General features: G+C 63.4%; 45 protein-coding genes. 17 read left to right on the forward strand and 28 right to left on the reverse strand.

Going from position 1 to position 46,862, the window contains the following annotated elements; translation table 11 throughout:
• The first annotated feature begins 155 nt into the window (after positions 1-155).
• From ASD58_RS15520 to ASD58_RS15560, 9 genes are all read left to right on the forward strand, one after another.
• Complete coding sequence (locus ASD58_RS15520; RefSeq protein ID WP_057262038.1) at positions 156-1,358, forward strand: DUF4382 domain-containing protein; 1,203 nt, start codon at positions 156-158, stop codon at positions 1,356-1,358.
• A gap of 165 nt (positions 1,359-1,523) precedes the next feature.
• Positions 1,524-3,281 (forward strand): acyclic terpene utilization AtuA family protein, encoded by a 1,758-nt coding sequence (locus ASD58_RS15525; protein WP_057262039.1) that lies wholly within the window; start codon positions 1,524-1,526, stop codon positions 3,279-3,281.
• Positions 3,278-4,414, forward strand: coding sequence for an acyl-CoA dehydrogenase family protein (locus tag ASD58_RS15530; RefSeq protein WP_057262040.1), 1,137 nt, complete (start codon positions 3,278-3,280; stop codon positions 4,412-4,414). Before ASD58_RS15525 ends, ASD58_RS15530 begins: the two co-directional genes overlap by 4 nt.
• 11 nt (positions 4,415-4,425) lie before the next feature.
• Positions 4,426-5,298, forward strand: a complete 873-nt coding sequence (locus tag ASD58_RS15535; protein ID WP_057262041.1) for an SDR family oxidoreductase — start codon at positions 4,426-4,428, stop codon at positions 5,296-5,298.
• Entirely contained in the window at positions 5,298-6,917 is a 1,620-nt protein-coding gene (locus tag ASD58_RS15540; protein WP_057262042.1) for an acyl-CoA carboxylase subunit beta, read from the forward strand. The genes ASD58_RS15535 and ASD58_RS15540 overlap by 1 nt, the downstream gene beginning before the upstream one ends.
• A gap of 13 nt (positions 6,918-6,930) precedes the next feature.
• The gene (locus tag ASD58_RS15545) at positions 6,931-8,088 is read left to right on the forward strand and encodes an acyl-CoA dehydrogenase family protein (RefSeq protein ID WP_057262043.1); all 1,158 of its coding nucleotides are present in this window, start codon (positions 6,931-6,933) and stop codon (positions 8,086-8,088) included.
• Positions 8,085-10,070, forward strand: a complete 1,986-nt coding sequence (locus ASD58_RS15550; RefSeq protein WP_057262044.1) for a biotin carboxylase N-terminal domain-containing protein — start codon at positions 8,085-8,087, stop codon at positions 10,068-10,070. Before ASD58_RS15545 ends, ASD58_RS15550 begins: the two co-directional genes overlap by 4 nt.
• 10 nt (positions 10,071-10,080) lie before the next feature.
• Positions 10,081-10,911: an NAD(P)-dependent oxidoreductase gene (locus ASD58_RS15555; RefSeq protein ID WP_057262045.1), complete on the forward strand. Its 831-nt coding sequence runs from the start codon at positions 10,081-10,083 to the stop codon at positions 10,909-10,911.
• On the forward strand, positions 10,904-12,448 hold the full coding sequence (locus tag ASD58_RS15560; RefSeq protein WP_057262046.1) for a class I adenylate-forming enzyme family protein: 1,545 nt from the start codon (positions 10,904-10,906) through the stop codon (positions 12,446-12,448). The genes ASD58_RS15555 and ASD58_RS15560 overlap by 8 nt, the downstream gene beginning before the upstream one ends.
• Here the strand turns inward: ASD58_RS15560 and ASD58_RS15565 are convergent.
• On the reverse strand, positions 12,445-12,924 hold the full coding sequence (locus tag ASD58_RS15565; protein WP_057262047.1) for a hypothetical protein: 480 nt from the start codon (positions 12,922-12,924) through the stop codon (positions 12,445-12,447). The genes ASD58_RS15560 and ASD58_RS15565 overlap by 4 nt on opposite strands.
• 123 nt (positions 12,925-13,047) lie before the next feature.
• A complete protein-coding gene (locus tag ASD58_RS15570) occupies positions 13,048-13,659 on the reverse strand; it encodes a TetR/AcrR family transcriptional regulator (RefSeq protein ID WP_057262048.1) in 612 nt (203 codons plus the stop codon).
• A gap of 55 nt (positions 13,660-13,714) precedes the next feature.
• Here ASD58_RS15570 and ASD58_RS15575 point away from each other — a divergent pair, with 55 nt between their 5' ends.
• Together ASD58_RS15575 and ASD58_RS15580 are read left to right on the forward strand one after the other, a co-directional pair.
• Entirely contained in the window at positions 13,715-16,504 is a 2,790-nt protein-coding gene (locus ASD58_RS15575; RefSeq protein WP_057262118.1) for a valine--tRNA ligase, read from the forward strand.
• Positions 16,505-16,712: 208 nt separating this feature from the next.
• A complete protein-coding gene (locus tag ASD58_RS15580; protein ID WP_057262049.1) occupies positions 16,713-17,162 on the forward strand; it encodes a DUF2147 domain-containing protein in 450 nt (149 codons plus the stop codon).
• 139 nt (positions 17,163-17,301) lie between these two features.
• Here ASD58_RS15580 and ASD58_RS15585 read toward each other — a convergent pair whose 3' ends face one another.
• From ASD58_RS15585 to ASD58_RS15610, 6 genes are all read right to left on the reverse strand, one after another.
• Entirely contained in the window at positions 17,302-19,662 is a 2,361-nt protein-coding gene (locus ASD58_RS15585; protein WP_082565426.1) for an RND family transporter, read from the reverse strand.
• A complete protein-coding gene (locus tag ASD58_RS15590; protein ID WP_082565427.1) occupies positions 19,659-20,741 on the reverse strand; it encodes a YCF48-related protein in 1,083 nt (360 codons plus the stop codon). The genes ASD58_RS15585 and ASD58_RS15590 overlap by 4 nt, the downstream gene beginning before the upstream one ends.
• Before the next feature lie 82 nt (positions 20,742-20,823).
• Entirely contained in the window at positions 20,824-22,167 is a 1,344-nt protein-coding gene (locus tag ASD58_RS15595; protein WP_057262050.1) for a DUF1329 domain-containing protein, read from the reverse strand.
• A gap of 22 nt (positions 22,168-22,189) precedes the next feature.
• Positions 22,190-24,121 (reverse strand): DUF1302 domain-containing protein, encoded by a 1,932-nt coding sequence (locus ASD58_RS15600; protein WP_082565428.1) that lies wholly within the window; start codon positions 24,119-24,121, stop codon positions 22,190-22,192.
• A gap of 32 nt (positions 24,122-24,153) precedes the next feature.
• Entirely contained in the window at positions 24,154-24,396 is a 243-nt protein-coding gene (locus ASD58_RS15605) for a hypothetical protein (protein ID WP_057262052.1), read from the reverse strand.
• Between the two features lie 11 nt (positions 24,397-24,407).
• Positions 24,408-25,853: a coniferyl aldehyde dehydrogenase gene (locus ASD58_RS15610; RefSeq protein WP_082565429.1), complete on the reverse strand. Its 1,446-nt coding sequence runs from the start codon at positions 25,851-25,853 to the stop codon at positions 24,408-24,410.
• A gap of 129 nt (positions 25,854-25,982) precedes the next feature.
• On the opposite strand from ASD58_RS15610, the gene ASD58_RS15615 reads away from it, so the two are divergent.
• Positions 25,983-26,906 (forward strand): LysR family transcriptional regulator, encoded by a 924-nt coding sequence (locus ASD58_RS15615; protein WP_162253019.1) that lies wholly within the window; start codon positions 25,983-25,985, stop codon positions 26,904-26,906.
• Between the two features lie 7 nt (positions 26,907-26,913).
• Here ASD58_RS15615 and ASD58_RS15620 read toward each other — a convergent pair whose 3' ends face one another.
• Positions 26,914-27,591 carry a Crp/Fnr family transcriptional regulator gene (locus tag ASD58_RS15620; RefSeq protein WP_057262054.1) on the reverse strand — a complete coding sequence of 226 codons (678 nt, stop codon included), beginning with the start codon at positions 27,589-27,591 and terminating at the stop codon, positions 26,914-26,916.
• An 84-nt stretch (positions 27,592-27,675) separates the two neighbouring features.
• Between ASD58_RS15620 and ASD58_RS15625 the strand changes: the two genes are divergently transcribed.
• Positions 27,676-28,533, forward strand: coding sequence for a sterol desaturase family protein (locus ASD58_RS15625; protein ID WP_057262055.1), 858 nt, complete (start codon positions 27,676-27,678; stop codon positions 28,531-28,533).
• A 27-nt stretch (positions 28,534-28,560) separates the two neighbouring features.
• Here the strand turns inward: ASD58_RS15625 and ASD58_RS15630 are convergent, their stop codons facing one another.
• The 5 genes from ASD58_RS15630 to ASD58_RS15650 all read right to left on the reverse strand — a co-directional run bounded on the left by ASD58_RS15630 (position 28,561) and on the right by ASD58_RS15650 (position 35,847).
• Positions 28,561-30,069: an ATP-binding protein gene (locus ASD58_RS15630; RefSeq protein WP_057262056.1), complete on the reverse strand. Its 1,509-nt coding sequence runs from the start codon at positions 30,067-30,069 to the stop codon at positions 28,561-28,563.
• 8 nt (positions 30,070-30,077) lie between these two features.
• Positions 30,078-33,599, reverse strand: a complete 3,522-nt coding sequence (locus tag ASD58_RS15635) for a response regulator (protein ID WP_162253020.1) — start codon at positions 33,597-33,599, stop codon at positions 30,078-30,080.
• Positions 33,600-33,675: 76 nt separating this feature from the next.
• Entirely contained in the window at positions 33,676-34,440 is a 765-nt protein-coding gene (locus tag ASD58_RS15640; protein WP_057262058.1) for a glutaminyl-peptide cyclotransferase, read from the reverse strand.
• Entirely contained in the window at positions 34,433-35,488 is a 1,056-nt protein-coding gene (ruvB, locus tag ASD58_RS15645; RefSeq protein WP_057262059.1) for a Holliday junction branch migration DNA helicase RuvB, read from the reverse strand. Before ruvB ends, ASD58_RS15640 begins: the two co-directional genes overlap by 8 nt.
• A gap of 56 nt (positions 35,489-35,544) precedes the next feature.
• Entirely contained in the window at positions 35,545-35,847 is a 303-nt protein-coding gene (locus ASD58_RS15650; RefSeq protein ID WP_057262060.1) for a hypothetical protein, read from the reverse strand.
• A 141-nt stretch (positions 35,848-35,988) separates the two neighbouring features.
• Between ASD58_RS15650 and ASD58_RS15655 the strand changes: the two genes are divergently transcribed.
• Complete coding sequence (locus tag ASD58_RS15655) at positions 35,989-37,152, forward strand: zinc-dependent alcohol dehydrogenase (protein WP_057262122.1); 1,164 nt, start codon at positions 35,989-35,991, stop codon at positions 37,150-37,152.
• Between the two features lie 3 nt (positions 37,153-37,155).
• On the opposite strand, the gene ASD58_RS15660 is transcribed toward ASD58_RS15655, so the two are convergent.
• The 14 genes from ASD58_RS15660 to ASD58_RS15715 all read right to left on the reverse strand — a co-directional run bounded on the left by ASD58_RS15660 (position 37,156) and on the right by ASD58_RS15715 (position 44,357).
• A complete protein-coding gene (locus tag ASD58_RS15660; RefSeq protein WP_057262061.1) occupies positions 37,156-37,731 on the reverse strand; it encodes a phospholipid scramblase-related protein in 576 nt (191 codons plus the stop codon).
• 13 nt (positions 37,732-37,744) lie between these two features.
• Positions 37,745-38,017, reverse strand: a complete 273-nt coding sequence (locus ASD58_RS15665; protein ID WP_057262062.1) for a hypothetical protein — start codon at positions 38,015-38,017, stop codon at positions 37,745-37,747.
• Positions 38,018-38,021: 4 nt separating this feature from the next.
• The gene (locus ASD58_RS15670) at positions 38,022-38,576 is read right to left on the reverse strand and encodes a dihydrofolate reductase family protein (protein ID WP_057262123.1); all 555 of its coding nucleotides are present in this window, start codon (positions 38,574-38,576) and stop codon (positions 38,022-38,024) included.
• Positions 38,577-38,674: 98 nt separating this feature from the next.
• Complete coding sequence (locus ASD58_RS15675) at positions 38,675-39,040, reverse strand: DUF6404 family protein (protein ID WP_057262063.1); 366 nt, start codon at positions 39,038-39,040, stop codon at positions 38,675-38,677.
• Positions 39,041-39,049: 9 nt separating this feature from the next.
• Complete coding sequence (locus tag ASD58_RS15680; protein ID WP_057262064.1) at positions 39,050-39,769, reverse strand: hypothetical protein; 720 nt, start codon at positions 39,767-39,769, stop codon at positions 39,050-39,052.
• 84 nt (positions 39,770-39,853) lie between these two features.
• Positions 39,854-40,297, reverse strand: coding sequence for a VOC family protein (locus ASD58_RS15685; protein ID WP_057262065.1), 444 nt, complete (start codon positions 40,295-40,297; stop codon positions 39,854-39,856).
• 17 nt (positions 40,298-40,314) lie between these two features.
• Positions 40,315-40,545 carry a hypothetical protein gene (locus ASD58_RS15690; RefSeq protein WP_156401292.1) on the reverse strand — a complete coding sequence of 77 codons (231 nt, stop codon included), beginning with the start codon at positions 40,543-40,545 and terminating at the stop codon, positions 40,315-40,317.
• A gap of 165 nt (positions 40,546-40,710) precedes the next feature.
• Positions 40,711-41,436 (reverse strand): hypothetical protein, encoded by a 726-nt coding sequence (locus tag ASD58_RS15695; protein ID WP_156401293.1) that lies wholly within the window; start codon positions 41,434-41,436, stop codon positions 40,711-40,713.
• A gap of 44 nt (positions 41,437-41,480) precedes the next feature.
• A complete protein-coding gene (locus tag ASD58_RS32755; protein ID WP_082565431.1) occupies positions 41,481-41,861 on the reverse strand; it encodes a protein-tyrosine phosphatase family protein in 381 nt (126 codons plus the stop codon).
• Positions 41,821-42,207, reverse strand: coding sequence for a hypothetical protein (locus ASD58_RS31265; RefSeq protein WP_156401294.1), 387 nt, complete (start codon positions 42,205-42,207; stop codon positions 41,821-41,823). The genes ASD58_RS32755 and ASD58_RS31265 overlap by 41 nt, the downstream gene beginning before the upstream one ends.
• A gap of 24 nt (positions 42,208-42,231) precedes the next feature.
• On the reverse strand, positions 42,232-42,693 hold the full coding sequence (locus tag ASD58_RS32760) for a DUF4304 domain-containing protein (protein ID WP_057262068.1): 462 nt from the start codon (positions 42,691-42,693) through the stop codon (positions 42,232-42,234).
• 29 nt (positions 42,694-42,722) lie between these two features.
• Positions 42,723-43,178, reverse strand: a complete 456-nt coding sequence (locus tag ASD58_RS32765) for a GNAT family N-acetyltransferase (RefSeq protein WP_373994450.1) — start codon at positions 43,176-43,178, stop codon at positions 42,723-42,725.
• A 129-nt stretch (positions 43,179-43,307) separates the two neighbouring features.
• Positions 43,308-43,622 (reverse strand): hypothetical protein, encoded by a 315-nt coding sequence (locus ASD58_RS15705; protein ID WP_057262069.1) that lies wholly within the window; start codon positions 43,620-43,622, stop codon positions 43,308-43,310.
• A gap of 435 nt (positions 43,623-44,057) precedes the next feature.
• Positions 44,058-44,357: a hypothetical protein gene (locus ASD58_RS15715; protein ID WP_156401295.1), complete on the reverse strand. Its 300-nt coding sequence runs from the start codon at positions 44,355-44,357 to the stop codon at positions 44,058-44,060.
• 265 nt (positions 44,358-44,622) lie between these two features.
• Between ASD58_RS15715 and ASD58_RS15720 the strand changes: the two genes are divergently transcribed.
• Genes ASD58_RS15720 through ASD58_RS15725 form a run of 3 tightly spaced genes read left to right on the forward strand, consistent with a single transcriptional unit; the run spans position 44,623 to position 46,636 of the window.
• Positions 44,623-45,363: a site-specific integrase gene (locus ASD58_RS15720; protein WP_057262072.1), complete on the forward strand. Its 741-nt coding sequence runs from the start codon at positions 44,623-44,625 to the stop codon at positions 45,361-45,363.
• A complete protein-coding gene (locus tag ASD58_RS32550; RefSeq protein ID WP_373994451.1) occupies positions 45,321-45,530 on the forward strand; it encodes a tyrosine-type recombinase/integrase in 210 nt (69 codons plus the stop codon). Before ASD58_RS15720 ends, ASD58_RS32550 begins: the two co-directional genes overlap by 43 nt.
• On the forward strand, positions 45,527-46,636 hold the full coding sequence (locus ASD58_RS15725; RefSeq protein WP_057262073.1) for an IS91 family transposase: 1,110 nt from the start codon (positions 45,527-45,529) through the stop codon (positions 46,634-46,636). Before ASD58_RS32550 ends, ASD58_RS15725 begins: the two co-directional genes overlap by 4 nt.
• Positions 46,637-46,862 lie beyond the last annotated feature (226 nt).

The following is a 46,862-nucleotide window of genomic DNA, read 5'->3' on the forward strand; positions in this document are numbered from 1 at the left end:
CAGTGTTGCCGAACAACAACATTGCATGTGGCTGCTGAGTAGCTTTTCATCTGCAAGTGTAACAATTCGTTACTATGTGCGTAATCGCACATAGCGTATTTCCTCTCGCTTCCGATAATGGAAGAGCACCAATAACTACTACGAGAGGCACTACCATGAACTCGAAAGTCTCCCTGCTCCCACTCGCACTGACATCCCTGCTGCTCGCAGCTTGCGGTGGCGGTGGCGGCGGCGACACCCCGCCAACCCAGACCATGGGTACCCTGGGCGTGTCGATTACCGATGCACCGGCCTGCGGCTTTGATGCAGTCAACGTTACCGTCAACAAGGTGCGCGTCAACACCAGCGCGACCGCCAGCGACACCGATAGCGGCTGGACCGATATTACCCTGTCGCCAGGTAAGAAAATAAACCTGCTGAACCTGACCAACGGCACCCTGGACGCACTCGGCCAGACCTCGCTGGCGGCCGGCCGCTACAACCAGGTGCGCCTGGTGCTGGACCCGAACACCGGCAACGCAACTGCCAACTCCGTGGTCCTGAGCGGCACCACCGCCGAAATCTCGCTCGACACCCCGAGCGCGGTCCAAAGCGGCATCAAGATGAATGCCGACTTCACGGTGGAAGCGGGCCAGCGCTATGACCTGGTGATGGACTTCGACGCCTGCAAATCCATCGTCACCAAAGGCAATGGCAAGTACGCCCTGAAACCGGTCGTGAAAGTGATCCCGACCGCCCTGAACGGCATCAGTGGCTTTGTCGGCGCGCCGCTGGTGTCCGATGGCGTCACCGTCAGCGCCCAGCAAAACGGTGCCGTGGTGGCCGCAACGGTGCCAAGCTCCACCGGCGAATTCGTGCTGCCACGCCTGCCTCTCGGTAATTACGACGTGGTGATCACCTCCAACACGCATGCAGCCTACGTGGTAGGCGGCGTGCCGGTGACTTCCACCACCGGCATGGTCCCGATCAGCACCACCGGCGCCCCGTTCACCCTGGCCAACACCAGCCTGATGGGCTCCATCAGCGGCACCGCCACGCTGACCCCGGCCAGCGCCACCGAATCGGCCCTGCTCTCGGCCAAGCAAGCCATCACCGGCGGCCCGACCGTGACCCTGCGCTATACCAATGCGGACCTGAGCACCGGCGCTTACAGCATCACCAAGCTGCCGCTGGCGGCACCGCAGTACGCAGCATATAGCGCCACGCTGCCGCTGACCTTCGCCAGCGCTGGCACTATCCCGGCCACGGGCATGTACAAGGTCGATGCTTCGGCCACCGGCTACACCACGCTGTCCAATGCGGCGGTCGATCTCAATGTCGCCAACGCCGTCAACGTCAACTTCAACCTGGTGCCTTAAGCACCTGCGCCAGCTAAGCTGACGCCATAGCCCCGGCGCCGCCACCTGGCGGCAGCCGGGGTTTTCTTTTGCGTCGTGCGCCAGCAACGCATCGCGCTTGCGTGCGCCTGCTTTTCCGCGGTATCCTGAATTATTCAATCGCATGATTTAATAAAAGGAGCCACGGTGCGCGCAGGCAGGAACCATGTCCGGATCGGCGGTGCGGCAGGCTTCTGGGGCGACAGCGCCCTCGGCCCGCGGCAACTGATCGAAGGCGGCGACCTCGATTACCTGGTGTTCGATTACCTGGCCGAACTGACCATGTCGCTGCTGGCGGCCGCGCGCCGCAAGCAGCCGGAACTCGGCTACGCCACCGACTTCATCGACGTCATGCGCGACGTGCTGGGCGAGGCCCTGGCGCGCAGCGTGCGCGTGGTGGCCAATGCCGGCGGCATCAACCCGCAAGGCTGCGCCGCTGCGCTGCGTGCGCTGGCAGCGCAACAAGGGCTGGCGCCGCGCATCGCCGTGGTCGAAGGCGACGACGTTTCGGCCCTGCTGCCGGAGCTGCGCGCGGAAGGCGTGGCCCTGCCGGCCACTATCCTCAGCGCCAACGCCTATCTGGGTGCCCTGCCGATCAAAGCCGCACTCGATGCCGGCGCCGACGTGGTGATCACCGGCCGTTGCGTCGACAGCGCCGTGACGCTGGGCGCCCTGATGCACGAATTCGGCTGGGGGGGCAGCGACTACGACCTGCTCGCCGCCGGCAGCCTGGCCGGCCACCTGATCGAATGCGGCTGCCAGGGCAGCGGCGGCCTGTTCACCGACTGGGAAGACGTGCCCGATTGGGCCAACAGCGGCTACCCGGTAGTGGAGTGCCGCGCCGATGGCAGCTTCGTGCTGGGCAAGCCGGAAGGCAGCGGCGGACTGGTCACGCCAGCGGTGGCGGCCGAGCAGTTGCTGTATGAGATAGGCGACCCCGCGCGCTACCTGCTGCCGGACGTAGTGTGCGATTTCAGCGCCGTCACGCTGCAGGCGGACGGGCCGCAACGCGTGCTGGTGCAAGGGGCGCGCGGCCACGCGCCAACGCCCACCTACAAAGTCAGCGCCACCTATGCCGACGGCTTCCGCAGCGCCGCACAACTGACCGTCGTCGGCCATGAAGCCGGCCGCAAAGCGCGCCGCAGTGCCGAAGCGATCCTGGCCCGCACGCGAGCCATGTTCACGCGCGCCGGCCTGGGCGACTATTCCGCCACGCATATCGACATCCTCGGCGCCGCCGAAGGCTTTGGACAAGCGGTCATGTGGCTGGCCGTGGCGCACCCCCAGCGTGCCGCGTTGGAGATATTCGCCCGTGAGATCGCCCCCGCCGGCACCTCCTGGGCGCCCGGCACCACCGGTTTCGGCGGCCGCCCCACGGTGTCGCCCGCCATCAAGCAGTTCTCCTTCCTGCTCGACAAAACCCGCCTGCAGCCCACCGTGCAGCTGCCCGACGGCGAACAGCTTCGCCCACCGATCCCGCCCGGCGCGACCGCTACGGCCCAGCCTGTGTCACACCCTGGGGTCAGACCCCACAGTGTGACACGGGCTCAACCACCTGATGGATGGCGCAGGGTGCCGCTGATCGAGCTGGCCAGGGCGCGCAGCGGCGACAAGGGCGATACCTCCAATATCGGCGTCATCGCCCGCCATCCTGAAGACCTGGCCTTGCTGCGCGAGCAGCTTACGCCGGAAGCGGTGGCGGCGCACCTGGCCGACAAGGTGCTCGGGCCAGTCACGCGCTATGAGCTGCCCGGCATCCACGCCTTCAATTTCGTCTGCGAGCAGGCATTGGGCGGCGGCGGCATGGCATCGCTGCGCCATGACCCGCTTGGCAAGGGCATGGCGCAATGGCTGCTGGCGATGCCGGTGGCGGTGCCGCCCGATTTCAACAGCCGGAGAACATGATGGAAGAAGCCCTGCGCGCCACCGTGCGCCGCTTCGTCGAGCAGGAACTGCGCCCCCACGTCAGCAACTGGGAAGAAGCAGGCGCCTTCCCGCGCACGCTGTACCGGCAGGCCGGCGAACTGGGGCTGCTGGCGCTGGGCTTTCCCGAAGCAGAGGGCGGCCTTCCCGCCAGCTACCGCCAGCTACAGGTGCTGAATGAAGAACTATGCCGCACCGGCTGCGGCGGCCTGCTGGCGTCCCTGTTCAGCCACCGCATCGGCACGCCGCCAGTCGTGCATGGCGGCTCGCCCGAACTGCGCGCCCGCGTGCTGCCCGGCATCCTGGCCGGCGAGAAGATCAGCGCCCTGGCGGTAACGGAGCCGGGCGGCGGCTCCGACGTCGCCAACCTGGCGACCAGCGCCGTGCGCGACGGCGAGCACTACATCGTCAACGGCTGCAAGACCTTCATCACCTCCGGCATGCGCGCCGACTGGATCACGCTGGCCGTGCGTACCGGCATTCCGGGTAGCGGCGCGGCCGGCGTGAGCATCCTGCTGGTGCCCGGCGACGCGCCCGGCCTGACGCGCAGCCCGCTGAAGAAAATGGGCTGGTGGTGCTCCGACACGGCCGAACTGCATTTCGACCAATGCCGGGTGCCGGCCGCCAACCTGCTGGGGGCGGAAAACGCCGGCTTTGCGCTCCTGATGCGCAACTTCAACGACGAACGCCTGATGCTGGCCATGCACGCCTGTTACCTGGCGCAAGCCTGCCTTGACGAAGCGGTGCAATGGGCGCAGCAGCGCAAGACCTTCGGCAAGGCGCTGGTGCAGCACCAGGCCGTGCGCCACAAGCTGGTGCAGATGGCCACTCGCATCGAAGCCACGCGCGCCTTCATCGACAGCGTCGTGGCGCGCCTGGATGCCGCGCCAGGCCAGGACAATGCGCTGGTGCCGCAGGTATGCATGCTGAAGAACTTCGCAGCGCAAACCATGCAGGCCTGCGCCGGCGAAGCGGTGCAGATCCTGGGCGGCATGGGCTTCATGCGCGGCACGGTGGCCGAGCGCGTGTACCGCGACGCCAAGGTGTATATGATCGGCGGCGGCGCCGAAGAAATCCTCAACGACCTGGCCGCGCGCCAGCTCGGCTGGTCCTGAAAGGAAGCAAAATGTATCAATCGATCTTCAAACCCGGCTTGTTCGACGGCCGCAGCATCGTGGTGACGGGCGGCGGCAGCGGCATCGGGCGCTGCACCGCGCATGAACTGGCAGCGCTGGGCGCGCGCGTGCTGCTGGTGGGCCGCGATATGGCCAAGCTCGATGCGGTGCGCAGCGAGATTGCCGGCACCGGCGGCAACGCCCACGGCTACAGCTGCAATATCCGCAGCGAAGACGCGGTGCGCGAACTGGTGGCGCAACTGGTGGCTGAACATGGAGCGCTGTATGGCCTGGTCAACAATGCCGGCGGCCAGTTCCCGGCGCCGCTGCGCGACATTTCGCAAAAGGGCTGGGAAGCGGTGGTGCAGACCAACCTGACCGGCGGCTTCCTGCTGGCGCGCGAATGCCTGAACCAGAGCATGGCCGAACATGGCGGGGCCATCGTCAATATCGTGGCCGACATGTTTGGCAGCATGCCGAATATGGGCCACTCGGGCGCCGCCCGCGCCGGGATGGCTAGCCTGACCGAAACGGCCGCCTTCGAATGGGCGCAATACGGCGTGCGGGTGAACGCCGTGGCGCCGGGCTACATCGCCTCTTCCGGCATGGACCAGTATCCGCCCCAGATGCGCGACACCATCCGCGCCTTCCCGCGTACCGTGCCGCTGCATCGCTTCGGCACCGAGTCGGAAGTGGCGGCGGCAATTGCCTTCCTGCTGTCCGACGCGGCAGCCTTCATCACCGGTACTACCTTGCGCGTCGATGGCGGCCGGCCGAATGTGCGGCCCGGCATGCCGATGCCCGAGCCGCGCCAGGCCGGCGCCACCGCAGCCTTCAACGGCTTCCACCTGGCTGCCAGGCCGCGCGTGCTGGAGGGCGGATAATGCCGGCGCTGGAGAGCCGCGTGGTGCCGCAGGGCGCGGCGTTCCAGGCCAATAGTGCGGCGCTGGAAGCGCAGCTCGCGCGATTGCGCCAACTGGAGGCGCGCACCCGCGACGCATCGGCCGCGTCGGCGCCGCTGTTCGCCAAGCGCGGCCAGTTGCTGCCGCGCGAACGCCTGGGTGCCCTGCTCGACGCCGGCGCACCCTTCCTGGAAATGGCCACGCTGGCCGGTTACTGCCTGGATAACCCCGATCCCGAACGCTCGGTGCCCGGTGGCGGCCTGGTGGGAGGGATCGGCTTTGTCAGCGGCGTGCGCTGCATGGTGGTGGCCGACGATTCCGGCATCGATGCCGGTGCGGTGCAGCCGATGGGGATCGAAAAATTTCAGCGCCTGCAGCATGTGGCACTGGCGCAGAAGCTGCCATTCATCCACCTGGTCGAATGCGCCGGCGCCAACCTGCTGGACTACAAAGTGGAGACCTTCATCCACGGCGGCAGCGGCTTTTACTGGCTGGCACGCCTGTCGGCGGCCGGACTGCCGGTGATCAGCGTGGTGCACGGTTCCAGCACGGCGGGCGGCGCCTACATGCCCGGGCTGTCCGACTATGTGGTGATGGTGAACGAGCGCGCCAAGGCCTTCCTGGCGGGGCCGCCGCTGCTGAAGGCGGCCACCGGCGAAATCGCCAGCGAGGAAGAACTGGGCGGGGCGGACATGCACGCCACGGTGTCCGGCCTGGCCGAATACCTGGCCGCAGACGACGCCGATGCCTTGCGCATCACGCGCGAACTGGTGGCAAGCCTGGGCTGGAATGCCGCACTGGCAGCTGGCGGCGCGACCTATGAAGCACCGCGCTACGCCGCTGGCGAACTGCTCGGCATCGCCCCGTGCGACCAGCGCAAGCCGCTCGACATGCGCGAAGTGATCGCGCGCATCGCCGACGGTTCGGCCTTCCTCGAATTCAAGCCCGGCTACGGCGCGGCCACCGTGACCGGCCATGCCGCCATCTGCGGCATGGCAGTCGGCATCATCACCAACAACGGCCCGCTCGACCCGGCCGGCGCCACCAAGGCCGCGCACTTCATCCAGCTCTGCTGCCAATCCGGCACGCCGCTGGTCTTCCTGCAGAACACCACCGGCTTCATGGTCGGCAAGGCTTACGAGCAGGCCGGCATGATCAAGCACGGCTCGAAAATGATCCAGGCGCTGGCCAACGCCAACGTGCCGAGGATCACCGTGCATTGCGGCGCGTCGTTCGGCGCCGGCAATTACGGCATGTCCGGGCGCGGCTTCATGCCGGACTTCTGCTTTAGCTGGCCCAACGCGCGCACTGCCGTGATGGGCGCCGAGCAGGCTGCCACCACCATGGCCATCGTGATGGAAGGCAGCATGCGGCGCAAGGGCAAGGAAGTCGACCACGAAGCGATTGCTGCCATGCGCGCGCGCGTGATCGAGACGTTCGAGCGCCAGACCGACGCTTTCGCTACATCCGGACGCCTGCTGGACGACGGCGTCATCGACCCGCGCGACACGCGCAAGGTGCTGGCCTGCGTGCTGGCAGTATGCGAGGAAGCGCGCCGGCGCGAACTGCGGCCGGTGCAATTCGGCGTCGCGCGCCCTTAAAACTGGAGACCCCATGGAATACAGCCACGAACACCTGGAACTGCAGCGCAACCTGAAACGCTTCATCGACAGCGACATCAATCCCTACGTGGACGAGTGGGAGGCGGCCGAGATCTTCCCCGCCAGGGAAGTGTTCCGCAAGCTGGGCGCGCTGGCCATGCTGGGCGTGTCCAAGCCGGTGGAATTCGGCGGCCTGGGGCTCGACTATTCGTACTCGATGGCGATGGCCGAGGCGCTGGGCCACATCCGCTGCGGCGGCGTGCCGATGGCGATCGGCGTGCAGACCGATATGGCGACACCGGCGCTGGCGCGCTTCGGCTCCGACGCCTTGCGGCGCGAATTCCTGGCGCCGGCCATCAGCGGCGAAGCGGTAGCCTGCGTCGGCGTGTCGGAGCCGGGTGCCGGCTCCGACGTAGCGGCCATCCGCACCACCGCGCGCAAGGACGGCGGCGACTACATCATCAGCGGCAGCAAGATGTGGATCACCAACAGCCTGCAAGCGGACTGGATGTGCCTCCTGGCGATCACCGGCGACGGCCCGGCCCACCGCAACAAGTCGCTGATCATCGTGCCGATGGATGCGCCGGGCATCAGCGTGGGCAAGAAGATCCGCAAGATCGGCATGAATTGCTCCGACACGGGCCTGATCCATTTCGACGAAGTGCGCGTGCCGCAGCGCTACCTGGTGGGCGAAGAGAACAAGGGCTTCACCTACCAGATGCTGCAATTCCAGGAAGAGCGCCTGTGGTGCGCGGCCAATATCGTGCAGCAGATGCAGAACTGCATCGACGCCACCATCGAATACACGCGCGAGCGCAAGATCTTCGGCGCCAGCGTGCTGGATAACCAATGGGTGCACTTCAAGCTGGCCGAAATGCAGACCGAGCTCGAATCGCTGCGCGCCCTGGCCCACCGCGCCTGCGGCATGTACATCGGCGGCGCCGACGTGACCGAGCTGGCTTCGATGGCCAAGCTGAAGGCCGGGCGCCTGGCGCGCCAGATCACCGACGGCTGCATGCAGTTCTGGGGCGGCATGGGCTTCACGCTTGAAAACCCGGTGTCGCAGTTCTACCGCGACGGGCGGCTGACCTCGATCGGCGGCGGCGCCGATGAAGTCATGCTGGGCATTATCTGCAAGTACATGGACATCCTGCCAAGCCGCAAAGCGTGAGCACCTTCGACACCATCCTGGTCGCCAACCGCGGCGAAATCGCGCTGCGCGTAATGCGCACGGCGCGCAGCATGGGCTACCGCTGCGTGGCAGTGTATTCCGACGCCGACGCCGGCGCACCGCACTGCGCCGCGCACGCCGCACTGCGCGTCGGCGGGCCCGCCCCTGCCGACTCCTACCTGAACATCCCCGCGCTGGTCGCCGCCGCGCGGGCCAGCGGCGCCGGCGCCGTGCATCCCGGCTACGGCTTCCTGGCCGAACGCGCCGATTTCGCGCAAGCCTGCGCCGAGGCGGGCCTGGTCTTCATCGGTCCGCCGCCCGCCGCCATCGAAGCGATGGGCAACAAGGCCGGCGCCAAGCGGCTCATGCTTGAAGCCGGCGTGCCCTGCGTGCCGGGCTACCAGGGCGAGGACCAGTCGGACCAGCGCATGGCGGCCGAAGCGCGCAGCATCGGCTTTCCGGTGATGATCAAGGCCGCTGCCGGCGGCGGCGGGCGCGGCATGCGACTGGTGGACGATGAAGCGGCGTTCAGCGCCGCGCTGGCCTCGGCGCGCTCCGAGGCGCTGCACGCCTTTGGCAGCGCGCAGGTGATTCTCGAGCGCGCCATCATCGAAGCGCGCCACATCGAAATCCAGGTCTTCGCCGACAGCCATGGCAACGTGGTGCACATGGGCGAGCGCGATTGCTCGCTGCAGCGGCGGCACCAGAAGCTGGTCGAGGAATCGCCCTCGCCGGCCGTGATACCGCAGCTGCGCGAGCGCATGGGCGCGGTAGCCGTGGCGGCGGCGCGTGCGATGGGCTACACCGGCGCCGGCACGCTGGAATTCCTGCTGGATGGCGATGGCGCTTTCTACTTCATGGAGATGAACACCCGCCTGCAGGTCGAGCACGCGGTGACCGAAGCAATCACCGGCATCGACCTGGTGGAGTGGCAGCTGCTGGTGGCAGCCGGCGCGCCGCTGCCGCTAACGCAGGCCGAACTCGATGCGCGGCGCGCGGCGGGCGGGCATGCCATCGAGGTGCGCCTGTGTGCAGAAGACCCGCAGCAGGATTTCCTGCCTCAAAGCGGCAAGGTCTGGCGCTGGAGCGCGCCGGCCGGAGTGCGTTGCGACCATGCGCTGGGCGACGGCGTGCAGGTGCCGCCCTATTACGACTCCATGCTGGCCAAGCTGGTAGCCCATGGCCGCGACCGCGCCGACGCCCTGCGCCAGATGCGGCGCGCGCTGGACGAATGCGTGCTGCTTGGCCTGACTAGCAACCGCGCCTTCCTGGCGCAATGCCTGGCGCATCCCGTCTTCGCCGAAGGCCAGGCCAGCACCGGCTTTATCGCCCAACACCTGCCGGCCGGGCAGCGCGGCAACGTCCCGGCGACAGGCCGCACCCTGGCGGCGGCAGGCGCGCTGCTGGCCTGGCACCGGTCGCAGCGCCACACGCGCCGCTACCCGGACGAGCTGCAAGGCTGGAGCTCCAGCCAGGCCCATGCCCTGCCCTTGCGCTTCACGCTTGACGGCAGCGCGCACCAGGCAGGCGCCAGCGCCGCCGGCTGCAACGCCTGGCATATCGCCAGCGAAGGCGGTGCGGCCCCGGTGCGCGTCGAAATGACCGACCTCGGGGGAGGAACCCTGCGGCTCTCCTTCGACGGCCAGCCCGCGGCAGTGCATGTCGCCGCCGAGGGCGCCCGCCTGTTGTTCCTGCTGGACGGCACCGAACGTATGCTGGACGACCTGGGCGACACGCCGCCGCGCGTAGCGGGCAACGGCGCCGCCGATGGCCGCATCGCGGCACCCATGAACGGCCGCGTAATCGCGCTGCATGTCCGGGAAGGCGAACAAGTCAGCATCGGCCAACCGTTGCTGGCGTTGGAAGCGATGAAAATGGAACACAATATGCTCGCCACGCGCGACGGCAAGGTATCCGCGCTCGCCACCGCCCTCGGCACGCAAGTGGCGACCGGGCAGCTACTGCTGGAAATCACCCCCTGACGGAGAAACCATGACTACGCTGCAAGGCAAGACCCTGTTCATCACCGGCGCAAGCCGGGGCATCGGCAAGGCAATCGCCTTGCGCGCGGCGCGCGATGGCGCCAACGTGATCATCGCCGCCAAGACCACCGAACCCGATCCGCGCCTGCCGGGCACCATCTATTCCGCCGCCGAGGAGATCCGCGCCGCCGGCGGCAAGGCGCTGCCGCTGGTGGTCGACGTGAGGGATGAAGAGCAGGTCGCCGCCGCCATCGAACAGGGCGCCGCGGAGTTTGGCGGCATCGACATCCTGGTCAACAACGCCAGCGCCATCAGCCTCACGAACACGCAAAGCACGTCGATGAAGCGCTACGACCTGATGATGGACATCAATGTGCGCGGTACCTTTGTCTGCGCCAAGCACTGCATACCGCACCTGCTGCAAGCCAGCAACCCGCACATCCTGACGCTGTCGCCGCCAATCGACATGAACCCGAAATGGTTCGCCCGCCACGCCGCCTACACCACCTCGAAATACGCGATGAGCATGATCGTGCATGGCCTGGCCGCCCAGCTTGCCGAGGACGGGATCGGCGTGAATGCGCTGTGGCCGCGCACGGTCATCGCGACGGCCGCCCTCAACATCGCCCTGCCTGGCGGCGCCCGGTACGGGCGCACGCCGGAGATCATGGCCGATGCCGCCCACCTGATACTGACCAGGGAAAGCCGCGCAACGAACGGCAATTTCTTCATCGACGAGCAGGTGCTGCGCGACGGCGGGATCACCGACTTTTCGCAGTACCAGGTAACGCCGGGCGTGGAGCCGATGATCGACCTGTTCGTCGAGGCGGGCCATGACTGAGCGCATGCAGGACACCCTTGGCAACCTGGTTTCGCGCAGCGCACGCCGCAACGGCGCCGCAACGGCGCTCCTGGAGAATGGCCGCAGCATGACTTACGCCCGTCTGGACGAAGACAGCAACCGTTTCGCACGCTACCTGCTCGCCAGCGGCCTGCAAGCCGGCGACAAGGTCGCCATGCTAAGTCCCAATTCGATGGACTTCGTGGTGGCGGCTTTCGGCATCCTGAAGGCCGGACTGGTATGGGTGCCCATCAACGCCATGCTGTCGCCGGCAGAAGTCGGCTACATCGTGCAGCACGCCGATGCCCGGCTGCTGCTGGTGGACGCGCAGTTGGCGGAGTATCCCGCCTGGAGCGCCGCCCTGCCCGCCTTCGGCATCGCGCTGCTGCGATGCGCTACCGGCACCGATGATGGCAGCGGCACGCTGGCGCAGGCAATCGCCGCCCATCCTGCCACGCCTCCGATGCTCGACATCGACGAGAACGCGCTCGCCCTGATCATGTACACCAGCGGCACCACCGGCAACCCGAAGGGCGCCATGCATTCGCACCGCTCCGTGCTGGCGGCAGTGATGTCGAACGCCATCACGATTTCGGTCGTGCCGCAGGACGTGCTGTCGGCCATCCTGCCGCTGTTCCACTGCGCGCAATTCAGCATGTCCGCCGCCGGACTGGCCTGCGGGGCTGCGATCTCGCTGTCGCGCGGCTTCGACCCGGCCGCCGTGCTGGCCACCCTGGAACGCGACCGCGTCACCGTGATGGCGGCGCTGCCGGCCATGTACGGCGCCATGCTGATGCACCCGGCACGCGGCGCGGCCAACCTGTCGGCGCTGCGGCTGGCCATCTACGCCATGGCACCGATGGCACCTATCCTGCTACAACGCCTGATGCAGGAATTCTGCCCCCGCTTCGCCCTGGGCAGCGGCCAGACCGAGATGTTCCCGATGACCGTGTACTTCCCGCCCGAACAGCAATTGCAGCGCACTGGCAATTGCTGGGGGCAGGCGACGCCGGTCAACGACACCGCCGTCATGGACCAGGACGGGCAACTGCTCGGCGCGGGCCAGGTCGGCGAGATCGTGCACCGCGGCCCCAATGCGATGCTGGGCTACTTCAAAGACCCTGAAGCCACGGCTGCGGCGCGGCGCTTCGGCTGGCACCACACGGGCGACCTGGGCATGTGGGACGAAGACGGCTACCTGCATTTCAAGGGCCGCCTGAAGGACATGATCAAGACCGGCGGCGAGAACGTGCCCGCCATCCGCGTGGAAGAAGCCCTGCTTGGCCACTCCGCCGTGGCCGTCGCTGCCGTGGTCGGCCTGCCGCACCAGGAATGGATCGAAGCCGTCACGGCCTTCGTCTGCCTCAAGCCCGGCCAGGCGGCCGACGCCGACAGCCTGCGCGAGCATTGCCGCAGCACGCTGGCTGGTTTCGAGATCCCCAAGCACATCGCCATCGTGGACGCCTTGCCGATGACCTCTACCGGCAAGATCCAGAAGCACGTGCTGCGCGCCAACCACCAGGCGTTGTACGGCTAAACGGGGGCCGGATCCGCCGGCGGCGCGGTGCGCTCGGCCTTGCGTTTGGCGGTGCGGAACGCGTGCGCCATGGCCGCGTGGCGCAGGCGCAGCGCCGGAGTCCAATCGCTGTCGCCGGGAAGCTGGACGTAAATCACTTTCCAGGCGTTGCCTACGTTCCCCAAGCTGGCTGTAACAAATTGATTTGGCGAGACTGCGTGACCTTCATAGACAAGTTCGCCGCAAACCACTTCAGCGTAATATGGGCCCGCGCGGCTGCAAATACGCAACCGGGTTCCATCCGGCAGAAAGACCGTTTTCCAGAAAAGGCGCTTTGGATCCAGCGGCCTGTCAGCGGCGCGCTGGCGTTGCAGCCATTCACGGATGGCCATGTCCGCCAGGTCCGCCAAGGTGAGGGATGTTGCTTGCTCAGCGTGATAGTCGAGCAGCGCATGCAGGGTTGGGAGGCTTACCTCCAAAGTCACTCGCGTATTCATACTGAAAGCTCCTGAGATTTTTCCACTTAGAGCGCTACCAAGGCCCAATAGTTCAATTTTTCAGTAGTTTCAGTAAAAATTTCAGTAGCTTTCAGTAGTAGTCCGCGACAGAGTGCGAAGGGACTACCGAAGCAGGAAGCGAATAGCGGACTCGGCCAACTCCTCGATGCTCACGCCCGCGTCGCGCCGATACCACTGCGCCGACCAGTTCAGCGCCCCAAACAGCCACAGCCGATCGAGCTTGCCCGGCGCCGGCCACTCGCCGGAAGCCTGCAGCTCACGCAACACCGCGTCCCACAACTTCTCATAGCGATCCTTGGCAGCAACGATGCGCAACTGCCCCTCCGGCGACAGCGCGCGCCACTCATACAGCATGACGTAGACAAAATCCTGCCCCGGCGAGAGCAGCGTCTCCAGGTGGGTATGCACCAGCCGCCGAAACGCCTCGCGCGGCGGCAGCTTCAACGTGGCCACCTCCTCGATGCGCGCCAAGGCTTGCTGCATACCCTCCTCGATCACCGCCTGCAAGATGTCCTGCTTGGACTTGAAATGATAAAACCACGACCCCGCCTGCACCCCCGCAGCGGCCGCAATATCGCGCACGGTAGTGTTATCAAACCCTTTTTCGCGGAATAATCTTGCCGAAACAGCAATAAGCAGCGTTTTCAAGCTGTCGGAAGCGGCCTGTGCAGGGCGGCCGCGCTTGCGTGGCGAAGGGGAGTTGCTGGCGTCCATGTCCCCAGCAATCTACCTTATAATGAAAGTTTTCGCCAAATTTACAGCCCAAATCATGGAATTAGCCAAGTCTTTCGAGCCTGCCGACATTGAACAGTTCTGGCGCAGCGAGTGGGAAAAGCGCGGTTACTACGCAGCCTCCCTCGACCTGAGCAAGCCGTCCTTCAGCATCCAGCTGCCGCCGCCGAACGTCACTGGCACGCTGCACATGGGCCACGCCTTCAACCAGACCATCATGGACGGCCTGACCCGCTACCACCGCATGCTGGGCCACAACACTGCCTGGATCCCGGGCACCGACCACGCCGGCATCGCCACCCAGATCGTGGTGGAGCGCCAGCTGGACGCGCAAAAGGTGTCGCGCCATGACCTGGGCCGCGAAAAATTCGTCGAGAAAGTATGGGAGTGGAAGGAAAAATCCGGCTCCACCATCACCGGCCAGATGCGCCGCATGGGCACTTCCCCTGACTGGAAGCGCGAATACTTCACCATGGACGCCGAGCGCTCCAAAGTGGTGAGCGAAGTGTTCGTGCGCCTGTTCGAACAAGGCCTGATCTACCGCGGCAAGCGCCTGGTCAACTGGGACCCGGTGCTGGGCACCGCCGTCTCCGACCTGGAAGTGGTGTCGGAGGAAGAAGACGGCTCGATGTGGCACATTAAGTACCCGCTGGCCGACGGCAGCGGCCACCTGGTCGTCGCCACCACCCGTCCTGAGACCATGCTGGGCGACGTCGCCGTGGCCGTCGACCCGACCGACGAGCGCTACACCGCGCTGGTCGGCAAGATGCTCAAGCTGCCGCTGGTCGGCCGCGAAATCCCGGTGATCGCCGACAGCTACGTCGACAAGGAATTCGGCACCGGCTGCGTGAAGATCACCCCTGCGCACGACTTCAACGACTACGCCGTTGGCCAGCGCCACAACCTGGACATGCCGTCGATCCTGACCCTGGACGCCAAGATCAACGAAAACGGCCCGGTCGCCTACCAGGGCATGGACCGTTTCGCCGCCCGCAAGCAGATCGTGGCCGACCTGGACGCGCAAGGCTTCCTGGTCGAAGTCAAGCCGCACAAGCTGATGGTGCCGCGCGGCGACCGTACCGGCGTCGTGATCGAACCGATGCTGACCGACCAATGGTTCGTCGCCATGAGCAAGCCGGCTCCTGAGGGCACCTTCAACCCAGGCAAATCGATTACCGAAGTCGCGCTGGAAAAAGTCTCCAGCGGCGAGATCAAGTTCGTCCCTGAAAACTGGAGCACCACCTACAACCAGTGGCTCAACAACATCCAGGACTGGTGCATCTCGCGCCAACTGTGGTGGGGCCACCAGATCCCGGCCTGGTACGACGAGCAAGGCAACATCTACGTCGCCCGCAGCGAAGAAGACGCGAAGGCGCAAGCCGTCGCCAAAGGCGTGACCGGCGCCCTGACCCGCGACAACGACGTGCTGGACACCTGGTTCTCGTCCGCCCTGGTGCCGTTCTCCACCCTCGGCTGGCCGAATGAAACGCCTGAACTGCAAGCCTTCCTGCCAAGTTCCGTACTGGTCACCGGCTTCGACATCATCTTCTTCTGGGTCGCGCGCATGGTCATCATGACCAGCCACTTCACCAACAAGGTGCCGTTCGAAACCGTGTACGTGCACGGCCTGGTGCGCGACTCGCAAGGCCAGAAGATGTCCAAGTCCAAGGGCAACACCCTGGACCCGATCGACCTGATCGACGGCATTGCACTGGAAGACCTGGTAGCCAAACGCACCTCCGGTTTGATGAACCCGAAGGACGCGGCCAAGATCGAGAAAGCCACCCGCAAGGAATTCCCGGAAGGTATTCCAGCCTACGGCACCGACGCCGTGCGCTTCACCATGGCTTCCTATGCCTCGCTGGGCCGCAACATCAACTTCGACCTGGGTCGCTGCGAAGGCTACCGCAACTTCGGCAACAAGCTGTGGAACGCCACCCGCTTCGTGCTGATGAACACCGAAGGCCATGACTGCAGCGCCAATGAAGCCGACCTGTCGGCCGCCGACAAGTGGATCATCTCCGCGCTGAACCGCGCCGAGCAGGAAGTGCATAAAGGCTTCGCCGACTACCGCTTCGACAACATCGCCTCCACCATCTACCAGTTCGTGTGGTACGAATACTGCGACTGGTACCTGGAACTGGCGAAAGTCCAGGTACAGCAAGGCACGCCGGGCCAGCAGCAAGCCACCCGCCACACCCTGCTGCGCGTGCTGGAAGTGATCCTGCGCATGGCACACCCGATCATCCCGTTCGTCACCGAGCAGCTGTGGCAAACCGTGGCTCCGCTGGCCGGCAAAGGCGGCGCAGGCCAGTCCATCATGACCCAAGCCTACCCGCTGCCAAACGAAGCAGCGATCGACGCCGCCGCCGAAGCCTGGATGGGCGAGCTGAAAGGCATGACCGACGCCGCGCGTAACCTGCGCGGCGAGATGAAGCTGTCGCCATCGGTGCGCGTGCCGCTGATCGTGGAAGCCTCCGGCGACGACAAGGCCAGGATGGCCGCCTTCGCGCCATACATCCAGATGCTGGGCAAGCTGTCGGAAGTGCAGATCGTGGACGCACTGCCGGAATCGCCGGCCGCCGTCTCCGTGGTCGGCACCACCAAGCTGATGCTGAAGGTCGAAATCGACGTGAAGGCAGAACGCGAGCGCCTGTCGAAAGAGATCGCCCGCCTGGAAGGCGAGATCGCCAAGGCCAACGGCAAGCTGTCCTCCGAGAGCTTCGTCGCGCGCGCCCCAGCAGCCGTAGTGGCCCAGGAAAAAGAGCGCGTCGCCTCCTTCGGCGCCACCCTGGCCAAGATGCAGGAACAACTGGCCAAGCTATAAGAAATAGGGACGCACCCAAAGTAAAAGTCGGGGTCAGCTCCGGCAATCGGACATTTCGCGCTGCGCGAAGAGCTCCGTGAGAAGCCGGAGCTGACCCCGACTTTCAAATCTAGAGGCTTCCCTCCAAAAAAAATAGCATGACCGTGCGGTGTGCCGCTGGGTCATTTGCTACACTGGTTTTCCCCAAATCTAAAAAAGAGACACCCCCATGCGCCTAACCCGCACAGTGGCGCTGGTTGCGGCAGCCTTGCTGGCTTCCGCTCCGGCATTCGCCCAAGATCCCTCTCCTGTCGGCCTGTGGAAAAACATCGATGACGTCAGCGGCAAGCCAAAAGCCCTGATCCGCATCACCGAGGAAAACGGCGCCTTGCAGGGCAAGATCGAAAAACTGTTCCGCGGCCCGACCGAAGAACAGAATCCGGTATGCGACAAGTGCACCGACGCGCGCAAAGATAAGCCGATTGTCGGCATGGTGATCGTGTCCGGGCTTAAGAAGGACGGCAGCGAGTACAACGGCGGCGAGATCCTCGACCCGAACAATGGCAAGGTGTACAAGAGCAAGCTGGAAATCGCCGACGGCGGCAAGAAGCTGAAAGTGCGCGGCTATATCGGTTTCCCGATGCTGGGCCGTTCGCAGACCTGGGAACGCCAGGAGTAAAACCGGTAAACCTGGGTAGCTAAGGGCTTCGGTTGTGCGCCTTTGACTTTCTGCGAAGATCAACGGCGCACAACCCAAACCGACACCATCCGAACCGTTGAGGGTCTGACCCTGCGGGTCAGACCCTGGTCTACCGGTTTCAACGCTTCGGCAACAACAACGACGCCAGCGCCGGAATCATCACAATCGCCCCCACCATATTCCACAGGAACATGAACATCAGCAGCAGGCCCATATCAGCCTGGAACTTGATGTCCGACCAGACCCAGGTCAGCACCCCCAGCGCCAGTGTCACGCCAGTCAGCGCCACCGCCACGCCGGTCGTTTTCAGCGTCTCGAAATAAGCCTCCGTCAGTTCCATGCCGCGATCCAGGAAGCACTGCAGCCGGTTGTAGATGTAGATCCCGTAGTCCACGCCAATCCCGATCCCCAGCGCAATCACCGGCAAGGTCGCCACCTTCACTCCCAGCCCCAGGCGCGCCATGATCGCCTCGCACAGCGCCGAAGTGATATACAGCGGTACCATGATGCAGATGGTCACCCGCAGCGAGCGGAATTCCCACCACACCAGCAGCGCCACAATCGCATACACCAGCACCAGCATGGTGATCTCCGCCTGCTTGATCACGATATTGGTCGCCGCCTCGATGCCCGAATTACCCGCCGCCAGGATGAACTCCGCCTGCGGCGTATTGTTCTCCTTCGCAAACGCCTGCGCCGCCTGCACCACCCGCGTCAGCGTATCGGCCTTGTGGTCGGCCAGGAACACCAGCACCGGCAGCATCGAGCAATCGTTGCTGTACAACTCCGACGGGATCATGCGCTGCGCCGAATTCGACACGAAGCGGTTGCGCGACAGCGCCTGCCATTTCAGGCTGCCGCCGTTCACATTGGAGATGATCCGCTTCTGCACCGTGAACAGCGAAGTGGTCGATTCCACGCCCGGCACATTCTCCATCTCCCACTGGAAGCGGTCCACCACCTCCGCCGTCGGATAAGCGCCGCACTCGCCGGCCGGCGTCTTCACCATCACCACGAACACGTCCGAACTGGTCGAGTAATGGCCGGTGATGTAGGCGTTGTCGCGGTTATAGCGGGAATCCGCCCGCAGCTCAGGCGCGCCCGGATCAAGATCGCCGATCTTCAGGTCGCGGTTCAGCGCGAACGCCGTGGCAAACACCCCTGCCGCACCCAGCACCGCCCACTTGGCAAACTTCGGCTCTGCAAAGCGCGACAGCTTGCGCATGAAGCGATGCTTGCGCTGCGCCTTCCTCTCCTGGTTGCGCAGGCATGCCGGCGTTACGCCCACATAGGACATCAGCACCGGCAGCAAGAACATTTTGGTCAGCACGATCACCGCCACGCCGACCGAAGCCGAAATCGCCAGTTCGCGAATCACGCCGATCTCGATCACCAGCAAGGTCGAGAAGCCCACCGCATCGCACAGCAGCGCGATGGTGCCGGGGATGAACAACTGGCGGAAGGTCTGCTTGGCAGCCTCCACGTCCGTCTTGCCGGACAAGCGCTCTGCCGCCATGGTATTGATGTTCTGCACCGCGTGCGACACGCCGATGGCAAAGGTCAGGAACGGCACCAGGATCGAATACGGATCCAGCCCGAAGCCCAATAGCCGCACAATGCCGAGCTGCCAGATCACGGCCAGCGAGCAGCAGAACACCGTCACCAGGGTCGATTTCCAGCAGCGCGAATACCACAGCAACAGCGCCACCGTCATGGCAAAGGTGATGGCAAAGAAGATGCCGATCGCCTTGGCGCCGTGAATCAGGTCGCCCACCACCTTGGCAAAGCCCACGATATGGATCTTCACGCCCTGCGCTTCGTACTTGGCGCGCACCAGTTTTTCCAGCCGCTCCGAGAACAGCCCGTAATCGAGCTTGGTGCCCTTGTCGGGATCGATCTCCAGCAGCGGCACCTGCACGATGGTGGACTTCTGGTCCGCCGCCACCAGGCTGCCGATGCGGCCCGAACGCGCCACATTGGCGCGCACCTCGTCCAGCATGGCCGGCGAACCGTCAAAGCCCTGCGGGATGATCTGGCCGCTGTTCATGCCGGTCTCGGTGACCTCCATCCATTGCACGTTCGGCGTCCACAGCGACTTCAGGTTGCCGCGGTCCACGCCCGGGATGTAGAACACTTCGTCGGTCACCGCCTTCAGCGTGTCGAGGTACTCCTTGGAGTAGATATCGCCCTTGCCCGCCTCCACCGCGATGCGGATATTGTTGCCCAGCGGGCGCAGCTCGTTTTCGTACTTGAGGTAATTGGCGATGAAGGGATGGGTGGCCGGCACCATCTTCTGGAAACTGGCGTCCGGCTTGAGCAGCGCCGCCTGCCAGGCAAACAGCAGCGACGCCAGCAGGAACACCAGCATGATGATCCAGCGGTGCCGGAACAGGCGCGGCTCCAGCCAGTGTTCGATGGAAGTGAAACGCTGGTGGCCCGCCTCGGTCACCGCGCACGCTTTTTTGTCGTCGCGGATCATTTCGCGTCCTCCCCTGCGGCCGCGCGCACGCCGCCCACGCCCGACAGCAGCACCGCGCCGTTCACCGCCAGCATGCCGGCCGTCGGCACCGCGTCGCCCTGCCGCACCACACGGAAGCTGGCGCCATCGTCATCGCTGCGCAGCAGCGCGCCATCCTGGGCCGCCAGCACGACGCTGCTGCCCTGCATGGCGCCGCCCACCAGGCTCTTTTTCGTGACGGCCGGCGTTTCACGCCAGCTTGCGCCGCCATCCTCGCTGCGGAACACATGGCCACCGAAGCCGTAAGCCAGCATGCTGCGGGCGGTGAAGATCACGCCGTACAGCTGCCCGCTGTAACCGGTCTCGATACGCTGCCAGCTTGCGCCCCCATCCTGCGAGCGATAGACATAGCCGCCCTCGCCCGCGATGGCCAGCACATTGCCAGGCCCGCCCGCAATCGCGTTGTAATGCAGGCCTTCAGGGTTGGGCAGGCCCGCGCCCATGGAAGTCCAGTTTGACCCGCCATCCGTGGTACGGAAAGCCTGGCCGTATGCGCCCACCGCGTAGCCGGTCCTGGCATCGCGGAACCATACGCCCAGCAAAGGGCGCGACGGACCGAACTTGGCCGCCGCTTCAATATCGCCCAGCGCGTTCTCGGCGTCGGCCAGCAGATTGCCCCCGGCCGCCTGCGCCTTCCCGACTGCAGCCTTGGCGTCGGCCAGCATCAGTGCATTGGCCTTGTTGCCGTCAAAGCGGGTGCTCCATTGCGCCCCGCCGTCATTGGTGGACAGGATCACGCCGTCGTGCCCGACGGCCCAGCCGTTGGATGCGTCGGCAAACGTCACGTCGGTCAGCGTGACCGACACCGGTACCTTCGCCTGCTGCCACGCCGCATTCGCGCCGCCATCGCGCAGCAGGATGATGCCCCGCTCGCCCACTGCCACCGTGCGCTGGCCGGCCAGCGCCATTGCCGTCAGCATCGCTCTCGGCGCCCGCGCCGACATGCGCGCCGGCGTTTGCAGCGGCTCTCCCGCCACTGCCGGCACTGCCGCCAGTGCGCCCAGCAACGCGGCAGCGGCCTGTATCAAGACTTTATTCATGCTCTACCTGCAAAAAATGGGCGCAGCGATCCCTGAGAACGCAAGCGCCCGAAGAGACACCCCCGAACCCGCTACACCGTCCTCAGTTGGAAGAGCGGCGCAGCGTATCTGGCGTGAAGTTCGACGGATCGAGCTTTACGCCAAATTTGATCGGCTTCTCCTGGTTGGAGATGCCCGACAGCAGGTAGCGGCGTGCCTGCAGGTCGTAGAACACTTCGTAAGCGAAGTAGTGGGTCATCGCATCGTAGTACTGGATGCCGCCGATCTCGTGCACGCGCCACAATTCGCCGCGGCCGTCATAGGAATCGGTGTGCACCACTTGCCAGCTATCCTCGTCCACGTAGAACACGCGCTTGGCGTAGATGTGGCGCTTGTCCTTTTTCAGGGTCGCTTCCACCACCCACACGCGGTGCGGCTCGTAGCGCACGAAGTCCTGGTTGATGTGGCCGGGGCGCACGATGTCGGCATACTTGATCGACTTGTTGGTGATCTTGTAGTTGTTGTAGGACACCAGCATCTCCTTCTTGCCCACCAGCTTCCAGTCATAGCGGTCAGGAGCGCCGTTGAAGCCGTCATAGTCGTCGGTGGTGCGCAGGCCGTCGGCGCCCTGCCCCGGCGAGTCATACGCCACGTTCGGCGCGCGCAGCACGCGGCGCTGGCCCGGGTTGTAGGTCCAGGCCAGGCGCGACTCCTTCACCTGGTCCAGCGGGTCCACCACCAGCAGCGCATCGCCCGCCACCGAGGAAGGCCCGGTCAGGGTCGCCATGTAGTACAGCAGGCGGTTCGGCTCCGGATTGGCCATGCCCTGCGCGAACGCCACTTTCTCGGTACGGGTCACCGGCGTGAAGGCGCCGTTGGTCTGCACCGGGAATTCGGCGGTGTAGCGTTCGATGGTGCCGCCGCGGTAGCGCATCAGGTGGTTCCAGATCACTTCCACCCCGGTTTTCGGCATCGGGAACGGCACCGTGGTCCTGGCAATGCCGGTCACGCCGTTGCCGCCGCCGGTCAGTTCCGCCTTCGACGCTTCCGCCTTGATGGTGTCGTACACGCCCTGCGGATAGCCCGCCGTGCGGTAGCTCTTGTAGACGTTCATCTTGTAGCTCGGGTAGCGCTTCAGCATTTCCATCTGGCCCGGCGCCAGTACGTCCTTGTACTTGTCCATATTGGCCGCCGTGATGCTGTATTGCGGCGCCTCGGCCGGCAGCGGATCGGCATAGCCGTTCTTGCTGTCGAAACCGGCCGGCGCCTTGGTCAGGCCGCCGCCCCAGGCCGGGATGGTGCCGGCCTTGTTGCCCTCTTTTTCCGCGCCGACCGGCGTCAAGTCCTTGCCCAGGCGCTCGACGTCGGCCTGCGGCAGGCCGGCCAGGGTGCTGCCTGCGATGCACGCCAGCGCTGCGGCCAGCAAGCTTTGCTTCATCATCTTCATCTACATGTCTCCTGTGGCTTTATTAGAAGTTGGCGCCGATCACGAACTGCATATTGTCGCGGTCGTGGAACTGGTCGTATTTGGCGCTCTTGTTATAGCTGGTGTAGCTGATGTCTGCGTAATAGCGGTTGTTGTAGTCCGCGCGCAGGCCGACAGAGCGGGTCTGGCGGTCTTCGACGAACAGGTTGTCCGCCGCGTAGCCCTTCACGTCATGCGCGAAGTAGACGCGCGGCTTGAAGTTGATGCCGGCCACCACGTTGGGGAACAGCAGCTCGGCCGACAGGCGGTAGCCCCAGGCAGTGCTGGTGGCATAGCCCTGGTTCTCGCAGTAAGACGCATTCGGCTGGATGCCGGCCGGGCCGCAAGTGCCGCCCAGCGCCGCCGTCGGGCCGAAGTTGTACATGAAGCCGCGCACATAGCGGGTGCTGGTGTTCGGGTCGCCGATGCCGCTCCACTTCTGGCCAGCCACTTCGCCCAGCAGCGTGAGCGAATCGGCGCCCAGCACTTGCGGGACCTGTCGGATGAACGACACCTGCGCCTGGGTCTTGTCCTTGCGGTCGTAGCCGTGGATCACGGTGCCGGTCGGTACCGCCGGATTGCGCGCAATGGCAGCCAGCTTCGCTTGCGGGCCGATGCCCAGCGCGGTGCCCACCAGCAGGTCGATCGCGTTGATCTGCACCGGGATGTCCTTGGTGCGCGACAGCTCGCCGAACACCGAGAAGCCGCCCACTTCGGTAGCAGCCGACAGGCCCAGGGTTTTCACGTTCTCGCCGCTGTAGTCCCATACGATATTCCCGGCCGGCAGCACGCCCAGCGTGCCCAGCGCCGGCGCCAGCGACGGCACCGCTTTCACCAGTTGCGCCAGGCGCCCCGACCACACCGACGGCAGCGCCGACGGCTGCTTGACCACCGAGACGATCGGCGAGTGGCTGTGGTAGCGCGCGAAATAGACGCCGAAGTCGGTCGCAATCGCATCGGCAAAGTAGTGGCTCGAGATACCGAACTGGCCGGATTTCTTCGGCCGGATCTTCTCGGCGGTCGTCATGCGGAAGTTGAGCGGCATGCTGCGCGACAGGCCGAGCGAAGCCAGTACCGGATCCAGCGCAGCCGGCAGCGCGGCCAGGAACGGCGCGCCGTTGTACTGGCCCTGGTCGTTCATCTTGGTGCCGTCGCCAAACAGCACGGTGCCGTTATTGCAGTTCAGCGAGTCGGCCGCCGACCAATAGGTGCCGCAGCCGTCCACCACGTTCTGGCGCCAGCCCAGGTTGTAGAAGGCCTCCACCGACACGCCGTTGCCCAGGCCCAGGTTGGCCATCAGCGCAGGCTGCGGGCGCAGGATTTCCTTCACCTGCGCGCCCGGGCGGCGCGCGGCGCTGGTATCGAAGGCGCCCATCGCGTTAATGCCCGGCACGAACAGCGATTCGCCCCAGTTGATCACCTGGTTACCCAGCTTGGCGCTCAGCGCCTTGCCGCCCAGGTCCCAGTTGGCGAATACATAGGCGTCGGCCAGCGCCACGCCGTCAAATGTGGACAGCTGGTCGAAGCCGGTGTCGTTCAGCTCCGTGTTCGGCTTGTAGCCGTTGTTGAAATGCCCGTGCGGCATTTCGCGCCCCTTCAGGACGCGGTCATACCAGGCAAAGCCGCGCACGAACATGCCGTAGGTATCGCCTTTCAATTCCAGCTCGCCGGTCAGCTTGCCGACGGTGGAGTAGGCATCGTGCTTCTTGAAGTTAAGGTTGCCGTCGTCGGCGCCGGCGCCTGCCGTGCCGCCATTGGGTACAGAGATCAGGTTCTTGTCTGCATCCTTCATCCGGATGCTGGTGCCGACCGACATATTGAGGGACCAGCGTCCTTCCAGTCCATTGTCGGTAGTGAAGGTATCTGCGTGCGCCAGTGGGGTTGCCAGCGCCGCCGCCACAGCAAACGCCATGGTACGGTTGTACTTCCTCGTCATCCTTGTGTCTCCTAATGGTTTTTTACAGCTTTTTATACAGGCTTATTTAACTGCTTGAACTCCTCACGCAACTTCATCTTCTGCACTTTGCCGTTGGCGCAATACGGAAGCTCGCTAACGAAAACCACGTCGTCGGAAAGCCGCCACCTGGCTACGCGGCTGGCAAGGTAGCCTAACACTTCGTCGCGTGCGGGGGAACTGCCATGACCAGGAGCGTCCGCCAGCGAAGGAAGTTCCTGCCATTTTTCTGCGGGCCGCGGCATCAGGGCTTGCATGCACTAAGCCGTCACATATGGCGTTTCAGGAAATCGGCCAGCGTGTCGAACACGCGGCCATACGGCGGGCGGAACAGGCCAAAGCCATTCAGGCGCGCCTGCCGGTAGATCGGCTTCTGCTTGGAGAAAGCCAGGAAGCCATGCTCGCCGTGATAAGCGCCGGTGCCGCTGGCGCCCACGCCGCCAAACGGCAGGTTTTCCTGCGCCGCATGCCACAGCGCGTCGTTGATGGTCACGCCGCCGGAAATGGTCGAGTGCAGCACCTTGGTGCAGTTGCGGCGCTCCCTGCCGAACCAGTACAGCGCCAGCGGGCGCTCGCGCTGGTTGATGAAAGCGATGGCTTGCTGCAGCGTGTCATACGGCACCACCGGCAGCAACGGACCGAAAATCTCTTCGCGCATCACGGCCATCTCGGGCGTCACGTCCAGCAGCAGCACCGGCGCCATGCGCCGTTCGCCCGCCGCTCCCGCGCCAGTGCCGCCCAGCCGCACCACGCGCGCCCCCTGCTGCTCGGCGTCCTGCACCAGCTGCTGCAGGCGCGCATGATGGCGCTCGCTGATGATGCTGGTGTACTGCTCGTTGCCGGCGAACTGCGGATACATCGCCGCCGCCGCCGCGCTCACCTCGCGCACGAATTCCTCGACGCGCGCCCGCGGCACCAGCGCATAATCCGGCGCCACGCAGGTCTGGCCGGCGTTGAACAATTTGCCGAAAGCCAGGCGCGGCGCGGACTCCGCCAGGTCGCAGCTTTCATCGATGATCGCGGGCGATTTGCCACCCAGTTCCAGCGTCACCGGCGTCAGGTTGTGCGCCGCCGCGACGGCGACCTGGCGCCCTACCGTGGTGGAGCCGGTGAATATGAGATGGTCGAACGGCAGCGCCGCAAAGTCGCGGCTGACCTCTACGCCGCCTTCGATCACGGCCAGTTCGGCCGGCGCGAAATACTTCGCCGCCAGTTGCGCCAGCAGGCGCGAAAAGGCCGGCGTCAATTCGCTTGGCTTGATCATCACGCGGTTGCCGGCCGCCAGCGCTGCAGCCGCCGGCACCAGCGCCAGCTGGCAGGGATAATTCCACGGCACGATATTGCCGATCACGCCCAGCGGCTGCGGCATGATCTGGCTCGAACCGGGCAGCATGTGCAGCGGCGTCGCCACTCGGCGCGGGCGCATCCAGCGCCCCAGCTTGCGGCGCTGCTGGCGGATCGCCGACAGCACGACGAATAATTCCGTCAGCACCATCTCCTGCCGCGCGCGGCCGCCGAAGTCGGCGTTGATGGCGTCCAGGATGGCCGGCTCGTTATCGGCCACCATCGCCTGCAGGCGGCCTAGCCGTTCGCGCCGCACGGCCGCCGTCGGCACCATGTCGGCATTGAAGGCCGCGCGCTGGACTTCCAGCGCATCGAGCAGCGCTGACGCGCCGCATCCTACGACGGCAGGGTCGAATTCCTGAACTTTCATCACAGTGTCTCCAGTTGCGCCGCGTTTTATTAACGCTGTCGTTGAAACGAGTATGTGTTTGACACTACTATTCGTCCAATGCATTGTGTTTATCCGCACAATGCATATTCCGCATACAAGGGGTTTTCCATGGATTTCAAGCGCTTGCGTTACGCCCTGGCCGTGGCCGACGAAGGCAATTTCGTGCGCGCCGCGGAGAAGATCAGCATCAGCCAGCCCGCCCTGTCGCGCGCCGTGCAAACCCTCGAGGAGGAGCTGGGCTTCCTGCTGTTCGACCGCGGCAACCGCAACGTGGCGGTGACGGTCGCAGGCGCCGCCTTCTTCAACCACGCACGCCGTCTGCTGTTTGATGTACGCAACATGGAGCACGACCTGGCCCTGTTGCGAAATGGCGACAGCGGCCATGTGACTTTCGGCATCGGCCCCCTGCATTCGGGCGCCCTGCTGCCGCGCATGCTGCGCCAGGTGCGCGCCGACCAGCCGGGCATCAGCCTGTCGGTCACCATCAACACTTCGACCTACCTGCTGGACCACTTGCGCGGCGAGGAGATGGAGTTCTTCATGTCCGACGTGCGCCTGATCGAACCGGCCGAAGACCTGATCATCACGCACGAGTGCCGCCAGTACGGCGGCATCTACTGCCGCCCCGGCCACCCGCTGCTGGGGCGCGGCGACGTGAATCCGCCCGAGCTGCTGCCCTATGGCATGGCAGCGCCCACCATCCCCGAAGTGCTGATGACGCAGATGAACCGGCTATTCCGGCTGCCGCCCGGGCGCGACCTGCCGATCATGCTCAGTTGCGACAGCGTGCACACCCTGGTCGACGTCGTGGCCGAAAGCGATTTGCTGCTGATCTCCAGCCATGCAGCGCTGGCCGAGGCGGCCGCGGAAGGCAGGCTGGAACAGGTGCCCGTGCCGCTGCCGCCGCTGTGGGCCGACATCGCCACCATCCGCCTGCGCGGGCGCACCTTGTCTCCGGGCGCCCAGCGCGTGCTGCAGGCGGCGCGCGAGATCCTGGCGCAACTGGCGGGCACCGAGATGCCCCGCCAATAGTGTGCATTCAGGCTGCGGCCGCCCGCAGTGCTTCGATGTCGCGCAATTCGATCTGGCCGTAGCGCAGCGTGATCGCCCCGCAACTGGCCAGCGCCTGCAATTCCTTGTTCAGGGTTGTGCGCCCTACGCCCAGCATCATCGCGATCTGGTCCTGCGAGGCGGTGATGGTGTTGCGCGCGCTGGCAGCCTGGGTCAGGTCGCCGTGCGCCATCATCAGCAGGCGCCGCGCCACGCGGGCGCGGGTGCTGTGCATCGCCATGTCGGCCACCAGGCTGAAGGCCGCATGCAGCCGCTCCGCCTCCAGCCTGGCCATGGCGTTGGCGAACACCACATCCTGCATCAGGGACGCAAAGCGTTCGGCGCTGACCGCCAGCAGTTCCGTGTCCTCATGCGCCGTTGCCGTGGCGCTGCGCGGCAAGTCCGCCAGCAAGGCCGTTTCGCCAAACCAGTTGCCTGCTTCGGCCATGGTCACGATGACTTCGTTGCCATCGGCATGCATTACCGACAAGCGCACCGCGCCGCTCGCTACACCCCACAGCCCATCCTGCGCCCCCGTCGTCCGCTCGCCCTGCAGGTAAAGCAACTCGCCCTGGGCCAGGCGCACCGTGCGCGCCGCAGCCAGCAAAGCGCTGGCCTGCGCCGCCGGCAGGCGAGCGAACCAAGGGTTATTGAAGAATATTTGCATGCAAAAAAAGTCCTGAATTGCCCGGAATTGAACAATCTTCGCCGACGCGGCCCTGCATCATGGTGGTAAAAGGAGACCCGGAACATGGACAACAACATGATGTACACGCTGCTGGCACTGGTGATCACGGGCCTCGCCCTGGCGGAATTCGCCAGCCGCCGCTACCGCGACACGGTGCACGCCAGCGCCAATGATACCGCGCTCGAATTGGGCATGACAGTCAGCCTGTTGCTGCTTACCCAGCCGCTGATCATCTTCTGCACCAGCGCGCTGGGCCACTGGCTGGCGCCCGCCATGCATGGCGCCTGGTCCGGATTGCCGTGGTGGGCCTGGGCCGGCCTGCTGCTGGTGGGCGACGACATGACGCAGTACTGGTGGCACCGCATCTCGCATTCGCCGAAACTGTGGCCTCTGCACCGCGCCCACCACTCGGCTTCTTACATGAGCATCCGCATCACCTACCGCAACAACTTCTTTTACTACCTGATGATGCCGGGAATCTGGTTCGCCGGCGCCATGATCTACCTGGGCTGCGGCTGGATGTACTTCGCCTATGTGGCCGTCAAGCAGGCGGTGATCCTCGGCGCCCACTGCGCCTGGGCCTGGGACGAGCCGCTGTACCAAGTACGCGCCCTGCGCCCGCTGATGTGGGTGGTGGAGCGCACCATCTCCACCCCGGCCACCCACCGCGCCCACCACGCCATCACCAATGCCGACGGCATCGGACATTACAAGGGCAACTTCGGCAACCTGCTGTTCTTCTGGGACGTGCTGTTCGGCACCGCCCACATCACGCGCCGCTACCCGGCCGAAGTCGGGCTGCGCGACGACCAGCTGTTCGGCGCCGAGCGCTGGGACAAACAGATGTTCTACCCCCTGCTGCAATCGAAGCGCGAATGCAGCGCCCTGAAATTCGGCGGAAAGGCCTACAGCGATATATAGGGCAAGGGCTGTAGGGACAGGGTTCGGCTAGCCGGCCGTCAGCGGCAGCCTGAACTCGAATTGCACGCCCTGGCCCGGCGCGCTGGCCAGGCTCACACTACCATGCAATGCCACGCAGACCAGGTTGTTCACGATGTACATGCCGAGGCCGGAACCGCCTGCGCCGACCTTGGTGGAGAAGAAGGGTTCGAAAATCTTCTGCTGCAGTTCCGGCGCGATCCCCACCCCGTCATCGCTGTAGACCAGCCTCACATGGTCGCCTGCCACGCTGGCTGCAATCGACACCTTGCCGCAGCCGCGCCCCTCAAAACCGTGCAAAATGGAGTTGACGATCAGGTTGTTGAGGATCTGTTCCAGGTGGCCCGGATAGGAATCCATCAGCACTCCTGGCGGCACCTGCAGCTCCGCCGTCACGTTTGCCTGCCGCATCATGCGTCCCAGCGTGACCAGGATATCGTGCAGGCAGGTTTGCAGGTCGAACTGGCGGCGGCGCTGGCTGGTCTGGTCCACCGCAACGTTCTTGAAGCTCTCGATCAATTCGCGCGCCCGGTCGGCACTGCGGATCAGCACTTCGCTCGCCTCACGGCAATCGCCAGCCGACTGGAGCAGGCAGGAACGCGTCAGCTTCCCCGCGACGGCGTTGTCGGCCAATTCGCTCACGCGGTCGCGCAGCGTCGACGCCAGCAGCACCAGGTTGCCGACCGGCGTATTCAATTCGTGCGCCACACCGGCCACGATGCCGCCCAGCGCCGCCATCTTTTCCTGCTCGACGATCTGCTGCAAGGCCTGGCGCAGCTCGCAACTGCGCGCTTCCTCCGCTTCCTTGCGCTGCGTGATGTCGCGCACCAGCGCCGCAAAGGCTGGCGGCTGCGATTGCGGCACCTGCCACTGCGACACTTCGACATCGAACTCGCGCCCCGTGCGGTGGCGCGCACGCTGGTTGCATCCTTCCGGCGGCAGCAGCACCTTGCCGGCGGGCTGGCCCAGCATTTCGTCGCGGCGCCAGCCGAACAGAGCTTCCGCCGCATGGTTCCAGTCGGTGACGACACCCTGGCTGTCGATGGCAATAAAGGCTTCGCAGGCACTATCGATCACCATGCGCAAGCGCCGCTCCGATTCATGCAGGGCCTGCGTGCGCTCCTGCACCCTGGCGTACAGCTCGCACAGCACGGCCACCTTGTTGCGCAGCACGGCCGGTTCGATCGGTTTGTTGAGGAAGTCCACCGCGCCCATTTCATAGCCCTTGAACTGGCGCACGCGGTCATGCAGGCCGGCGGTGACGAAGATGATGGGCAAATGGCGCGTGCGCGGGTTGCAACGCAGCAGTTCGGCGGTCTCCAGGCCATCCATCTCCGGCATTTGCACGTCCAGCAGCACCACTGCGAAATCATGCCTGAGCGACTGGCGCAGGGCTTCGCTGCCGGACATCGCCTTGACCAGGTGCAGCGGCAGCGGCATATCTTCCAGCAAGGCTTCCAGCGCCGTCAGGTTCTCCTGTCGGTCGTCGACCAGCAGCACCGGGATATTCAGGTCCATGCGCTCCCCTAGCGTCTAATCCAGACCCGCAGCAGCGATAAAAGCTGCGCGGTATCGATCGGCTTGGCGAGGTAATCGCTGGCTCCCGCCTCCAGGCAATGCTGATGGTCGCCCGGCATCGCCTTGGCGGTCATCGCGATAATGGGCAAGTCCTTGAAGCGGGCATTGGCGCGGATGCGCCGCATCGCTTCATAACCGTCCATCTGCGGCATCATTATATCCATCAGCACCGCATCCACCTTCGCCTCCGCCGCCAGCTTATCGAGCGCCTCCAGGCCGTTCTCCGCTTCAAGCACCTGCACCCCGCGGTCGCCGAGCAGGCTGGCCAGCGAGAACAGGTTGCGCATATCGTCGTCCACCACCAGCACCTTGCTGCCTGCAAGCGCAAGGGCTTCCTGCTGCACGGCCCGGCCGCCCTGCTCCACGCTGTGCAGGAATAGCTGCACCTCGCTGAACAGCCTCTGGGGGCTGTGCGCGCCCTTGATGATCACGCTGCGCGCATAGCGATTCAGCATGCGCAGCTGGTCGCGTGCCAGGTCCTGGCCCGAATGAATGACCACCGGCAGCTGGCGCAGGCCGGCCGTGGCTTGCATTGCCTCCAGTACCTGGTAGCCGGACATGTCTTGCAGGCCAAGGTCCAGCACCATGCAGTCGAAGTGGCCATGCACCAGCAAGTCGAGTGCTTCGTGGCCCGACCTGCAGCGCACCACTTCCACCTCCCGCCCTTCCAATAATGCGGCAAGGCTGCTTAACTGGCTCTCGTCGTCTTCCACCACCAGCACGCGCTTCAGCGCACCGGCCCATGCCTGCTCGATGGTGTCGAACACCTGCGCCAGCTGGTCGGGGCTGACCGGCTTGGTCACCAGGCCCAGCGCCCCCAGGTCGCGTGCGCGTTGGATCTCGTCGAGGCAGGAGATGAAGTGCACCGGCAGGTGGCAGGTGCGCGGATCGGCGCGAAGTTCACGCATCACTTCCCAGCCGTCCATGCGCGCCATCATCACATCCAGCAGAACGGCATGCGGAGCCTCGCTGCGTGCCAATTGCAGCCCCTGCTCGCCATCCGCCGCCACCAAGGGGGTATAGCCGCGGCCGCGCACGAAGTCTGCCAACAGGCTGGCGAAGAAAGGATCGTCCTCCACGATCAGGATGCGGCGCGCGCCATCGCCTTCGCCCGGGGCGGGCTTCGCAGAGGCAGGCGCCGTGTCAGCTTCCTCGCCACCCGGCCCCGTGCGGGCCCCGGCGCCAGCCTGCAGCGGCAGCATGAACGTGAACGTACTGCCCTCGCCTTCCACGCTGTGCAGGTGCAGCGCGCCACCCATGGTGCGCGCCAACTGAAGGGAAATCGACAGTCCCAGGCCGGTGCCGCCGTAATGGCGGCTGATGCTGCCATCGGCCTGCCGGAACGCTTCGAAGATCGTTACCTGCTTATCGGCCGGCACGCCGATCCCCGTATCGCTGACCGCAAACGACAACTGCTCCCCCGCCACCGAGATGCGCAGCGCCACGCTGCCCTGGCGCGTGAATTTGAGCGCATTGGCCAGCAGGTTGCGCAGCACCTGCTGAACGCGCTGGCCATCCATCATTGCCGCCGCCGGCGTGCCGGGCAAACGTTCGACCAGCAATTGCAGCCCTTTCTGCTCCGCCTGCGGCAGGAACTGCGCCAGCAGGTCATCGCACAGGGTGGACAGCTCCACCGGCCCGACGTTCAGCTCCACCTTGCCCGCTTCCATCTTGGCCAGGTCCAGGATATCGTTAATCAGGTTCAGCAAGTCCCGCCCGGCATTGTGGATGGTGCCCGCATATTCAAGCTGCCGCTGGTTCAGGTTGTGCGCCTTGTTCTCCTTCAGCAGGGCCGACAGGATCAACATGGAATTCAAGGGGGTGCGCAGCTCATGCGACATATTGGCCATGAACTCGCTCTTGTAGGCGCTGACACGCTGGATCTCTTCGCGCTGCCTTTCCAGCAGGTCGGCGCGTTCTTCCAGTTCCGCATTGCTTTGCTGGAGCTCCTCCTGCTGCACCCGCAGTTCCTCCGCCTGCTGCGCCGTCTCCGCCAGCAAGGAGCGTGTGCGGTGCCGCGTAATATTCACCTCCAGCCCGATCGCAACCGCCTCCGCGCACAGGTCGACAAACGCCAGCTCGTTCTCGCTGAAGCGGCGGAAGGCGCCCAATTCCATCACCCCCACCATATTGCGCCCATGCTGCAGCGGCAGCACCAGCACGCAGGCCGGCTGCGCGCTGCCCAGGGCGGAACCGATTTCCAGGTAGCCAGGCGGCACCTCGCTGACCAGCACCGGCTTGCCGTCGCGGATCGCCTGACCAGCCAATCCCTCGCCAGGCGCGACCCGCGCCGGATGCCGCTCCTGCGCCAGCCCATGACCCGCCAGCAGGCACATGCCCGCACCCATCCCTTCGTCCACGTACAGCGCGCCCACGCGCGCCTGCAGGCGCCGTGCGAAGAAATCCAGGATGCGCTGCCCAAGTCCGGCCAGTTCCTGCTCGCCGCGCATCACGGTATTGAGTTCATTCTGTCCGGACTTGAGCCAATCGCGCTCACGCTCGGCCAGATTGCTGGTACGCAGTGCCTCGGTCATCCTGGTGAAAGCCTCGTCGAAACTGCGCTGCGACTCGGCCAGTCCCGCCACCGACAGCAACAGGTCGCCTGCCTCGTCGTGCGCCACGCCGGCCAGGTCCAGTTGCGGCAGCGGCCCCGGCGCAAAGTCATGATCGAGATTGCCGTTCGCCACGGCCTGCACGGCCGCGACATGGCCTGCCCGTGAATCGGCCAGCGCGCGTGCGGAATCCAGCGCCCGGTGCAGCGGCTGCGCCACATTGCGCTGGTAGAACACCCGCAGCGCCACCGCCATCAGCACCAGCACCGCGCCGAATGCGCTCAGCACCCAGCTGACGATGCGCGTGGCGCTGGCCGCCTCGCGCGTGGAATCGACTTCCAGCACCCCGCGCACGTCGCCCAGCTTCCAGTCGGTCTTCGGGCTTTGCGGATGGCTGTTGTGGCAGGAGACGCAAGCCTGGGCGCTCATGCGGTCGGCCAGCGCCACGCGCACCGTGCTGCGGCCATGCAGGGTTTCGGTACGCGAGAACACCCCGTCCGGGTTTTGCTCCAGGTAGCTCCAGGCGTCGCGCGCGAACTGGTCGAGCGCGCGCTCGCGCCGCTGGGGAAAAGGAAACGGGCTGTATAGCCTGAGCGAGGTGCCGCCGCCCTGCATCAAGTCGCTCAGGTCGTGGATCATGGTGGCCGGCAGCGGGATCGCATTTTCCTTGCCGCGATAGTCCGGGTCGACCTGCATCGCGGTCTGCGCCAGCACGCGCGCCGCCACGTTCTCGGTGTAGTATTTGCGCAGCAGGAGGAATTGCCGCACCGTGGCCTGCGCCGAGTCGACGGCATCGCGCTCCGCATTTTCGCTGATCAGGATTGGCAATAATGCCGAAATGACCAGACCGCACCCGGCCAGCAACAAGGCGATCGGCAGGAACAGCTTCCAGAACAAGCTGCTGGAACGTGCGAGCACGGCGAGCCTCCGCAAGGCTGAGTTTTCACCCTATTCTTGCGCGGAAAACTTCATGAAGCAAGCCTACCGACTGTTACTATTTTTTGTTTGGCCGCAGTACGATCTCGAACAGTTTCGGCCAGCGCTTGCCGGTCACGAACAGGCGGTGCGACCTGGCGTCGTAGGCGATGCCGTTCAGGACATTGTCGGCATCGGTGCCGGCCTTGGCGGTCGCCGCCAGTCCGGACAAGTCGATCCACCCCAGTACATGGCCGCTGAACGGATCGATGCGGGCAATGCGGTCGGTCTGCCAGACGTTGGCATAAATCTGCCCATCGACCCACTCCAGCTCATTGATCTGCGACAGCGGCTGGCCGTCGGCGGTGACCTTGATGCGGCGCTGCTCCGCAAAGCTTTTCGGGTCGAGCACGCGGATTTCCGGCGTGCCGTCGCTCATGTACAGGCGCTCACCGTCGCTGGTCAGGCCCCAGCCCTCGCCCAGGTAATTGAAGGTACCCTTGATGGCAAAGCTGCCCGAGTCCAGCACATAGCCGGCCTGGTTCATCCAGGTGATACCGACGATGCTGTCGCCATGCGGCGCGATGCCCTCGCCGAACACCTTCTCCGGCAGGTCGCGCTTTTGCAGCACCTTGCCGGTGGCCAGTTCCACCTTGCGCACGGACGATGCGCCGTACTGGCCGGTGCTCTCCCACAGGAAGCCGTCCTTGAAGAACAGGCCTTGGGTAAAAGCTTGCGGATCGTGCGGGTAAGCCGCCTTGATCGAGTAGCCCTGCACCGGCACCGCAGCCGATGCGATTTGCGCGGCCAACGCCGCCGCGCCCAGCGCTACCAGCTTACGCATCCCACAGGTCTCCGCTAGCGTTGCCGCGCGGCGGGGTCACGCCGAAATGCTGGTAAGCCTGCGCGGTGGCGACGCGGCCGCGCGGTGTGCGTTGCAGGAAGCCTTGCTGGATCAGGTATGGTTCCAAAACGTCCTCGATAGTATCCGCGGCCTCGCCGATGGCGGCCGCCAGGTTGCCGATGCCGACCGGGCCACCGCCGAATTTGTACAGCACCGCTTCCAGCAGCTTGCGGTCCATGACGTCAAAGCCTGCGTGGTCGACGTCCAGCATGCGCAGCGCGGCGTCGGCCAGTTCACGCGTGATATCGCCATTGCCCTTCACTTCCGCGTAGTCGCGCACCCGGCGCAGCAGGCGGTTGGCGATACGCGGCGTACCGCGCGCGCGGCGCGCGATTTCCACGGCGCCGCCCTCGTCGATATTTGCTTTCAGCAGCGCAGCGCTGCGGGCAACGATCTTCGCCAGTTCATCGGTGCTGTAGAACTCCAGCCGCGCCACGATGCCGAAACGGTCGCGCAGCGGGTTGGTCAGCATGCCGGCGCGGGTCGTGGCGCCGACCAGGGTGAAAGGCTGCAGGTCCAGCTTGACGCTGCGCGCCGCAGGGCCCTCGCCTATCATGATGTCGATCTGGTAGTCCTCCAGCGCCGGGTACAGGATCTCCTCGACCACTGGCGACAGGCGGTGGATCTCGTCGATGAACAGGACGTCGTTCGCTTCCAGGTTGGTCAGGATCGCCGCCAGGTCGCCTGGGCGCTCCAGCACCGGGCCCGAAGTCTGGCGCAGGTTGACGCCCATTTCGCGCGCAATGATGTTGGCCAGCGTGGTCTTGCCCAAACCGGGAGGGCCGAACAGCAAGGTGTGGTCCAGTGCCTCGCTGCGCTTGCGGGCGGCCGAAATGAAGATTTCGAGCTGGTCGCGGATCTTGGACTGCCCGACATATTCATCGAGGTGCTTGGGACGCAGCGCGCGCTCGATAGCCTCCTCGTTCGGGGACGATGGCGCCGCGTCAATAATGCGCTGCTCGGTGAAATTGTCGGTTTGGATACTCATGCCAGGTCGGAATTAGGTTCAGGGCATGATTTTAACAAGGCCGGGCAGCCCAGGGCTCACTTCACGTTGGAAGCGGCCGCGCTCGCCGTTTCGTTGGTTTTCTTTTGCAGGCTGCCGGAGACTTGCATGGCCCGCTCGCGCCGGTCCGGCTGGTTGCCCGCCTGGCCGTCCTTTTTCGCGTCCTGCAGGCCGCTCGCCCTGCGCGCCGCAGTGGCAGGCTCGCCTTTCACCGTCGCTTTCGCCTGCTGCCGGGCTTCCGGCTTTTCCTGGCCCGGTGCGGCCTGCTGGCCCCAGGCAGCCGAGCCTGCGGCCAACAGCGCGGCGCCCAGCATCGCGGCGTAAAGTTGACGAATATTCATCACAAGTCCTCCTTGATTGATCGCCAAAGTCTAGCACGCCCGCTCTTGAAGGCCTGCACCTACAGCCGCACGGCGCACGCGCCGCTTGGCGCGCCGGCCGTGGTGACGATACTGGCGCAATGCAAACACAAGGAGCTTGTCATGCGCGCCCTTACCTACCACTCCGCACATGATGTCCAGGTGGACACTGTGCCTGATCCCATCCTGCAGGAAGCTGACGATGTCATCTTGCGCATCACCGCCACCGCGATCTGCGGCTCCGACCTGCACCTCTACCGCGGCAAGGTGCCCGCCATGAAGGAAGGCGATATCCTCGGCCACGAATTCATGGGCATTGTGGAAGACTCCGGCCCTGGCGTCACCGCACTGGCCAAAGGGGACCGGGTGGTAGTACCCTTCGTGATCGCCTGCGGCAACTGCTTCTTCTGCGAACGCCAGCTGTTCTCCGCCTGCGAAACCACGAATCCCGACCGTGGCGCGATCATGAACAAGAAAGGCCTGCGTTCGGGCGCAGCCATGTTCGGCTACACCCACCTGTACGGCGGCATGCCGGGCGGACAGGCAGAGTACGTGCGCGTGCCGAAGGCCAACGTCGGCCCGATCCGCATCCCGGACGCGCTGGACGATGAGCAGGTGCTGTTCCTGAGCGATATCCTGCCCACCGGCTACCAGGCCGTGCTGAACGCCTATGTCGGCCCCGGCGACAGCCTGGCGATCTACGGCGCCGGACCGGTGGGCCTGATGGCTGCGGCCTGCGCACGCATGCTGGGCGTGGAGACGATTTTCATGGTCGACCATAACGGCTACCGGCTCGAGTTCGCACGGCAAGCATACGGGGTGATCCCGGTCAATTTCGATGAGGTGGATGCCGCCGAATACATCGTCGACAACACCGCTTCGCGCGGTGTGGATGCTGTGATCGACGCCATCGGCTTTGAGGCGAAAGGCAGCGCGCTGGAAACGGCGCTGACAGCGATCAAGCTGGAAGGCAGCAGCGGCGCAGCGCTGCGCCAATGCATTGCCGCAGTAAGGCGCGGCGGCACGGTCAGCGTGCCGGGCGTGTACTCGGGCTTTATCCACGGTTTCCTGTTCGGCGACGCCTTCGACAAAGGCATCAGCTTCAAGATGGGCCAGACCCACGTACAGCGCTTCATGCCGGAACTGCTGGAATTCATCGGCCAGGGCAAGCTGCACCCCGAAGCCATCATCACGCACCGGCTGCCGCTGGAACAGGCGGCAGCCGGCTATCGCATCTTCGACAAGAAGGAAGAGGAGTGCCGCAAGGTGATCCTGCGGCCAGGCTAGAGCTTAACGCTCTTTGTAGACGATATCGATGGCCAGGCCAGCGGCCAGCAGCAAGCCGGAGTTGGCCTTGAAGTCTTCGGCGATCGAGATCATGTAGTTGTCGGCGGTGGTGAACAGCTCCTTGCCGATGCCAGCCCACTTCTTGCTGACGGTGCCCTTCTCATTACCCTTCGAATCGAGGAATTTGAAGTTCCAGCCCTTCCAGTCGCCCTTCACTTCAGCGATCAACTGGTCGCGCATATCGTACACAAAGAACCCGCCGCCCAGGCTGAACAGCTTCGACTTGAAGTAGCCGATGGCCTGGCCCGAGCGGTCCAGGATTTCGATGCGGGAACGCAGCAAAGTCATGCCGCGCTTGATGGTCAGCAGCGCCGGGCCGTTGACCTGCTCCGAGATTTCCACCTTGGTCGGCAGCATGCGCTTGTCGATCACCAAGCGCAGTGCGTGGATCAGGAAGCTCAGTTTTTCCTGTGCCACGCCCAGGTTCTGCTGGGTTTCCGGGTCGATGATGTCGTAAGTGTCCGACAGTTTGAGTACGCCCACGTGTTCTTTGACGAAGTAGTTAGTCCTGTCCAGCATTTGTTTCCCTTTTTTAGGTTGAGTTATTTTTTTGATGGTTGCGGAAATGGAGAACATGGGCTGTCGCGGCGAACTGCTCATTGCCTGCCAACTTGCCGCTGACCGTGTCGATAATTTCGAAGCCAGCGCTTTGATACAGCGACAGTGCCGCCGTATTCCCAACCAGTACATCGAGCGACAAGGGCTTGCCGGCGGCGCGCAACACGGCCAGTTCGAACTTGCGCGCGGCATCGTGCACAGCGCAGATACCCTGCCAGTCGGACGCTTGATACGGCCGGATTTGCATGCTTTCAGCGCCTCGGAACCAGGTAGCGCAGCTCCACCATGCCGGAACCGATCTTGCGCGCCGACTGCAACGACAGCGGCGGATTTGTCAGGCGGCGCGGGAAAAGCGGCTTGCCCTGCCCCAGCGTGACCGAGCCAACCTGCACGATCAGTTCATCCAGCAAGCCCGCATCGTGGAATTGGCCGGCCAGGTCGCCGCCGCCCACGATCCACAGGTTCTTGCCGCCGGCCGCCTCACGCATGGCGCCATGCACCGCGCGCACGTCACCCTTCACGAAACGCAGGTCCGCGCCGGGAATGGCTGGCAGTGTACGCGAAGAAAATACCCAGGTCGGCTGCGCATAAGGCCAGGGCGCGCCCACTTCCGCCGCCACGGTATCTGCATTGCGCAACATCCACTCGTAAGTGGAGGAGCCCATCGCAATGGCGCCCACCTGCGCAATGAATTCAGGGTAGCTGCTGTCGTTGACATCGCCGAGCGGGAACAGCCACTCGAGCGAGTCGTCTTCGGTGGCGATAAAGCCGTCCAGGCTGGTGGCGGTGAAAAATTGGGTCTTCATTTGCTGGCAACGCTGCCGCATGCGGAAGGATCAAGGTCGCGACATTGTACGCGCCAACGGCCCGTCGAATTCTCACGAAAAATTGCTTTTCAGCACGATTAATTACTCAGTTCAGCCGGAATCTGCGACCACTCAGGCAGTTTGTGCTTGCGCGCGCCATAACGGTAGTACGAGGCCATGCAAAGTCCAAACAACACCCCGGCCGCCAGGGCCGTTACTGCGGCAACAAGCGGGGTTTTACCGGTCCCGCTCCAGACGAAGAGCCACATGATCGCGCCCCATGCGATACCGAACCAGGCGCCCGTCAGCAGGAAATTGGAAGCAAAGCTCGCGAAATGCGGCGGCCGCGCATAAACGCCCATCCGCCAAAGGATGCGGAAAAGCGGCGGCGCGTAATTGCTCTTCATGATGCCGGTTGCGGCAAGCTGCGCGAGTGCCGTCTCGAGTTGTTGTGGATAGGTCATGGTGAAATGTTAGCTTTGCGGCTTGGGAAGCTCGCAGGCACTGTAGCCCTTTTCGTCGTGAAAGATGCAAGCCTTCGGCAGGTATTTCGAATCGCGCAGCTCATAGATCGTCGAGTAAGTCCCGTAAGACTTGCCGGCTGATTCGATGAGGACAAGCTTGCCTTTGACCCTGTCGTCAACCGCGTACATGGCATATGACGCCCAGTCCGCATATGCCAGCGTGAAGTCCTTCCTCGCGTTCGACAGCATGACGAAGTATACGTTGGACTGGTTTGCCGACAAATCCTGGCAATAGTATCGATCCGAGATGATGTAGTCCTTGACGCCATCGCCATTCAGGTCGATCCGGTCAGCGGTCAGCGCCTGGCCGATGGACTTCCTGCCATAGCCATGCTGTTCGATGCATGAACGTTCCGGACGGTCCGAATAGCCGTCGTCGCAGGCCGACTTCATGCCAAGGCGAGTCGAAACCAGGACACCGGAGCAGTATGAAAGTGCGCCAGCCAGCTCCCCGCCGTTTGGCCACTTCGCAAGCTGTGTCTTCAGCGACTGCGCGACCGGTTCGGGAACATAATCCGGCTCGCTGGGCTTGACCTGGCGCTCTTTGCCGATCAACCGGTTGGAAGTTTGCGGTAGCGGTTCAAGGTTGGACACCCTGATATCTTCATCGGAAACGCCGGCGTCCTTCTGGCCGCAGGCGGAGATCAGTGCGAGACAGGCAAGGATCAATAAGTTTACGAGCTTACTTCGGCGGGACATGTGCGGGCCAGTTAATTTTTTGGCAAATTCTAGCACGCAGCGGCACCGGGAATGTCACTGCCGCACGAGCTCCTGTGCCAGTCCAATGAGAATTCCTTCCGGCCCGCGGATGTAACAGAGCCGGTACACGTTTTCATACTGGACCACATCCCCCACGAGCTTCGCACCCAGCTTGCCGAGCCGTGCCACCGTATCGTCGATATCATCCACAGCAAACATGACACGCAGGTAACCGAGAGCGTTCACAGGCGCCACACGGTGATCCGCAACCACCGCCGGCGCAAGAAAGCGGGACAGTTCGAGCCGGCTATGCCCATCCGGCGTGCGCATCATCGCGATTTCAACGCGCATGCCGCGCAATCCCGTAATGCCGTCGGCCCAATCGCCCTCGATTGGCGCCCGCCCTTCTAGTTGGAGGCCAAGTTCGGTGAAAAACCCTATGGCCGCATCAAGGTCTTCCACCACAATGCCCACATTATCCATGCGTTTGACTGTCATGATTCCTTCTTCCTTGCTCAACCGCCACGGACGCGCCGAAGTCTTCTCACGCATGCTCCCGCAGCAAAGTACGCCGAAGTTACCAATGCACCGGCCGCCAAGTAAAGCATCATGAAATCCGGAAGATCGGCCACAACGTTGGCCGGAAACTCCGGCTCCCCAATATCCATCACCACAATGAACACCACTCCTGAAATCACTGCACTTACGATGCCCAGCCAGGTCCTTAAAGACAGGAGTCGGCTCATAAGCAACGCACAAGCGAATGCGACGGCACCTAACTCTAAGTCACGGCGCCGAAGCGAATCGAGATATACCTCATTCAGTCGAACAAGTGCCGGATCCGTTTGCATCGCGGATTACTGCTACCGTAACGACCGTAGCAAAAGCAGCCCTGGAAGAAGTTTTGAGTTTCATAGAGATGCGGAGACAAATGGCTGGTGCGCCAAATCAGTCATGTTTAGAGCCCGGCAGTTGGAATTCTGGTCTCGCCCAACCTCAATTTCCCACCTTGGTCGAGACTCCAGGCTAAGGTCATTTTCGTATCGCTCACGCCACCCTGACCGAGACATGGGAACAAACTCGGCAAGCAAGTCAGCATGCACCTGGATAAACGATATCCCCAATTGCTTTGGCCCCACAGGCAGCGACCAGTATTCGAGTGATCGCCCACCATTTCGCATCCAGATCCTGAACTCCGGCTCTGGAAAATCCAGCTCAACGTCTGCTACGCCGCGCAGCGTAGACAAGCCGATCTCGGCGAAAGGAAGGCCGCCGACTTTTCGCTGCACCTCACGCAGCATTGAATCCAGCCGCTCGTGATCCCGGATAAATCCCAATTCAACGGTTGCGGTTGGCCATAGGTTTTCGCCCGCCATGTCCGCCTTGCGGTTCCAATGACACCGTCGGATCATAGGTGGAAGGAAGTCCTGCTCTCGATTCATGGAATCGTCCGAAAAGACGTGTATCGACTCAAATTGAGCAGCTCCCGGCCACGTGATCGTCAACTGAAAATCCGCCTCCAGCCAACCGTAAGAGTCGATAGACTCCGGAGGAAAGATCGCCAACGGCCCATCAAGCAAGGCTCCGCCAATACGCAAGCAACGGGAGCGATTAACGTTTTTCGGTGATTGCGGCATGATCAATTAATGAGTTCAGTCAAGCAGTAGGTGGAACGGGGAGGCTACGCGAGCCTTGGGACGGCGACCGAATGAAACCACTCGATCTGCGACTCCGTATCGGGGACCGGCAGTCGCCGCGCTTGCGACAACATCCCAAACACTTCCAATGCAGGTATGCCTAGCCTTAGTAGCACGCAGGCAGCAGCAAGGCCGGATCGTCCAATGCCCGCACGACAGTGCACCGCCACACCACGACCATTTTGCACCAGTGCCGTCAATTCGTGCACCAGCGCGAGGAAGCCGGCCGTATCAGTGGGCGTGCTGCGTAGTAGCCATTCTTCATTGCGTCCAACGTTGAGATAACTGGCGCGCTTCAGGCGTCCCGTTGATTGATGTGTTGGGCTATGCGTCGCCAGCCGGACACTCTTCCAATGAAACCCAATTCACAAACGCTTCGCTTCCATTCTCAATCTCTAAGAAGATATCCGAGTACGGGTTGATTTCGGGAAATGTGGAGGTCGGGTCACAGCGGACCTTTCGGCTAACCGTTTGCGATAAGAATCTTCCAAACTCAACATCAGAATTCCATAAAGTGCAGCCTCGCAAATAAAAGCTGAAATAGCCATCTTCGCTCGGTGTAACGACAAGTGCGCCATTCGTAGACGTATATATTGCCATGTAGTCGGCACCCGATTCAACGCGAGTGAGCGAGCCGAGCACGGCGGCGATCGCTTCGATTGCGGGGTCCGGATCAGGACCAGCAAGATAGGCTTCGAGGTCAGTATCCATTTTCGAAACAGGTTGAGCGACGTGTTAGCCAACACGTCGCAGACGTTGAACATGTGGTCCCTCCAGCTTGTCGGACCACCAAGCTTCCATTTCGAGGAAGTACGCGATGAGCTGATCTACCACCTCTTCGGGTTGATACTTTAGGCGCCGTGAACTCAGAGCCTCCAACCAGGGCTTCCTTAGCTGAAACCAACAGCTGTATGAGCCGCCTTTCTTCCGCTGAAGACGATACATGTGGTTGCAGTGTTGTGTTTCAACTTCCATTTTGGGAACACCAACATTATTTACGTTGGCCTCACCGAAGTTAACTATGAACCTTGGCCGGCCGTATTTATCCCACTGCACGTCGAAGACGTGGATCCTTTCCCCCTGAAAACGGCGGAACGAAGTAAATTGTGGGTGAGACGATTTTGCGCGCTTGAAACCTTGTGACTCCGCATAAGGGTAGAAGTAACGCTTGATAGCCTCTCGTAAAGGATTCGCCATGTTTGAATTTATGTCGGCTAACGTCTAAGTCAGCTGCGCCGAGGGCGTCGGCTGGAATGATTGTTTGGGTACTTGCCGGCGCATGGCGACAACGTCCTGGCGACGCGGCAAATATGAGGAAAGACGAGCGGCGAGAAATCCCGGGAGCTCTGCTGCACCGATCGCTTCAAATGACGCCGCCCCGTAAAACTGGGTGAAATGTGAGTAAGGTAGGCAATACGCTGTAGCCTCATCCAAGTAACCAGCACATGCCTCAACATTCCTGCGCCAATTCCCTTCCGCTGTAAGTCGTAAACTATTTGCATTCCACGAAGTACAGTAACTCCCTCTTCCGGACGCAACCGGACCACCCCAACAACGTGGTCCCCAAGACGAGCAACCATGACTTTATCATTTTCACTAACGCCACCACCGTACCCTGCGGCTACATATAGTTCATCAATCTGAGAAAAATCTGACTCTTGAGCAATACCGATCTCAATCATTTGATACCCACTGTTCAAGATAACTGGCCGCCGCAATGTGCAGCGCTCTTATAGCACCGCACAACGTGATTGCTCAGCGACGAGCGAAAGCAGGCGACGCCCGCGTAGGACGTCTGCTGGAGCTTAGTATTAGGTGAAGGCGCCACTGCGTACCTCATTCACGACAAACAGGAGCCGCTTTTCGTCGACGTCTTCCAACAAGACGATTTCGCCATTCTCCTGCGATTCATCTGAGATGGAAACTTGAAGTTCGTAGCGGCCAAACGGGAGTTCTCCTGAATGGGTAGAAACCGAAAACAAATAACGCTCCCGACCAAGAAGGCGAAAGCCAAGCGCATCAAAGCTAGGGCCAAATTCGCCGACAAATTCGAACGAGTGAGCGCCAACCTCGGCTTCAAGAGCACGAAAAAGTTCGGAAGCGGATGCGTATCCTGGAACCTGCATTTTTTAGCCTAACGCCTTGAAAAATTGGGAAGCCCGTATAGTTGGGGGTTGACGGAATGGTTGGGGAAAAAGCTGCGACTAGGGCGCATTTGACTCGAGCTCCAAGGTAGAACCAATAGGGACTTGGGATTTCCGAAGACCCGAAAGTAAAAGTACCGAATTCTCAAGCACCTCTGTAGTACGGCGCAGAAGGATCTCATGAAACGCTTGCACTTGAAACGGCGCTTGGCCCGGTACGTGAAGCGTGACGGGGAGCGGCGTAGCATGGGGCATGTCCGATGCCAGGACAGGCAACACAACCACGAGCCCGCGGCCGGTGATTTCAAATGTTTCGAGAACTTCGAAATGGAAGTTCATCGAGCAGCCCAACGTGGGTGCTCAGCGGAATGCGGAAGCGGGCAACGCCCGCTGTAGCGCGTCCGATGTAGCTGAGGGTTAGGCAGTTGCATCATCCGAAGCCAATCCAAGTTCAAGTGAAATGGAACGGAGCCAGGACCTACATTCGTCCGAGATAGAAAGGTTGGCTTCCGCGATCATATAGCGTAAATGATCAAAGGCCAAACCAGCCTCAGAATGCGCCAAGAATTCCCCAACGAAGGTGTCACCGTTCCTCAAACCGTCAGAATCCAAATCGTGGGCAGAATCAATGACGCTTGCCTGTTCGAAGGCCGTGGACATCAACGCCGCAACCTCGCCAATCGCCTGTTCAAACAATGTAGCCAAAGAGCTTTGCATAGAGCCTAACTTGCTTGAATTAGCCGGCGCGCTTTAGCGCGTCCGGGTTGAATGGTTTGTTGGACGAAGCCGCTACGCGGAGGATGTGATGCCGACCGACCGGATTCAAAATGTAGCCTCGCCCCCACCCGGGGATTGTTTAATGAAAAACAAGAGNGTTGGACGAAGCCGCTACGCGGAGGATGTGATGCCGACCGACCGGATTCAAAATGTAGCCTCGCCCCCACCCGGGGATTGTTTAATGAAAAACAAGAGGTTACCGCAAATGCCAGCACCTGTCGAAGCAAAGTTCAACGCCACCTACCAGCAGCACCTGCAGCACTTGAAGTTGAAGGGCCTGCGTCCCAAGACCATCGATGCCTACGCGCGCGCCATACGCCGCATCGGCGAACATTTCGCGCACCAAATCAACGACCTTTCCGAGCAGCAGCTGCTGGACTACTTCACCAGCCTGATGACCTCTCATTCCTGGAGCGCCGTCAAACTCGACCTGTATGGCCTGAAGTTCTTCTATACCCATGTGTTGAAGAAGCCTTGGGTCTTCCCCGACCTGATCAAGCCGCCCAAGGCCCAGCGCCTACCCGACATCGTCACCATCGCCGAAGCCCGCGCCCTGTTTGCGGCCACCAAGGTGCTCAGTTACCGCGTGCTGTACTTCACCCTCTACAGCCTTGGCCTGCGCCTGGGTGAGGGCCTGCGCCTGCAGGTAGGCGACATCGACGCCGTCCGCTGGCGCGTGCACGTGCGCGATGCCAAAGGCAACAAGGATCGCTTCGTGCCCTTGCCACAGGCTACGCACAAATTGCTGCAGGATTACTGGCGCGTGCACCGCAACCCGCTGCTGCTGTTCCCTAGCCGCCAAGGCGGCGTACGCGCTGCCGCAAACGCCACCACCGCGCTCGATCGCGGTGCAGTGCAAGTCGCCCTTGGCAAGGTCGTTGCCGACTGTCGTCTAAAAAAAAGATCACACCCCACAGCCTGCGTCACAGCTACGCCACGCACCTGATTGAGGCCGGCGTCGACCTGCTGGAAGTGCAGAAGATACTGGGCCACCATTCCATCCTCACCACCGTTCGCTACACGCACCTCACGGACCAGACCAAGCACCACGCCATCGACAAGATCAACCAGTTGATGGACGGTTTCGCCGTCACCTGGAGGACTGTCAAATGATTCGGCTCGCTGCTGTCATCAACACGTTCGAGGCCGAATTCCTAGACCAATACCGACACCAACTAGCGCCAGATCATTGGCGTGCGTTGGCGGCAATCAAACGATGCCRCAACCAGGCCAGTCCCAAGATGCAGCTGGCATGCTCCGATTGCGAGCGACAGGCGCTGGTCCCRCACTCCTGCGGTCACCGCCACTGCCCGCACTGCCAGAATCACGAAAGCCAGCGCTGGCTGGAACGCCAGCTTGCACGGCAGGTTCCAGCCAATTACTTCATGTTGACCTTTACCGTGCCGGCCGAATTGCGCGCATTGAGTTGGGCGCATCAGGACGTCTTCTACGAACTGCTGCTGCGTGCCAGTTGGGACACCGTGCGCACGTTCAGCCAGAATGATCGGCAATTGCGCGGCACTCCCGGCGCCATCGCGGTCCTGCATACCAACACCCGCCGCCTTGACTACCACCCGCATGTCCACCTGGTCATGCCGGCCGCAGCGATCGATGCCGGGCAGCGCAAATGGCGCAGCAAGCGCGGCACCGGGGCGTCGCCGCAAACCGGCTACCTGTTCAACCAGCGGGCGCTGGCAAAAGTGTTCCGCGCGAAGATCCTGGCAGGTCTCGCTGCAGCCGGACTGAAAGCGCCTGAACGCTATGCCAGGCAATGGGTCGTTGATTGCAGAGGCGTGGGCAGCGGCCAGAAGGCACTGGTCTACCTGGGGCGCTATTTGTACCGTGGCGTCATCCGCGAAAAAGACATTCTCGCCTGCCGCGATGGCCGCGTAACCTTCAGGTTCCGCAATGCCAGGACTTCAAAGTATGAAACGCGATGCTTGCCAGGCGCTCAGTTCCTTTGGCTGGTGCTGCAGCACGTGCTGCCCAAGGGATTCCGTCGTGCTCGCAACTACGGCTTCTTGCACCCGAATTGCAAACGCTTGATCGCGCTGCTGCATGTGCTGCTCAAATTTGCCCCGCTGCCTATGCCTGCTACGGAACGGCCGGCGATAGCCTGTCCTTGCTGCGGGGCTGCCATGAAGATCGTGAAGACGCTGTTGCGCTCCGTGGGCGCGGGACCAATGCCGCCGCCGGCAGCAGGGCAGGAGGCAATCTGATTATGTAAGTGCCGCGACAATTCGACCGGATCGGGAATGTCAGCATCCATAAGCTGAGGGCGAAGCTTTGCGAATGCATCCCGCATTCACGGCCACATCCGGCCTAGCCACACTGATCCGGTCTTCGCTCCTGCATCCGAAACCATCATGCTGTTCGCATTTTGGCGCCRCAGTCCCTATTCCGGGACAACATCCCAAGACATATTTTCTATGCGCCTGSGGTGCA

Origin of the sequence: Duganella sp. Root1480D1 (genome assembly GCF_001427305.1) — a bacterium.
Classification (GTDB): Bacteria; Pseudomonadota; Gammaproteobacteria; order Burkholderiales; family Burkholderiaceae_D; genus Rugamonas.

Coding starts and splice junctions, on each gene's coding strand:
- ASD58_RS15690 (WP_156401292.1), bottom strand. CDS start 40,545: ATGAGCCGACTCCTGTCTTTAAGGACCTGGCTGGGCATCGTAAGTGCA.
- ASD58_RS15655 (WP_057262122.1), top strand. CDS start 35,989: ATGCGCGCCCTTACCTACCACTCCGCACATGATGTCCAGGTGGACACT.
- ASD58_RS15640 (WP_057262058.1), bottom strand. CDS start 34,440: ATGCGTAAGCTGGTAGCGCTGGGCGCGGCGGCGTTGGCCGCGCAAATC.
- ASD58_RS15695 (WP_156401293.1), bottom strand. CDS start 41,436: ATGCCGCAATCACCGAAAAACGTTAATCGCTCCCGTTGCTTGCGTATT.
- ASD58_RS15660 (WP_057262061.1), bottom strand. CDS start 37,731: ATGCTGGACAGGACTAACTACTTCGTCAAAGAACACGTGGGCGTACTC.
- ASD58_RS15650 (WP_057262060.1), bottom strand. CDS start 35,847: ATGAATATTCGTCAACTTTACGCCGCGATGCTGGGCGCCGCGCTGTTG.
- ASD58_RS15585 (WP_082565426.1), bottom strand. CDS start 19,662: ATGATCCGCGACGACAAAAAAGCGTGCGCGGTGACCGAGGCGGGCCAC.
- ASD58_RS15630 (WP_057262056.1), bottom strand. CDS start 30,069: ATGGACCTGAATATCCCGGTGCTGCTGGTCGACGACCGACAGGAGAAC.
- ASD58_RS32765 (WP_373994450.1), bottom strand. CDS start 43,178: ATGATTGAGATCGGTATTGCTCAAGAGTCAGATTTTTCTCAGATTGAT.
- ASD58_RS15600 (WP_082565428.1), bottom strand. CDS start 24,121: ATGACGAGGAAGTACAACCGTACCATGGCGTTTGCTGTGGCGGCGGCG.
- ASD58_RS15720 (WP_057262072.1), top strand. CDS start 44,623: ATGCCAGCACCTGTCGAAGCAAAGTTCAACGCCACCTACCAGCAGCAC.
- ASD58_RS15675 (WP_057262063.1), bottom strand. CDS start 39,040: ATGACCTATCCACAACAACTCGAGACGGCACTCGCGCAGCTTGCCGCA.
- ASD58_RS15520 (WP_057262038.1), top strand. CDS start 156: ATGAACTCGAAAGTCTCCCTGCTCCCACTCGCACTGACATCCCTGCTG.
- ASD58_RS15670 (WP_057262123.1), bottom strand. CDS start 38,576: ATGAAGACCCAATTTTTCACCGCCACCAGCCTGGACGGCTTTATCGCC.
- ASD58_RS15605 (WP_057262052.1), bottom strand. CDS start 24,396: ATGCAAGCCCTGATGCCGCGGCCCGCAGAAAAATGGCAGGAACTTCCT.
- ASD58_RS15565 (WP_057262047.1), bottom strand. CDS start 12,924: ATGAATACGCGAGTGACTTTGGAGGTAAGCCTCCCAACCCTGCATGCG.
- ASD58_RS15555 (WP_057262045.1), top strand. CDS start 10,081: ATGACTACGCTGCAAGGCAAGACCCTGTTCATCACCGGCGCAAGCCGG.
- ASD58_RS15615 (WP_162253019.1), top strand. CDS start 25,983: ATGGATTTCAAGCGCTTGCGTTACGCCCTGGCCGTGGCCGACGAAGGC.
- ASD58_RS15535 (WP_057262041.1), top strand. CDS start 4,426: ATGTATCAATCGATCTTCAAACCCGGCTTGTTCGACGGCCGCAGCATC.
- ASD58_RS15665 (WP_057262062.1), bottom strand. CDS start 38,017: ATGCAAATCCGGCCGTATCAAGCGTCCGACTGGCAGGGTATCTGCGCT.
- ASD58_RS15590 (WP_082565427.1), bottom strand. CDS start 20,741: ATGAATAAAGTCTTGATACAGGCCGCTGCCGCGTTGCTGGGCGCACTG.
- ASD58_RS15715 (WP_156401295.1), bottom strand. CDS start 44,357: ATGCAAAGCTCTTTGGCTACATTGTTTGAACAGGCGATTGGCGAGGTT.
- ASD58_RS15620 (WP_057262054.1), bottom strand. CDS start 27,591: ATGCAAATATTCTTCAATAACCCTTGGTTCGCTCGCCTGCCGGCGGCG.
- ASD58_RS15595 (WP_057262050.1), bottom strand. CDS start 22,167: ATGAAGATGATGAAGCAAAGCTTGCTGGCCGCAGCGCTGGCGTGCATC.
- ASD58_RS15685 (WP_057262065.1), bottom strand. CDS start 40,297: ATGACAGTCAAACGCATGGATAATGTGGGCATTGTGGTGGAAGACCTT.
- ASD58_RS15610 (WP_082565429.1), bottom strand. CDS start 25,853: ATGAAAGTTCAGGAATTCGACCCTGCCGTCGTAGGATGCGGCGCGTCA.
- ASD58_RS15540 (WP_057262042.1), top strand. CDS start 5,298: ATGCCGGCGCTGGAGAGCCGCGTGGTGCCGCAGGGCGCGGCGTTCCAG.
- ASD58_RS15625 (WP_057262055.1), top strand. CDS start 27,676: ATGGACAACAACATGATGTACACGCTGCTGGCACTGGTGATCACGGGC.
- ASD58_RS15560 (WP_057262046.1), top strand. CDS start 10,904: ATGACTGAGCGCATGCAGGACACCCTTGGCAACCTGGTTTCGCGCAGC.
- ASD58_RS15705 (WP_057262069.1), bottom strand. CDS start 43,622: ATGCAGGTTCCAGGATACGCATCCGCTTCCGAACTTTTTCGTGCTCTT.
- ASD58_RS15580 (WP_057262049.1), top strand. CDS start 16,713: ATGCGCCTAACCCGCACAGTGGCGCTGGTTGCGGCAGCCTTGCTGGCT.
- ruvB (WP_057262059.1), bottom strand. CDS start 35,488: ATGAGTATCCAAACCGACAATTTCACCGAGCAGCGCATTATTGACGCG.
- ASD58_RS15570 (WP_057262048.1), bottom strand. CDS start 13,659: ATGGACGCCAGCAACTCCCCTTCGCCACGCAAGCGCGGCCGCCCTGCA.
- ASD58_RS31265 (WP_156401294.1), bottom strand. CDS start 42,207: ATGGATACTGACCTCGAAGCCTATCTTGCTGGTCCTGATCCGGACCCC.
- ASD58_RS32760 (WP_057262068.1), bottom strand. CDS start 42,693: ATGGCGAATCCTTTACGAGAGGCTATCAAGCGTTACTTCTACCCTTAT.
- ASD58_RS15530 (WP_057262040.1), top strand. CDS start 3,278: ATGATGGAAGAAGCCCTGCGCGCCACCGTGCGCCGCTTCGTCGAGCAG.
- ASD58_RS15545 (WP_057262043.1), top strand. CDS start 6,931: ATGGAATACAGCCACGAACACCTGGAACTGCAGCGCAACCTGAAACGC.
- ASD58_RS15575 (WP_057262118.1), top strand. CDS start 13,715: ATGGAATTAGCCAAGTCTTTCGAGCCTGCCGACATTGAACAGTTCTGG.